At 59.6% G+C, this 57,023-nt stretch carries 51 protein-coding genes and 1 tRNA gene (1 of these 52 running past the window's edge); 36 read left to right on the plus strand and 16 right to left on the minus strand.

The window, feature by feature from the left end; translation table 11 throughout:
- Positions 1 to 152: 152 nt before the first annotated feature.
- Positions 153 to 1,184: an SDR family oxidoreductase gene (locus tag P2T68_RS01995; protein WP_277378950.1), complete on the minus strand. Its 1,032-nt coding sequence runs from the start codon at positions 1,182 to 1,184 to the stop codon at positions 153 to 155.
- 116 nt (positions 1,185 to 1,300) lie between these two features.
- Here P2T68_RS01995 and P2T68_RS02000 point away from each other — a divergent pair, with 116 nt between their 5' ends.
- The 9 genes from P2T68_RS02000 to P2T68_RS02040 all read left to right on the plus strand — a co-directional run bounded on the left by P2T68_RS02000 (position 1,301) and on the right by P2T68_RS02040 (position 9,972).
- Positions 1,301 to 2,179 carry a LysR family transcriptional regulator gene (locus P2T68_RS02000; protein ID WP_277378951.1) on the plus strand — a complete coding sequence of 293 codons (879 nt, stop codon included), beginning with the start codon at positions 1,301 to 1,303 and terminating at the stop codon, positions 2,177 to 2,179.
- Positions 2,180 to 2,543: 364 nt separating this feature from the next.
- Positions 2,544 to 3,608 (plus strand): 2,3-butanediol dehydrogenase, encoded by a 1,065-nt coding sequence (locus tag P2T68_RS02005; RefSeq protein ID WP_223817903.1) that lies wholly within the window; start codon positions 2,544 to 2,546, stop codon positions 3,606 to 3,608.
- Between the two features lie 222 nt (positions 3,609 to 3,830).
- A complete protein-coding gene (locus P2T68_RS02010) occupies positions 3,831 to 4,814 on the plus strand; it encodes an AraC family transcriptional regulator (RefSeq protein ID WP_277378952.1) in 984 nt (327 codons plus the stop codon).
- 161 nt (positions 4,815 to 4,975) lie between these two features.
- On the plus strand, positions 4,976 to 6,010 hold the full coding sequence (locus tag P2T68_RS02015) for a DUF1254 domain-containing protein (RefSeq protein ID WP_277378953.1): 1,035 nt from the start codon (positions 4,976 to 4,978) through the stop codon (positions 6,008 to 6,010).
- Positions 6,011 to 6,082: 72 nt separating this feature from the next.
- Positions 6,083 to 6,925, plus strand: a complete 843-nt coding sequence (locus P2T68_RS02020) for a MipA/OmpV family protein (RefSeq protein ID WP_277378954.1) — start codon at positions 6,083 to 6,085, stop codon at positions 6,923 to 6,925.
- 14 nt (positions 6,926 to 6,939) lie between these two features.
- Positions 6,940 to 7,755, plus strand: a complete 816-nt coding sequence (locus P2T68_RS02025) for a phosphatase PAP2 family protein (protein WP_277378955.1) — start codon at positions 6,940 to 6,942, stop codon at positions 7,753 to 7,755.
- 13 nt (positions 7,756 to 7,768) lie between these two features.
- On the plus strand, positions 7,769 to 8,539 hold the full coding sequence (locus P2T68_RS02030; RefSeq protein WP_277379727.1) for a hypothetical protein: 771 nt from the start codon (positions 7,769 to 7,771) through the stop codon (positions 8,537 to 8,539).
- Between the two features lie 279 nt (positions 8,540 to 8,818).
- Complete coding sequence (locus P2T68_RS02035) at positions 8,819 to 9,238, plus strand: hypothetical protein (protein WP_102625230.1); 420 nt, start codon at positions 8,819 to 8,821, stop codon at positions 9,236 to 9,238.
- 278 nt (positions 9,239 to 9,516) lie between these two features.
- Positions 9,517 to 9,972, plus strand: a complete 456-nt coding sequence (locus P2T68_RS02040; protein WP_277378956.1) for a hypothetical protein — start codon at positions 9,517 to 9,519, stop codon at positions 9,970 to 9,972.
- Between the two features lie 492 nt (positions 9,973 to 10,464).
- Here the strand turns inward: P2T68_RS02040 and P2T68_RS02045 are convergent, their stop codons facing one another.
- Complete coding sequence (locus P2T68_RS02045) at positions 10,465 to 13,113, minus strand: AAA family ATPase (RefSeq protein WP_172831334.1); 2,649 nt, start codon at positions 13,111 to 13,113, stop codon at positions 10,465 to 10,467.
- 693 nt (positions 13,114 to 13,806) lie between these two features.
- Between P2T68_RS02045 and P2T68_RS02050 the strand changes: the two genes are divergently transcribed.
- Positions 13,807 to 14,151 (plus strand): hypothetical protein, encoded by a 345-nt coding sequence (locus tag P2T68_RS02050; protein WP_277378957.1) that lies wholly within the window; start codon positions 13,807 to 13,809, stop codon positions 14,149 to 14,151.
- Between the two features lie 128 nt (positions 14,152 to 14,279).
- Here P2T68_RS02050 and P2T68_RS02055 read toward each other — a convergent pair whose 3' ends face one another.
- Complete coding sequence (locus tag P2T68_RS02055) at positions 14,280 to 15,248, minus strand: IS5 family transposase (protein WP_277378958.1); 969 nt, start codon at positions 15,246 to 15,248, stop codon at positions 14,280 to 14,282.
- Between P2T68_RS02055 and P2T68_RS02060 the strand changes: the two genes are divergently transcribed.
- Together P2T68_RS02060 and P2T68_RS02065 are read left to right on the plus strand one after the other, a co-directional pair.
- The gene (locus P2T68_RS02060; protein WP_277378959.1) at positions 15,129 to 15,914 is read left to right on the plus strand and encodes a hypothetical protein; all 786 of its coding nucleotides are present in this window, start codon (positions 15,129 to 15,131) and stop codon (positions 15,912 to 15,914) included. The genes P2T68_RS02055 and P2T68_RS02060 overlap by 120 nt on opposite strands.
- Complete coding sequence (locus P2T68_RS02065; protein WP_069074998.1) at positions 15,914 to 16,642, plus strand: hypothetical protein; 729 nt, start codon at positions 15,914 to 15,916, stop codon at positions 16,640 to 16,642. Before P2T68_RS02060 ends, P2T68_RS02065 begins: the two co-directional genes overlap by 1 nt.
- Before the next feature lie 288 nt (positions 16,643 to 16,930).
- Here P2T68_RS02065 and P2T68_RS02070 read toward each other — a convergent pair whose 3' ends face one another.
- The gene (locus P2T68_RS02070) at positions 16,931 to 17,329 is read right to left on the minus strand and encodes a hypothetical protein (RefSeq protein WP_069074999.1); all 399 of its coding nucleotides are present in this window, start codon (positions 17,327 to 17,329) and stop codon (positions 16,931 to 16,933) included.
- 216 nt (positions 17,330 to 17,545) lie between these two features.
- A tRNA-Arg gene (locus P2T68_RS02075) sits at positions 17,546 to 17,622 on the minus strand.
- A 371-nt stretch (positions 17,623 to 17,993) separates the two neighbouring features.
- On the opposite strand from P2T68_RS02075, the gene gabD reads away from it, so the two are divergent.
- The 3 genes from gabD to P2T68_RS02090 all read left to right on the plus strand — a co-directional run bounded on the left by gabD (position 17,994) and on the right by P2T68_RS02090 (position 22,258).
- On the plus strand, positions 17,994 to 19,436 hold the full coding sequence (gene gabD / locus P2T68_RS02080; RefSeq protein WP_069075000.1) for an NADP-dependent succinate-semialdehyde dehydrogenase: 1,443 nt from the start codon (positions 17,994 to 17,996) through the stop codon (positions 19,434 to 19,436).
- Positions 19,437 to 19,634: 198 nt separating this feature from the next.
- Positions 19,635 to 20,912, plus strand: coding sequence for a 4-aminobutyrate--2-oxoglutarate transaminase (gene gabT / locus P2T68_RS02085; protein ID WP_024072736.1), 1,278 nt, complete (start codon positions 19,635 to 19,637; stop codon positions 20,910 to 20,912).
- A 137-nt stretch (positions 20,913 to 21,049) separates the two neighbouring features.
- Positions 21,050 to 22,258, plus strand: coding sequence for an HDOD domain-containing protein (locus tag P2T68_RS02090; protein WP_277378960.1), 1,209 nt, complete (start codon positions 21,050 to 21,052; stop codon positions 22,256 to 22,258).
- Positions 22,259 to 22,536: 278 nt separating this feature from the next.
- Here P2T68_RS02090 and P2T68_RS02095 read toward each other — a convergent pair whose 3' ends face one another.
- Together P2T68_RS02095 and desA are read right to left on the minus strand one after the other, a co-directional pair.
- Entirely contained in the window at positions 22,537 to 23,538 is a 1,002-nt protein-coding gene (locus P2T68_RS02095; protein WP_102624808.1) for a sensor domain-containing diguanylate cyclase, read from the minus strand.
- A gap of 201 nt (positions 23,539 to 23,739) precedes the next feature.
- Positions 23,740 to 24,924, minus strand: coding sequence for a delta-9 fatty acid desaturase DesA (desA, locus tag P2T68_RS02100; protein ID WP_024072739.1), 1,185 nt, complete (start codon positions 24,922 to 24,924; stop codon positions 23,740 to 23,742).
- A 166-nt stretch (positions 24,925 to 25,090) separates the two neighbouring features.
- On the opposite strand from desA, the gene dibA reads away from it, so the two are divergent.
- The 6 genes from dibA (at position 25,091) to P2T68_RS02130 (ending at position 31,409) form a co-directional block, all read left to right on the plus strand.
- On the plus strand, positions 25,091 to 27,004 hold the full coding sequence (dibA, locus tag P2T68_RS02105) for a phosphodiesterase DibA (protein WP_069075003.1): 1,914 nt from the start codon (positions 25,091 to 25,093) through the stop codon (positions 27,002 to 27,004).
- A gap of 302 nt (positions 27,005 to 27,306) precedes the next feature.
- Complete coding sequence (gene oscA, locus P2T68_RS02110) at positions 27,307 to 27,489, plus strand: sulfur starvation response protein OscA (RefSeq protein WP_003170956.1); 183 nt, start codon at positions 27,307 to 27,309, stop codon at positions 27,487 to 27,489.
- Between the two features lie 66 nt (positions 27,490 to 27,555).
- Entirely contained in the window at positions 27,556 to 28,566 is a 1,011-nt protein-coding gene (locus tag P2T68_RS02115; protein WP_069075004.1) for a sulfate ABC transporter substrate-binding protein, read from the plus strand.
- A gap of 154 nt (positions 28,567 to 28,720) precedes the next feature.
- Complete coding sequence (gene cysT / locus P2T68_RS02120; protein WP_024072742.1) at positions 28,721 to 29,539, plus strand: sulfate ABC transporter permease subunit CysT; 819 nt, start codon at positions 28,721 to 28,723, stop codon at positions 29,537 to 29,539.
- 13 nt (positions 29,540 to 29,552) lie between these two features.
- Positions 29,553 to 30,425, plus strand: a complete 873-nt coding sequence (cysW, locus tag P2T68_RS02125) for a sulfate ABC transporter permease subunit CysW (RefSeq protein ID WP_024072743.1) — start codon at positions 29,553 to 29,555, stop codon at positions 30,423 to 30,425.
- A 3-nt stretch (positions 30,426 to 30,428) separates the two neighbouring features.
- Positions 30,429 to 31,409: a sulfate ABC transporter ATP-binding protein gene (locus P2T68_RS02130; RefSeq protein ID WP_024072744.1), complete on the plus strand. Its 981-nt coding sequence runs from the start codon at positions 30,429 to 30,431 to the stop codon at positions 31,407 to 31,409.
- A 127-nt stretch (positions 31,410 to 31,536) separates the two neighbouring features.
- On the opposite strand, the gene P2T68_RS02135 is transcribed toward P2T68_RS02130, so the two are convergent.
- Positions 31,537 to 32,064, minus strand: coding sequence for an Mpo1-like protein (locus tag P2T68_RS02135; protein ID WP_024072745.1), 528 nt, complete (start codon positions 32,062 to 32,064; stop codon positions 31,537 to 31,539).
- Positions 32,065 to 32,147: 83 nt separating this feature from the next.
- On the opposite strand from P2T68_RS02135, the gene P2T68_RS02140 reads away from it, so the two are divergent.
- Both P2T68_RS02140 and P2T68_RS02145 read left to right on the plus strand, forming a co-directional pair.
- Positions 32,148 to 32,834, plus strand: a complete 687-nt coding sequence (locus P2T68_RS02140; protein ID WP_024072746.1) for a Crp/Fnr family transcriptional regulator — start codon at positions 32,148 to 32,150, stop codon at positions 32,832 to 32,834.
- Positions 32,835 to 32,872: 38 nt separating this feature from the next.
- Positions 32,873 to 33,238, plus strand: a complete 366-nt coding sequence (locus P2T68_RS02145; protein WP_024072747.1) for a response regulator — start codon at positions 32,873 to 32,875, stop codon at positions 33,236 to 33,238.
- Positions 33,239 to 33,607: 369 nt separating this feature from the next.
- Here P2T68_RS02145 and P2T68_RS02150 read toward each other — a convergent pair whose 3' ends face one another.
- Complete coding sequence (locus P2T68_RS02150; protein WP_024072748.1) at positions 33,608 to 34,612, minus strand: AraC family transcriptional regulator; 1,005 nt, start codon at positions 34,610 to 34,612, stop codon at positions 33,608 to 33,610.
- Positions 34,613 to 34,713: 101 nt separating this feature from the next.
- Between P2T68_RS02150 and P2T68_RS02155 the strand changes: the two genes are divergently transcribed.
- Positions 34,714 to 35,793, plus strand: coding sequence for a fatty acid desaturase (locus tag P2T68_RS02155; protein ID WP_277378961.1), 1,080 nt, complete (start codon positions 34,714 to 34,716; stop codon positions 35,791 to 35,793).
- Here P2T68_RS02155 and P2T68_RS02160 read toward each other — a convergent pair.
- The 3 genes from P2T68_RS02160 to P2T68_RS02170 are packed head-to-tail and all read right to left on the minus strand — an operon-like array spanning position 35,765 to position 39,810.
- Positions 35,765 to 37,375 (minus strand): arylsulfatase, encoded by a 1,611-nt coding sequence (locus tag P2T68_RS02160; RefSeq protein WP_168232164.1) that lies wholly within the window; start codon positions 37,373 to 37,375, stop codon positions 35,765 to 35,767. The genes P2T68_RS02155 and P2T68_RS02160 overlap by 29 nt on opposite strands.
- A gap of 30 nt (positions 37,376 to 37,405) precedes the next feature.
- The gene (locus tag P2T68_RS02165; protein ID WP_024072751.1) at positions 37,406 to 38,221 is read right to left on the minus strand and encodes an ABC transporter ATP-binding protein; all 816 of its coding nucleotides are present in this window, start codon (positions 38,219 to 38,221) and stop codon (positions 37,406 to 37,408) included.
- Positions 38,218 to 39,810 (minus strand): ABC transporter permease, encoded by a 1,593-nt coding sequence (locus tag P2T68_RS02170; RefSeq protein ID WP_277378962.1) that lies wholly within the window; start codon positions 39,808 to 39,810, stop codon positions 38,218 to 38,220. Before P2T68_RS02170 ends, P2T68_RS02165 begins: the two co-directional genes overlap by 4 nt.
- Before the next feature lie 288 nt (positions 39,811 to 40,098).
- On the opposite strand from P2T68_RS02170, the gene P2T68_RS02175 reads away from it, so the two are divergent.
- On the plus strand, positions 40,099 to 41,100 hold the full coding sequence (locus P2T68_RS02175) for an ABC transporter substrate-binding protein (protein ID WP_277378963.1): 1,002 nt from the start codon (positions 40,099 to 40,101) through the stop codon (positions 41,098 to 41,100).
- A 29-nt stretch (positions 41,101 to 41,129) separates the two neighbouring features.
- On the opposite strand, the gene P2T68_RS02180 is transcribed toward P2T68_RS02175, so the two are convergent.
- Positions 41,130 to 42,050: a LysR family transcriptional regulator gene (locus P2T68_RS02180; protein ID WP_277378964.1), complete on the minus strand. Its 921-nt coding sequence runs from the start codon at positions 42,048 to 42,050 to the stop codon at positions 41,130 to 41,132.
- 181 nt (positions 42,051 to 42,231) lie between these two features.
- Here P2T68_RS02180 and P2T68_RS02185 point away from each other — a divergent pair, with 181 nt between their 5' ends.
- Positions 42,232 to 43,137: a TauD/TfdA family dioxygenase gene (locus P2T68_RS02185; RefSeq protein WP_069075011.1), complete on the plus strand. Its 906-nt coding sequence runs from the start codon at positions 42,232 to 42,234 to the stop codon at positions 43,135 to 43,137.
- 319 nt (positions 43,138 to 43,456) lie between these two features.
- Here the strand turns inward: P2T68_RS02185 and P2T68_RS02190 are convergent, their stop codons facing one another.
- Positions 43,457 to 45,064 (minus strand): alkaline phosphatase family protein, encoded by a 1,608-nt coding sequence (locus P2T68_RS02190; RefSeq protein ID WP_277378965.1) that lies wholly within the window; start codon positions 45,062 to 45,064, stop codon positions 43,457 to 43,459.
- Between the two features lie 100 nt (positions 45,065 to 45,164).
- Positions 45,165 to 46,109, minus strand: a complete 945-nt coding sequence (locus P2T68_RS02195; protein ID WP_277378966.1) for a LysR family transcriptional regulator — start codon at positions 46,107 to 46,109, stop codon at positions 45,165 to 45,167.
- A 155-nt stretch (positions 46,110 to 46,264) separates the two neighbouring features.
- Here P2T68_RS02195 and P2T68_RS02200 point away from each other — a divergent pair, with 155 nt between their 5' ends.
- Positions 46,265 to 48,613, plus strand: a complete 2,349-nt coding sequence (locus tag P2T68_RS02200) for a TonB-dependent receptor (RefSeq protein WP_102624816.1) — start codon at positions 46,265 to 46,267, stop codon at positions 48,611 to 48,613.
- On the opposite strand, the gene P2T68_RS02205 is transcribed toward P2T68_RS02200, so the two are convergent.
- The gene (locus P2T68_RS02205) at positions 48,610 to 49,794 is read right to left on the minus strand and encodes a CynX/NimT family MFS transporter (RefSeq protein WP_193690056.1); all 1,185 of its coding nucleotides are present in this window, start codon (positions 49,792 to 49,794) and stop codon (positions 48,610 to 48,612) included. The two genes, P2T68_RS02200 and P2T68_RS02205, sit on opposite strands and share 4 nt — an antisense overlap.
- Before the next feature lie 110 nt (positions 49,795 to 49,904).
- Here P2T68_RS02205 and P2T68_RS02210 point away from each other — a divergent pair, with 110 nt between their 5' ends.
- The 9 genes from P2T68_RS02210 to P2T68_RS02250 all read left to right on the plus strand — a co-directional run.
- Positions 49,905 to 50,756: a LysR substrate-binding domain-containing protein gene (locus P2T68_RS02210; protein ID WP_277378967.1), complete on the plus strand. Its 852-nt coding sequence runs from the start codon at positions 49,905 to 49,907 to the stop codon at positions 50,754 to 50,756.
- 240 nt (positions 50,757 to 50,996) lie between these two features.
- Positions 50,997 to 51,812, plus strand: coding sequence for an energy transducer TonB (locus P2T68_RS02215; protein ID WP_024072761.1), 816 nt, complete (start codon positions 50,997 to 50,999; stop codon positions 51,810 to 51,812).
- A 52-nt stretch (positions 51,813 to 51,864) separates the two neighbouring features.
- A complete protein-coding gene (locus P2T68_RS02220; protein WP_277379728.1) occupies positions 51,865 to 52,587 on the plus strand; it encodes a MotA/TolQ/ExbB proton channel family protein in 723 nt (240 codons plus the stop codon).
- 1 nt (position 52,588) lies between these two features.
- Positions 52,589 to 52,990: a biopolymer transporter ExbD gene (locus tag P2T68_RS02225; protein ID WP_010565408.1), complete on the plus strand. Its 402-nt coding sequence runs from the start codon at positions 52,589 to 52,591 to the stop codon at positions 52,988 to 52,990.
- Positions 52,991 to 53,306: 316 nt separating this feature from the next.
- Positions 53,307 to 53,888, plus strand: coding sequence for an alpha/beta hydrolase (locus P2T68_RS02230; RefSeq protein ID WP_277378968.1), 582 nt, complete (start codon positions 53,307 to 53,309; stop codon positions 53,886 to 53,888).
- A gap of 49 nt (positions 53,889 to 53,937) precedes the next feature.
- On the plus strand, positions 53,938 to 54,864 hold the full coding sequence (locus tag P2T68_RS02235; RefSeq protein WP_024072767.1) for a sigma 54-interacting transcriptional regulator: 927 nt from the start codon (positions 53,938 to 53,940) through the stop codon (positions 54,862 to 54,864).
- 126 nt (positions 54,865 to 54,990) lie between these two features.
- On the plus strand, positions 54,991 to 55,773 hold the full coding sequence (locus P2T68_RS02240; protein ID WP_024072768.1) for a MetQ/NlpA family ABC transporter substrate-binding protein: 783 nt from the start codon (positions 54,991 to 54,993) through the stop codon (positions 55,771 to 55,773).
- 491 nt (positions 55,774 to 56,264) lie between these two features.
- Entirely contained in the window at positions 56,265 to 56,930 is a 666-nt protein-coding gene (locus P2T68_RS02245) for an amino acid ABC transporter permease (protein WP_277378969.1), read from the plus strand.
- Positions 56,911 to 57,023, plus strand: the 5' portion of a protein-coding gene (locus P2T68_RS02250; RefSeq protein WP_024072770.1) for an amino acid ABC transporter permease. It continues 547 nt past the right edge of the window; only the first 113 of its 660 coding nucleotides appear in the window; its start codon is at positions 56,911 to 56,913; the stop codon falls past the right edge of the window. Before P2T68_RS02245 ends, P2T68_RS02250 begins: the two co-directional genes overlap by 20 nt.

The raw sequence follows: 57,023 nt of genomic DNA on the forward strand, positions 1-57,023 counted from the left end.
ATCGTCTTCTGTAGGAGCGAGCTTGCTCGCGAAAAACTCACAAGCGCCGCGTTGATTCAGGAAGCACGCGTTATCGTTGACGTTTTTCGCGAGCAAGCTCGCTCCTACAGAAAAGCTTTAACTGACTGGCGTTGGGCTTTTTGGCCTGGTTTTTACCCCCTGCCGTGTTGCTGGTACCAAGCCACCGTGTCGGTGAGGGTTTGTTCCAAGGTACGGAAACTCAGGCCGAGCTCATCTTCACTCTTGCGGTGGTTAAAGCAGGTGCGGTGCTCTTCTCGTATCAATAGTCGCAAGGTCGCCATGCTCAGCAAAATGGGCCTGCCGGTCAGGTAGGCATAGGTCTCTTGCACGGCGGCCAACAGGTAAAGCGCCGGCAGTGGCAGTTGCCGGGAGGGTGTCTTGACGCCCGCGATACGCCCCAGCAGCGGGATTAATTGGCGCATGGTCAAGTTGCGGCCGGCCGCGAGATAACGTTCGCCTCGTCGCCCGTTCTGGGCGGCGGCAATGAGTGCCCAGGCCACATCGCGGGCGTCGACCAGCGAAAAAGTGCCGGGGATCAGCCCCGGAAGCTTGCCGTTGATGACGTCCTTGACCAATTGTCCCGAGGACGTCGGCCCGCGGTCGCCAGGCCCCCACATCCAGCCGGGCAGCACCATGCACGCGTGCATCTGCGGATGGGTTTGAAGAAACGCCAGCACCTCACGGTCAGCGAGGATCTTGCTGCGGTAGTAGTCGTCCGCATTGGCTTCGGCCCGCAGGCACGTCTCATCGATAGGCGTATCCGGCGCACCGTCGAGCACGGCAATCGAAGAGGTATGCACAAACCTTCTGACACCCGCGTCATAGGCGTGCTGGAGCAGCGCTCGGGTGCCGACTACGTTGATCCTTTCGAGGGCTTGCCAATGGCTGCCGCCCTTGTAGTTATCGCGAAAGAACGCCGCGCAATGGAACACCGTGTCGCAGCCTTGCAGGGCCGCCGCAAACGTATCGACGTCAGCCATGTCACCCACCACCCGTTCCACGCTCGGCAGGTCGTTGAACTGCTGTTCGCCCTTGGCCTGCGAGCGCACCAGCGCCTTGACCGCATAGCCGCGTGCGACCAGCTCCCTGACCAGGTTGTTGCCCAGCAAGCCGGTGGCACCTGTCACAAAGGTGCTGCGCAAGCGGTTGGGGTTCGTGTTCATACAGGCCATATCCATGGTTTGAAAGGCCGCTAGATATACCGCTGAGACCGCGCTCGGAAAACGGCGACTGCTGCATAATGGCTTTGCACATTTGCAGACCAGGGAAGAACACGGATATGGCGCTGCAAGCAAATTGGGATGATCTGCGCCTGCTGTTGGCGGTCTCGCGGCGGGGCAGCTTTCTGCAGGCAGGCCAGTTGCTCGGTGTCGCTGCGTCGACCGTTTCCCGACGCCTGAGCCAACTGGAAGCGGCCTTGGGTGAGCCATTGGTCGAGCGCGGGGTCGAGGGCTGCTGGCTGACCTCGCGGGGGCAATCCCTGGTGGACGTGGCATTGGCGGCCGAAGCCGGCCTGCGCCGCCAGACGACGGTGGCAGGGGGCGGGGCGCAGGCAGCGCTAAGCGGCACGGTGCTGATCAGTGCGGGAGAAGGGTTTGCGACCTGCATACTGGAGGCCGCGAATCGTTTTACCGCGTTGCACCCTGGCTGCTCGGTGGAACTGCAGATCACCACCGACTTTCACAAGATCGTACGTGGCGTGGCCGACATCGCCGTGCGCACAGCGCACCTGGGGGAGCCCTCGCTGATTTATCGAGCGCTGGGCACGCTGGCCTATGGCGTCTTCGCCGATGCCGGTTACCTGCAACGTTTTCCGGCGATGACGCCGGCCACCGCGGCCTGTATCGCCTTGCTCCCGCCGCTGGACCTGCTGCCGCAAATGCGCGCGGCAAAGGCCGCCGGCCTGGACCATGCGCCGATCCGCGTGAACTCATTTGCCGTGCAGCTGGAATCGGTGAGGCGCGGCATGGGCGTGGCGGTGCTGCCGCGTATCCTGGCCGAGGGCCTGAGCGAAGTGTTCCAGGAGATTGAACTGCCGCCGATGGAGGTCTACCTGGTCACCCGGCCCCAGGCGTTGAAACAGGCGCATATCCACGCATTCTTTACCCAGCTTGAACAGGTGCTGCGCGCGACATTGCAGGACACGCCAACCGAGTGAACGCGTCGTTGCGCTGGTTGGCTGCGCCTGATGATCGGGCGGGGGCAGGGCGCGCCTTGGACCGAAACGTCATACCGTCGGCTTGGCCCGATCGAGCGCCGCTCGTGGACGCCGGGGCTGGCGATGAGACGCAACGTCTCACGGTCTCGTCGCTATCGCGTGCTGTCTGGCATGGCGCGTCTCATTTGAACGCGATGGCGGCCCTCCGTGGTTTCCATTGGGCCGCTCTAAAAAAGGGCTGTGCGGGCGTTCTTGCGGAGCTGGCACCGGCCTTGCTCTGGCTCTGGCAAACCGTCCGGCGCGTCAGTGCCAACCGTATCAAGGAGCCTTCGCTATGACCCTTTCGCTCAACTCGCAACGCAGCATGCGTGCCGCTGTCTGGCACGGTCGTAACGATATCCGCGTCGAAGACGTTCCACTGCCCGTTTCGCCGCCTGCCGGTTGGGTGCAGATCCGAGTGCAATGGTGCGGCATTTGCGGCTCGGATTTGCATGAGTACGTGGCCGGCCCGGTGTTCATACCGGTTGACGCCCCGCACCCGCTGACCGGGATAAAAGGCCAGTGCATTCTCGGTCACGAGTTTTGTGGCGAGATCGTCGAACTCGGTGCCGGCGTGCAGGGCTTCAGCGTCGGCGAGCCGGTGGCGGCCGATGCATGCCAACATTGCGGCACCTGCTACTACTGCACCCACGGGCTATACAACATTTGCGAGAACCTGGCCTTCACCGGCCTGATGAACAACGGCGCCTTCGCCGAACTGGTCAACGTACCAGCCAACCTGCTGTACAAGTTGCCGGCGAACTTTCCGGCTGAAGCCGGCGCACTGATCGAGCCTCTGGCGGTGGGCATGCATGCGGTGAAAAAGGCCGGAAGCCTGTTGGGGCAAAACGTGGTGGTGGTCGGCGCGGGCACCATTGGCCTGTGCACCATCATGTGTGCCAAGGCGGCGGGTGCGGCTCAGGTGATCGCCCTGGAGATGTCCGGAGCGCGCAAGGCCAAGGCCCGGGAAGTGGGGGCGACCCATGTGCTCGATCCCAATCAATGCGATGCCCTGGCCGAGGTACGACGCCTGACGGGCGGGCTCGGCGCGGATGTCAGTTTCGAATGCATCGGCAACAAACACACGGCCAAGCTCGCGATCGACCTGATCCGCAAGGCCGGCAAGTGCGTACTGGTGGGCATCTTCGAGGAGCCCAGTGAGTTCAACTTTTTCGAGTTGGTGGCGACGGAAAAACAGGTACTCGGCGCGTTGGCCTATAACGGTGAATTCGCTGACGTGATCGCTTTTATCGCCGATGGCCGGCTGGACATCACGCCACTGGTGACGGGGCGCATTCAGTTGGAGCAGATCGTGGGCCAGGGCTTCGAGGAACTGGTCAAAAACAAGGAACACAACGTGAAAATCATCGTGTCACCCGCTCGGGTCTGAAGCGAAGGATGAGCGTTGCGGTCTTTGCCCCGCCTCTACAAAAGCCCCAGGTTCTTTGACCTGGGGCTTTTTCGTGTGTAAGTGATGAGCTTGCCGCTGAATCGATGCTCAGGGTGACAGTGCTGTCGATCGCGCGATTTTGGCAAACAATTTGCCTATGCTATGCCAGCACGCCAAGACGGTTTTCAAATGCATTGCCTTTAGAACCAGGAACGGACACCCATGACGAATGCTGCGCCCGCCATCAGACTCAGCACACTCAGGCAAGTCGCCCCCTATCTGAGTATGCGAGGGGTGTCGCCACTGGAGTTCTTTCGACGGTTCGGTATTTCTCCGCATGTTTTTCAAAACCCAGAAGCTTGGGTACCGCGAGCGGCCTGCTTTCATATCGCCAATGAAATGGCCGCTATCGCACAGGACCCCTTCGGCGGGGCGATGATTGGGCACCTCACCGATATGCGCTCAACCGGCATGTGGGGCGAATTGATATTGGGCTCGACCAACCTCGCTCAGGCGTGTGCGGCGGCGGCGGTGCATACGGATTTGCTGCATCAGGGAAGCGAAGTAAAGATCGTCACCGAAGGGCGCACGACGAAACTGATCCAACACTTTACCGGGCACCACGGGGCTGACCCGAAGCAGGTCATTTTCGGCACCCTTGCGGTGCTTAGAAAAGTGCCGCTCATGTCCGGCGTGCCAGGCGCTATACGGGTACATTTAAAAAATCCGCGAGAACGAGGCGACGAGGCGCTTGAAGAGCACCTGGGGCCGAACCTCGTAATGAACGCTGCGCACAACATGATCGAATTTGATCGTGAGTTGCTCGAGATCCCCCTGCAGCCTTTCCGAGATGTGGCCTGGAAAACCACCCAAGCCTTGAAGTCGACCGCTGACGCAGCTGACGTGCTCGCCCAGCAGATAGCCGATCAGGAGCTTTCCAAACTTGCCTCTATTTCAAGAAAAATTGGGCTGTCTGCTCGAACGCTACAGCGGCGTCTCGAACATTGCGGCATAGACTTCGACGCTTTACGTGACGAGACACGACGCAGTGAAGCCCTTCAGTTGATTGCCAGCGGCAGATACAGCGCGACCGAAATTGCCTATATGGTCGGCTACAGCGACCCCGCGCACTTTACCCGCGCCTTCAAGCGTTGGACCGGGAGCCCGCCGTCGCACTATCGCGCGCTCTTGAAACAGGATCGTTAACACCCTCTTCTAACATCCATCCCCCAAACATTTGGCCCTTTTCAGGGACGGCCTTCGGCTACGTGCTCGCTTTGTTTTTTGGCGCCAAATGGCAAGTTTGCGCCAAGGCGTTCTTATACAGTCAAAAAATTAACGCCAACTAATAAAACCAAGAGGTTTAAATGTCCCATTCATCCACGGCCTGTGCCCTTGCGATGGCGCTGGTGGTTTTTGGAAGTGCGAATGCTCAGTCATCCCCGGAGGCGGCGATACCGGTAGGTGTAGATAACTTTGTCCGTGCCGAGTCCGACCTCTACTTGGGAAAAATGGTCGCAAGTGGCAGTTTGGGCCGCTTTGTTCATAGCCGCGAAGCGGTGGCCATTGACGCCCAGAATGTGGTCCGGATGAATCGCGACACGCTCTATTCGTCAGCCGTGTTCGATCTCGATTCAGGCCCCGTCACGATCACCTTGCCTGAGGCCGGTGGGCGGTTCATGTCCATGGCGGTGATCAATGAAGATCACTACGTGCCCCTCGTCACTTATGGCGCCGGCCGCCAGACACTGACGAAAGAGGCCATCGGCACACGCTATGTGTTTGTCGCTGTGCGCACGTTCTTCGATCCCTCGGATCGCAAAGACCTTGAAAAGGTCCATGCACTGCAGGACTCCATCGCGGTCAGCCAGGCCAAGGTTGGCGAGTTTGTAGTACCTAAGTGGGACCCGGCGAGCCAGGCCAAGGTGCGTGAGGCGCTGGAGGTCCTGGGTTCGACGATTCCTGACTACAACCAGTCCTTTGGCCCCAAGGGCGCGGTCAATCCCATCCATCACTTGATCGGTACCGCGACGGGCTGGGGTGGGAACCCCGCCAAGGACGCTATCTACCTCGGCGGCGTGATGCCTGAGAACGATGGGAAAACCATTTATCGGCTCAAAGTCGGAGAGGTCCCGGTCAATAGTTTCTGGTCTGTCAGTGTTTATAACGCCGACGGTTACTTCCAGAAGAACCCCTATGACGCCTATTCGTTGAACAACCTCACCGCCAGGAAAAGTGAGGATGGCTCGATTGTCATCCAGTTCGGCGGTTGCGACGGGAAGATTGCTAATTGCCTGCCTACCACACCTGGCTGGAACTACACGGTCAGGCTTTATCAGCCGAAAGAACAAATTCTGAATGGAAAGTGGAGTTTCCCGAAGCCGCAGGCCGTCGAGCTCTAATTAATAATTTTTGACTTTTATAACTGGGCACTCACGCCAATAAGTTTGGTTTTACACCCAAGGAAAGAAGCAATGACAACCATCGGTGGTTCAAACTTTTTCAAATATAAAGCGGCGCTCATGACCAGTGCGACCCTCGCCTTTGCGATGGCGTTGCCTGCACACGCAGACGACTCAAGTGAGCCCTCGGTGACCGTCGGTGGCGGACTCGCCGTCGGCCCCTTGTATGAAGGTTCTTCACACTACGCCGCGTTCCCGTCACTGAAACTCAAAGCGGTTTTGCCTACCGAAAACTGGGGCAAGTTTACTGCCGCGTTCCCCGATGGTCTGCGTTGGGACTTGCCGGGGTTGTCACCTTTTGGAGTGGCCCTGCTGATTGGCTACGACCAGGGCCGCAAGGAAAGAATCCACACCCTGGGCGGTCGTGATGACTACCTCAAAGGCATGGGTAACCTGGACAGCACTGCCCTGGTCGGGGCGGAAGCGTACTGGGTGCTGCCGGCCGGCCGCCTGTTTGTACGTGGGCTGCAAGCCAGCCAGAGCCGCGATTACGGTGGCGAGAGCCTGGGGCGTACCGCGTTCCTGGAAGCCGGTTTCGCCACAGCCTACGCGCTGTCTTCCACCTTGACCCTGGACTCGACCCTGTACGGCACCTGGAGCAATGAGAAAGACATGATGGCGCGCTTCGGCGTCACCGCCCAACAAGCCGCGCGTACCGGCTTCGAGGAATATCACCCCGGTGGCGGGATGCGCGACGTGACCCTGAAGCTGGGCCTCACCTGGCAATGGCAGCCACAGCTGGCGTTGGAAGGCGGCATCAAGACCTACGCCCTGGTCTCCGACGCCCGCAACAGCCCGCTGACGGGTGAGAACGTGGGCGCAGGCGCCTATCTGAATGCCCTTTACCGGTTTTGATAAGGGAACACCCGATGAAAACAGTACATAAGCAGTTGGGGCTGGCGGGCCTGCTCTGGTCGGGGCTGGTGCTTGCCGACGATGCTGCGCCCAAGGTCACGGACCCTCACTTCAAGCTGGCCCCCGGCTATCTGAACTCGGCAGACCTGCCATTGCGCCTGGCGTTGCTGGGCGCCCCACCAAAGCCGGACTCTGCGGCGTTGGCACGGGATGAGGAGGCACGGCGAGCAGCGCTGTCGCTACGCGGTACAGCTCGGGAGAAACTCGCCGCGGCGGATGCGGAGCTGGCATTCCCAGGCCCGGCCAACGCATTCGCCTGTGCGATGGGCACGCCGATCACCGAGAAAAATACACCGCATCTTTATACCTTGATGCAGCGCACCCTGTCGGATGCGGGCGGTTCCACCTATGCCGGGAAGAATGCCTACAACCGCACCCGACCCTTCGTGGCACATAACGAAGGGACCTGTCGCAAAGACATGGAACCGCTGCTGCGCACGGATGGTTCCTGGCCTTCCGGCCACTCCGCCGCCGGTTGGGCCTGGGGGCTGTTGCTGGCCGAGATTCAGCCTGCCCGTGCAACCGAGTTGATGACCCGCGGGTTGTCATTCGGCCAGAGCCGCGTCATCTGCGACGCCCACTGGCAGAGCGACGTCGATGCGGGCCGCATCATGGGCGCTGCGACGGTTGCGAGCTTGCATAGCAATCCGGCGTTCCTGGCGGATCTGGCGGCGGCGAAGGAAGAGGTCAAGGCCGCACAAAAAGCTGGCTTGAAGCCCACACAGGACTGTGCGGCCGAGGGCGTGGCGCTCTCGCTGACTCAGCACTGATCGGGGACACACCATCATGCACAGTGACAACCCCCGCTCGGCTTTGTGGCGCAAGCACGCCCATCTGGCGCTGCTGGCTGGCGCCTTTGTCGCCGCCGGGCCCGCCAGGGCGGCAGACAACGATGACTGGACATTCAACGGCGGCCCTTACGTATGGGGCGCCGGCATTCGTGGGCACGTGGGTCATAGCAGCACGGGCACCCAGTTCATAAAGTCCGACTTCTCCGACATCGCCAAGACGGTCGATATGTCGGTGATGCTGATGGGGGAGGCGCGTCGGGGCCCCTACAGCGTGCTCGCCGACCTGATGTACATCGACACCGACACCCGCAACCGCCTGCCGGGGGGCGCCAAGCTTGAGGTCGAAAGCAAGACAGCCTCCGGGTTCCTGGGGGGCGGCTACACAGTGCTGGGCGATGAAAACCGTCGACTGGATGTCGCCGGCGGCGTACGTGTCTGGTACAGCGGCACCACCCTCACCTTCCACGGCGGACCACTCGGTGGCTTATCCGGCTCTGACAACGCCACATGGGCAGACGCCATGGCAGGCCTGCGTGGGCACTATGCCGTGAACGATCGATTCTGGCTGTCATCCTGGGGGATGGCGGGTGCCGGGCAGTCTCGGGAAGATTGGGACCTGGCAGCGCTGGCCGGCTGGGAGTTTTGGCCCGGGTTTTCAGCAGTGGCCGGTTACCGGGCGATGGGGGTGAATTATCGCCATGATGGCTTCGTCTACGACATCGTCCAGAAGGGGCCTTTGCTGGGCATCAGTGGGCGATTCTGAAGCTTGCACCGTCAAGCTCCCCAACAGCCCAAGCGGCTGTCTTCCCACCTGAAAACAGGACGGATGCCCGCTGTTCGGGGAGGCCCCTCGGCCACCCCGAAAAGCGAATGCCCCGACGAGTCGGGCACTTACTTTGAGCTGCGCCCGAGCGCGTTCCACACAGCCTGGAATGCGGGCCTTTTTGCTGCCTGGAATTGACCCTGGCCGCCAATAGCCGTCGGGCCAAGCCGTAACATCGTTTTGATTTCACTCGAAAGGACTGTCGTGGAGACCCGGCCTATGGTTCAAGAATTCAATCACCATCGTGAATGGGTAGCGGCGCTTGATAAGTACGAGAAACGCCTGATTGAAAACCCCGACCTCCGCTGGGAAGGGCAGCCGCGCGATCAACACACCCGCATGGCACTCGGGCTATACAAACTCAAGTGTTTCGCCGAGCGCATGCGCAAGGACAGCACGGCAATCTGGACCAGACTGGAAGCCATGGACGACCTTCGGCTCCATTTGATCAGCGAGCATCACTGGACCCTACAGGACGTGCGGCGAATACAGGACGAAGAGGATTTTGTGTTCCTTCTTCATGATGAATTGCAGCAGATGAAACTCACCGAGCAAGAGGCCGAACCTGTCCGGCAGTGGACGGATCATCTTGGGTCAAGGGGGGAGTTCCAGCAGCACTACCGGGATTGCGTTTTATAGGGCGGGGGCAGGGGATTCGTGGAGAGAAGATGGGGCGGCGGCGGTAGCGGTAAGTTGTCATGGGCAGCGAGGAGATAATCGACCACTAGGCATCTCCGGCCCTTAGCCCATGCCGTCCCGAGCGCTTCTTTCAAACCTGGGTCAGCCCAGCACTGGTGATCAGCAACTGGAACAAACTAAATGTCGTGTTGGTCTCAAGTGTGCCTCCTGGCAACGAACTGTTCTTACGTGGGGGGCAGTCCGCAACGTTGGGGTATTTTTTCCATAGGAGGTTTCGCGTGCCCTGGAAGTCAAATCTGGTAGTGCTCGCCCTATCTGCCGTTGCCGTTTCGGCGCAGGCCCAATCCGATCTTGAAGTGGTCGAGGCGATGGTTACTCGCTCGGCCAATGTCTGCCCAGGCCACAGCACCGAACGCACCGCGCCCACGGTGAAGGCGGTACCTGTTGGCGCGTTGCGGGTTATGCTTGACCGCGGTTTGGTCATGTGCCCCGACCGGCGCCTCGATAACGACGCGCCGGCTGTGTTCTACGGCAGAGTTGGCGTATTCGAATGGAACCCGGAAGTGCCTGCAAGCTCAGAGGTGATCGCCAAGCAGATCGACGCCATGACCCGCAAGGACGAGTATCCATCGGACACCTTGGTTTGGGATGCCAAGGGCATGCCACTGCAGCAGCGCACTGTACCGGCTTTCGAACCCAAACCAGGGGCTGCTGTGCTGTACCAGATACGGTAAGCCCAGTGTTCGGGGATCGGGGGGGTCATTAACGTTGTGCTGGGCTTTGGCTTGAATCGCCAGGTCCACGCCGAGGGTGGGCGCCATCCGTTCTTTTTCGTGCCCATGCCTGAGGTACGAGAAGGTGGTTAGGCTCAACCTGAAGCTGATGGCAGGTAGATGTGGGCAACTTCGAAGTATCTGTGAGGTTGGCTTAGGTCGGGGCTGCTATTTGGAAGCTTCGGGGAGTTCAAATTGAATGCTCATGACGAGCTGTCCACGCCGTTAGTTTCACTGCTTTGATGTGATTTCCTCCATCGAAAAACGCATCAACCAATCGTCCACGAAAAAGCCCCAGATCTTTCGAACTGGGGCTTTTTCATTTCTATATGGTGCCCGGCGGGCTTCTTACCGGATCACTATCCATTTGAAAATAAAAAGTTTTTCTTTGTGTTTTTAGGTAAGGGATACACCGAGGCAGGGGCCGACCCTGCCTTGGCAACCTGCTGAACCTTATCCGAAGGTGCTAACGGGAGGCTGGGTCTGGGCCTTGAATGCTTTTTCGGCAGCCTTTCTACGGGTAGCAATGTCGCTAGCAAATGTTCTCAACTCGTTAATATGAATTTTTATCTCCGCTGGCGTTGGCCTATTTTCTGATAGAGATCTCGACTTATCGTGACCATACATCCAACTACTCGCAAGAGACATGTTAGTAGTTACTCGGTTAGCATCTGAAGGTTCAATTGTTATTTGGCCTAATCTGGTAGTTTGTACGCTATTTCTTCCGCGGCTAACTATGTCGAAGAAAAGGTCCTGTTCAATCGACGACTCCCAAGCCTCCCTTAGTAGGCAGTAAAGCATTGCGGATTTTTTGTTGTAATTTGAAATGTCCGAATCATAAAGATCTTTGAAGGAATTTAGCTCCTGCTCTAAGTTGTGCGCCCTGCTACTCGTACTCATTCCACGCCAAGGTGCTTCTATATGACAGAATCCAGAATCTTTACCATTTCTTCTAACTGTAAATGAAGAAACGGCAGGGCGTATATTCTTACTTAAAGCCATTTCCGTGCACTTGCCATCGATTTCCATAATAAGTGCCAAGTCGTGTGTGAAAATTATTATTTGTCTAGATAAAGCTTCCAAGCATAGGCGGGACGCAATTTTTTCACGGTACACGTGATCAAGAGAACTAACTGGGTCATCAAAAACAATGGGTGATGAATTTGAAAACGTTTTAATTTCTGCGAGATACGCTGCTAGTGAAACAACTTTTTGCTCACCCTCACTGAGAACTTTTCCTGGTTTTTGTGCACCTATTGAAAAGCTGTGGGAAGTGTCGCTGTCCTTAACGATTGGCGCTATATTAACTTCTAGTTCGATACCAAATGCATCCAGCTCTGCTTTGAAGTTGTTAATAAAATCCGGCGTTACCAGTTCAGAAATAATTAGTTTTGCCTTGCTGGAAAATCGTGTTTTTGTTTGTTTTAGTGAGTTGATACCATTTTCTACATCTTTGTTGTGTTTGAGATTGTCGATGTAGTTAATGATTTTCTCGGACGCGTCTGATAGTAACTTCTTGGTATTTTTCTTCTTTAAGTTTTCTTTGTCTAATTCGTATTTTTCGGGAGATATATTTTCCTTAAGTTCTTTAAGTCTGTTGCTGAGTTTCTCAGTGACGCTGTCTTTTATAGAGTCAGCAGAAATGTTATTTTTGTTATATGGTGCTTTAGGCTGATCCGCTTTGAAAAAATCCTGTCTGGTCTTAAGTGTTCGGAACGCTTCAGCCAACCCAAAGTCTGAACCTATTGCCTCCACCAAATCATTACAAAGAGGTTCATAAGCTTCTGGCTCGGGTAAAGCCAGATTGATGATTTCATTTTTTTTGTTTTTTAAATTGGTGCAAGCTTTGTCGTAAGTTACTTTGCTCTCGTCTTGCATGAATTGCCAGAAGCGATCAAGACGATCTTTTGCATGGTCGTCAAGTGGTTGCATACAAAGGACACACAACGCGTCTTCGCTAGTGTTCGGAAATTCGCTTTCGGTGTAGGCATGAGAGGTAGAAAATTCTTTGGCTGCGGTGAAAAGAATTTTCCAAGGGTCGGAGTGAACTCCCTCTAATGGATCTGCTTTGTCAAAAGTTGTGAGCGAAAAGTCGTAAGCTTTTTTGGCAGTTACTTCAGAAACTTGTAAGTTGTCAATTTCGTCAGGTTTTGTTTCGTTTAATATTTTTTCGGCAGCAGCTAGTTTTTGAATTGCTCGGGGAAGCCGCTCCGTTGAGATTTTTGTTAATTTCGCAATAGTTTTTACTGTGGTGCCATTTTCGTAGTCGGTAACGGTGCTTGTTAAGTTTGTTAGGTCTGTTGAATCTTGCTCACTCCAAGTGAGAGTGAGTTTTACGTCGGCACTGTTGGTTTTTTCCGACATGCGATTTAACCAGGCTTGAACTTCTATGTTTTCTTCCAAGCCGTTTATAATTGGTTTCTTCGCGTCTCGTAGCTTTAACTGCAATGTATTTTTGACGCTTTCTATTGCTTGGGATACATGGTCGAAGATATCAGCGCCTCGGGGCTTGTATGTGACACGGTTGGTGCTATCAAGCAAGGTTTTTCCGCAGTCGGTATCAAATACATTAATGGAGGCTAATTCCGCATGGTTTCTTCCTGGAGTCCAGGTCCATTCCTCTCGACTGCCGTTTTTCAAAAAACTTATGCGGGCGGATTGCTTGGATGTCTTTGGCTTATAAATGTTGCTAAGAAGAGTTGGTTCTACATGTTTTGCAAAGCACGCGCTTTTTAATATCCGGCTGTATCCTGATTTTCCTGAGCCGTTTTCTCCATATATTAGTGTGATTCCAGAGTGTCCAAACGGTAGCTTTGCTTCTGAATGAATGGCATTGATATTTTCTACAATGTCGATGCTACACAGCTTTATAGGTTCTACGGAGGTTTCGGCAATGGTCCCGTCAAGTTGATACACAGGCGGAGAGCATTCCTTATTTTCATTCTCATCATTAAGGCCGAAGGCGCACAGTGCGTTTTTTGATATTTGCTTAAGCTGGTCTGGACTCAACGCTGAGTCTTGTAAAAGGCGACGAACAAGGTCTGCTTCCCATTCTGGCAGGTCTTTTGCCGCCCATTCCACAATCGCTTGATACGAGTTCATACACGTTCCCTGTGGTGGCTTTTTGATATGTTTTACTCGTAAAGCGCCTTGCCGTCTAGACGTCATAAGAACGCTCAAGCTTAGCCAAGAACGCTGACAATAATTAGTCTGAAGTAAAGCGGAGTAGCCGCCATTACTGACTAGATTTGCTTGGTGTATTGAGGTAGAGAACGGCAGGGATTTGCGGGGCTGCAGATCCTCAAAAAAACGGCTCAAGAGCCAGTACGGCCTTGACGTAGCATAGGTGTAGGGGGGGCGGAAAAAGCCATATATTTAGACCGCAGGTGTGGTGGGGGGACAACGGCGCGCGCCTAGTCGCGACCTAGTCAATCAATGCTGACATTCTTCATCAGTGGGACCATTTGTATAATTACTCCTGATGGAGGCCACGTGATCGCATCGCCCTTGACCAACCATTCACTTCGCGTTGACAGCTGCCGCCTTTCAGGGGGGGCACTGAGCGGTCTTAGGTGTACACGTGGCTCTTACTTTCAAACAGTCCCACGACTACCTTCGGTCCAAAAGGAATTGCGAATCAATTGGCCGTTTCAATGTTTAACAGCTGGTGATGTATGAATTTCTTGAAAAGAGGTGAGTCGGGAAACAAAAAGCACCCTGAATGACTTAACAACTTCTAGCCCACGCGATTCTCAGGTAAGGTTCAGGAGATTGATTTCGGAGCCTGAAGATGTCATGGATCTAAAAATAGCCTGGTGGAACTGTCATCTCTCAGCACCTGCCACGAAAGCAAAGCCCGGGAAGGTAACCATTGAGTTTGTAGCAGTGATTTTGGCTATGCTCGATTCAGGAGTTGACTTGTTATGCCTTTGCGAGGTGAACGAAGAGAATTGCGTTGACCTAGAACGCCATATCATTGCTGCAGCACTACGTGACCCGACGTATCTGGACTTTACAGTTAAACCGCTATATAAAAAAGATGGTAATGCGATTGATGACTATGGCGTAGTTTACAGAACTAGTAAGCTCAATCTGGCTGGCGCGGTCGTGGAGTTAAATGCTAAGGAAGGTCTGAAGTAAGCAGCCGTTTTTAACGGCCTCGCTGTCTGAGGTTCAAAAAACACCGACTTAATCGAAAATCAGACCTTTCCTCCTGTCAGTTCACTGTTTTTTGCGGAATAGCACCTTTTCAGGGCTCATTGTCCACATCACAGGCGCACCTCGCCTGCATTCAACAGTCGTTTTCGCATCATCCACAGGTTCGATAAGGCAAACAGTGTGGTCTGCTGCGCGGTGTTTTTCACCAAGCCTCGGAAGCGGACTTTCGTATAACCAAACTGGCGCTTGATCACCCTGAATGGATGCTCAACCTTGGCCCGGACTTGAGCTTTCGCGTATTCGATTTTGCGGCGCATGCGACCGATCAGGCTCTTTTTTGCATGCTTCTTATAGCTGCTGGGGCGCGCTGCGATCGACCAGATCATCTGGCGATGTTGATGCTCCGCACGCTTCTCCACGCCGGTGTAACCGGCATCGCCAGAGACGTAAGTTTCCTCGCCATGCAGCAACTGATCGACCTGAGTCACGTCCGCCACATTCGCCGCCGTGCCCACCACGCTATGTACCAGACCGGATTCAACATCGACACCGATGTGCGATTTCATCCCGAAATAGTACTGATTTCCTTTCTTTGTCTGGTGCATTTCGGGGTCGCGTTTACCGTCCTTGTTCTTGGTCGAACTGGGCGCATGAATGATCGTCGCATCGACCACAGTTCCCTGACGCAGCAGCAAACCTCGGTCGCCCAAATAGCCGTTGATGACCTGCAAAATCCCACCGGCCAGCTCATGTTTTTCCAACAGCCGGCGGAAGTTGAGGATCGTGGTTTCATCCGGAATCCGATCCAAATGCAGCCCGGCAAACTGGCGCAGAATCGTGGTTTCGTAGAGGGACTCTTCCATCGCCGGATCGCTGTAGCCGAACCAGTTTTGCATCAGATGAACCCGCAGCATGGCCATCAACGGATACGCCGGACGACCGCCTTCACCCTTCGGATAATGCGGCTCGATCAACGCAATCAGGCCTTTCCAGGGCACGACCTGATCCATCTCAATCAGGAAACGCTCACGGCGGGTCTGCTTACGTTTGCCTGCGTACTCGGCATCAGCGAAAGACATTTGCTTCATCGGGGCTCAACCGTTCAGTTCGTGGGACAGCCGTATCTCACCAGATTTGGAAGTCTTTTTCAGAGTTTCCCTAAGGCAGTTACAACTGAAAAACGACTGAAAGTCGGACAGAAGCTGCTTTTCAAATTAGGTGGGACCACGGATGTTTGGGTAATACTCTGCCACTGGCAAAGTTTGCAGACCTATTCCGAGGGTGAGTATGTTAGGGTCGAGATAGCCTTGCAGCTTAGAGGCTATGTGGAGGATATTTATGAGCAAGATCCTAATGCTCTCATTATTATCTGCGGTGACTTCAACGACGAACCGTTCAGCATGCCGATCCAGATGACATTAAAAGCGAGTCGAGATATTAGTTACGTCAAGGCGCGTAGTACTGCACTATTTAATCCTACTTGGCGATTAATAGGTATGAATGACCTTGTCACTGGAAGGCATTTGCCTGCTGGTACTTGTTCAAGCTCCGATGCAAGACATATGACCAATTGGCGGACATTCGATCAGATTATTCTTTCTTCTGGGTTTCTTAGAGATGAATGGAGTTTTGTAGGGAGCGGCGTCGAAATCATGAGTAATATAATGGTCGGCGGAAATCCATTGTCATGGAAGGAGTTATCTGATCACTATCCCATTACCTGTAATTTAAAGAGGGCGGTTTAATGGACTTTTTAAAGCTGGTTCAAGAGGGTGTTGAAAAATCCAATCAGTCACTTGCTGCGATTAGAGAGGTGGATGGCGTTTTTGACAGAGTTAATACTGATCTACGTAAATTTCCAGCAGGCGAACTAAAGGTTTTTCGCTCAGTGTCGACTCTTTCCCAAGCGGCTTCGTTGGTGAATAATCTGGCAGGGATTGACTCTATCAATCTGAAGCAAGATTTGGTTGTGCTTTCTCTGACCACCGATATTGGTACATTTTCTCAGGAGGTTGCGGGCTGGAAGCAGCGCGCCACGGGCTACCCATGTATTCTAAAGTTTGAAGGGCAAGAGCTTAGCTTAAGCAATGAAACACAACTTATCAGTGGGTTCGGTGAGCTACTAGCGTCTGTAGGCTTCGGTAATGCCGTCAATAAACTGCTTAAGTTATCTGCTGAGGCTCATCAGAAACAAAATCAAGCGTCTGGCACCATTGTTTCGGCTGGTTCAGAAAAGAAAGTGATTGCGCCCATTAAACAGAGCCCTGTTAAGCTCGCCGCAGTTAAGTCTACTGCCAAACCAAATATGCAATCCAATGTTAAGTATGCAGCGAAACCCCTTGCTGCTACTGCGGCTGCCGCAAAACCTACTGCAAAGCCCACTTCTAAATTACCGGTACAATCCGGAGAAAAGAAGCGGACTCGCAAAGGTTCAGATAAACCTCGCGATGCGAAACCTGAGGCGCCAGCATAAAACATTTAGTTATTGTGCTGTCTGTTCTCTAGCATAGCTCGTTGCGCCGTTTGGCCAGTCGAGTCCATGTTATTAGCGATATGCCGTCGAGACGCGTCTTGGAACTTTCCCGGTCCCGTGTCCAGTGTCTATTTTGAGGAATTTATGCATTCTCGTAGCTATAAAAAGCCGCCCAGAGGCGGCTTGTAGACTACGAGAATGATAGTGCTCAGGGCGTTTGAGTTTGAGCATTTTGCCTAGTCATGGCATTCAATTCTGAAGGTCGACGTGTCCGGTAGATCTTGTTCTTCAACTCGCGCTCGCCAGCCGTGAAGTCATCTCGCGGAACAATAGCAAGCGAATGCCACACGGCATCGTCTTCGGTAGACAATGTAGCGCTTGCTTGGTCAATAAAGCCAAATAGGGCCTCGCCGAGTCGACGAGCCTGCTGTCTGCTGCCTTCGCATTATCATGAAACAACGCCTCTCGATAGAACGCATCCTTCTCAATGTCCCGCTGAATCACCACCTTCTTGCGCTGCAACGCCTTAAGAAAAATCTTAGCCTCGGGAATTTCGAAAAGAGATGTGGTGGCGTTTATGGCCGAAATCGGGTCAGATTTATTTACACCACCGAACTCCTTATTTTCACCATTTGGGCGAACGAGCAGATCACGTGGGGCGAGTAACGAGAATGTCGTTAGGCTCAACCTAGAGCTGATGGCAGGTAGATGATCTGTGAGGTTGGCTCAGCTAGGGCAGCTATCCGGAAACTTCGGACAGTTCAAACCCAATGCTCAAGACGAGCTGTCCACACCGTCAATCTCACCGCTTCAATGTGATTCCCCCCATCAAAAAAACCATCAACCAATCACCCACAAAAAAGCCCCAGATCTTTCGACCTAGGGCTTCTTCATCTCTATATATGGTGCACCCGGCGGGATTCGAACCCACGACCCCTGCCTTCGGAGGGCAGTACTCTATCCAGCTGAGCTACGGATGCTTGTGCGGGCGACATCATACCCATGTCGACCTTGGGCGTCCATGCTGGTCTTTGGCCGTTCAAACGTAGGATTTTGCCGCGCAGAGGCCCTGCGCCGTGCGGTAGGGATCAACCTGGTGGCGCACGGGCCGATCACGCTGATCAGAAAAATCCGGTAAATACGCGGTTTTCGTTCTTTTTTTCGAACAGACTATTGCCCTGCACCCCCATTGATCCTAGGATTCGTTTGAGATTTCAAACGCTCTGTCTCCCGTGCGCTCTTTCACTTCCCGCGCGTGCTGGGGCTGATTTCCCTGACGGCAGCCCACAAGGCGCCTTTCAACAACTCTAATTCGCTCCGCGTGCGCGCGGTGCTGTTAAGGAAAGCCGACATGCAGCTCAAAGATACCCAGTTGTTCCGCCAGCAAGCCTTTATCGATGGCGCTTGGGTGGATGCGGACAATGGTCAAACCATCAAGGTCAACAACCCGGCCACGGGTGAGATTATCGGCACCGTGCCGAAGATGGGCGCCGCTGAAACCCGCCGCGCCATCGAAGCCGCCGACAAGGCCTTGCCGGCCTGGCGTGCGCTGACCGCCAAGGAGCGCGCCAATAAGCTGCGCCGTTGGTTCGAACTGCTGATCGAAAACCAGGACGACCTCGGTCGCCTGATGACCCTCGAGCAAGGCAAGCCGTTGACCGAAGCCAAGGGCGAGATCGTCTACGCTGCTTCCTTTATCGAGTGGTTCGCCGAAGAAGCCAAGCGCATCTACGGTGACGTGATCCCTGGCCACCAGCCCGACAAGCGTCTGATCGTGATCAAGCAGCCGATCGGCGTGACTGCCGCGATCACGCCGTGGAACTTCCCGGCCGCGATGATCACCCGTAAAGCCGGCCCGGCCCTGGCCGCTGGTTGCACCATGGTGATCAAGCCTGCCTCGCAAACCCCGTTCTCGGCCCTGGCCCTGGTTGAGCTGGCGCACCGTGCCGGTATCCCTAAAGGCGTGCTGAGCGTGGTCACCGGCAGCGCCGGCGACATCGGCGGCGAGCTGACCAGTAACCCGATCGTGCGTAAATTGTCCTTCACCGGCTCGACCGAAATCGGTCGCCAGCTGATGGCCGAATGCGCCAAGGACATCAAGAAAGTTTCCCTGGAGCTGGGTGGCAACGCGCCGTTCATCGTGTTCGACGACGCCGACCTGGATAAGGCCGTCGAAGGCGCGATCATCTCCAAGTACCGCAATAACGGCCAGACCTGCGTCTGTGCCAACCGCCTGTACATCCAGGATTCGGTGTACGACGCGTTCGCTGAAAAGCTCAAGGTGGCCGTGGCCAAGCTCAAGATCGGTAACGGTCTGGAAGAAGGCACCACCACGGGCCCGCTGATCGACGGAAAAGCCGTGGCCAAGGTTCAGGAGCACATTGCCGATGCCCTGAGCAAAGGCGCCAAGCTGTTGGCCGGTGGCAAGGTGATGGAAGGCAACTTCTTCGAACCGACCATCCTGGTCGACGTGCCGAAGAACGCCGCCGTGGCCAAGGAAGAAACCTTTGGCCCGCTGGCGCCGCTGTTCCGTTTCAAGGACGAAGCCGAAGTGATCGCGATGTCCAACGACACCGAGTTCGGCCTGGCGTCCTACTTCTATGCGCGTGACCTGGGCCGTGTGTTCCGTGTGGCTGAAGCCCTGGAATACGGCATGGTTGGCGTCAACACCGGGTTGATCTCCAACGAAGTGGCGCCGTTCGGCGGCATCAAGGCTTCGGGCCTGGGCCGTGAAGGCTCCAAGTACGGGATCGAGGACTACCTGGAAATCAAATACCTCTGCCTGGGCATCTAAGTTCTGTAAGGGATAAGCCCGGCAAGGGATTGCAGTAAACGCAAAGGGCACGAGAGCGCTGACCCTTTGCGTGTTTCACATCGTTATTCGTAGTGGCCGGGAAAGCTGTGGCAGTCGATCATCGCATGCTGCCGTAGTTGCCTCCCCGCCACGTATTCCTTGGACCACGCCACCCGATGAGTGGCGAATGAGGACTTTATGAGCAAGACCAACGCTTCCCTGATGAAACGCCGCGAAGCCGCTGTACCGCGCGGTGTTGGCCAGATTCACCCGATCTTCGCCGAATCCGCGAAGAACGCCACCGTGACCGACGTTGAAGGTCGCGAGTTCATCGATTTCGCTGGTGGTATCGCCGTGCTGAACACCGGCCACGTGCACCCGAAAATCATCGCGGCCGTGACCGAGCAGCTGAACAAGCTGACCCACACTTGCTTCCAGGTATTGGCCTACGAGCCCTACGTAGAGCTGTGCGAAAAAATCAACGCCAAGGTCCCAGGTGATTTCGCCAAGAAAACCCTGCTGGTCACTACCGGTTCCGAAGCGGTAGAAAACGCGGTGAAAATCGCCCGCGCCGCCACTGGCCGTGCCGGTGTCATCGCGTTCACTGGCGCTTACCACGGTCGCACCATGATGACCCTGGGCCTTACCGGTAAAGTCGTGCCTTACTCGGCCGGCATGGGCCTGATGCCAGGTGGCATCTTCCGCGCGCTGTACCCGAACGAGCTGCACGGCGTGAGCGTCGACGACTCCATCGCCAGCATCGAGCGCATCTTCAAGAACGATGCCGAGCCGCGTGACATCGCTGCGATCATCATCGAGCCAGTGCAGGGCGAAGGCGGTTTCTACGTCGCGCCTAAAGCCTTCATGAAGCGCCTGCGTGAACTGTGCGACAAGCACGGCATCCTGCTGATCGCTGACGAAGTGCAAACCGGTGCCGGCCGTACCGGTACGTTCTTCGCCATGGAACAGATGGGCGTCACTGCCGACCTGACCACCTTCGCCAAATCCATCGCTGGCGGTTTCCCGCTGGCCGGTGTGTGCGGCAAGGCCGAGTACATGGACGCCATCGCCCCAGGTGGCCTGGGTGGCACCTACGCGGGTAGCCCGATCGCCTGCGCGGCGGCCCTGGCCGTGCTGGAAGTGTTCGAAGAAGAGCATCTGCTGGATCGCTGCAAAGCCCTTGGCGAACGTCTGGTCACCGGCCTCAAGGCCATCCAGGCCAAGTACCCGGTGATCGGCGACGTGCGTGCCCTGGGCGCCATGATCGCGATCGAGCTGTTCGAAGGTGGCGACACCCACAAGCCCAACGCCGCTGCCGTCTCCGCCGTGGTGGCCAAGGCGCGTGAGAAGGGCTTGATCCTGCTGTCCTGCGGCCCTTACGGCAACGTGTTGCGCATCCTGGTGCCGCTGACCGCGCCGGACGAGCAACTGGACAAAGGCTTGGCGATCATCGAAGAGTGCTTCTCCGAGCTGTAATCGGACGCTGGCCTGTTCGTAAAGAAACCCGCTTCGGCGGGTTTTTTGTTGCCCGAGGCAGCACATTCAGGCGTTGTTCATTGTACGCAGGCGGCGGCATTGACTAAGGTTGCAGACATTGCCGATGGAGCGTGCAGATGACTGCTGTTGTTTTACCCGCTGTACCCCGTGTGCTGATTGCCGAGGCGGACCCTTGGTCGCGGGATCTGCTCAAGCAAGTCTTGCTGAATGTGCGCTGTGACGCGCGGCTGGATGTGTGTGCCGATGGGCAGCACGCGGCCACGTTGCTGCGCGAAAAACACTACGACCTGATCCTGGCGGATTGGGAACTGCCGGGCATCGATGGCCTGAGCCTGCTGCGCGACGTACGCCAGCAGCGCCGCTCGCCCGTGCTGCCCTTCATTCTGCTGAGCAGTCGCAATGACAGCGCCAGCGTACGCGAAGCCTTGCCCCTGGCGCCCACGGCCTATCTCACCAAGCCCCTGAACTTGGAAGGCCTGACCCAGCGCCTGCAAGACCTGCTGCTCAACGAAGGCGAAAGCGTGTATTGCGAAGTGCCGGCGCTGACGCCGGGCATGACCTTGCCGGCGTTCCTCGAACGCCGCCGTGATGCCTGCGATGGTGCGCCGTTGCGGGTCGATGTGAGGGCGGCCGTGCAGCACAGCCTTGGGCCTGAGGGCCTGGACCTCAAGCAGCTGGAAGACCAGGTGCGCATGGACCCGCAGATTACCGCCGTACTGATCGCCGCCGCCAACAGTGCCGGCCATCACGGCACGCCCGTGCAAACCCTGGCGGCAGCCCTGCACAAACTGGCGGCCGGGCAAAGCATGAACCTGATCCTCGGCCTGGCGCTCAAGCACAATGTGGTATTGGGCGACCCAGCCCTGGTGGCCTACGCCGAGCGCTACTGGCAGGTGTCCCAGGACACCGCCGACTACGCCCGGCGCCTGGCGCGCATGTTGGAACTGGACCACGAACGCTGTTACAGCGCCGGCATCCTGCATCGGCTGGGCGACCTGGCCTTGCTGCGCTGCCTGGAAGACTGGCGCCAGGGCGGCGGAGCCCTGGATGACGAAGCCATCGGCGAGTCCCTGTACACGTTTGGTGCCGCTTATGGCTCGGCACTGCGCGCACGTTGGCGCTTGCCGTTGGAGCTGCGCCAACTGATCGCCGCGATCTATTCCCTGGAGGGTGGGGTGTATGCCCGGGATGCGCTGGTGGTGCACCTGGCCGCGCAAATGGCGCGGTTGACCGAGCGAGAAGGATTGGAAGAGTTGGCCAGGAGTAAAACGGCACGCTTGCTGAAAGTGGGGTTGTCGGAGCTGATGCGGTTGCGCAAGGCCTAGAGAACGATGACATTCAAGTGTGGGAGGTGCAGTGCTGTCGCGCAGCAAACTGAACCCCCTGTGGCGAGCGGGCTTGCCCCGCGTTGGGCTGCGCAGCAGCCCCAATAAGGCCACCGCATTTCTTCTGGTAGAACCGGGAGACTGGTTTTAGGGCCGCTACGCGCCCCAACGCGGGGCAAGCCCGCTCGCCACAACGGCCCGCTTGCCACAACAGCTCGCGCGCCACAAAAATACGCTCGTTTAAGGAAAGGTTTTAATCCTTCATTTGATCTGATCTTCTAACCCGCAACCACGCGATTCTTGCCCTGCCGCTTGGCTTCGTACATCGCCGCATCGGCGCGGGCGAACAGGCTGTCCAGGGTTGAATCTTCGTCGGTGAGGCTGGCCAGGCCCTGGCTGACGGTCACGGTGAACGCCTGGCCTTCGTAGCTGAAATTCAGGGCCTGGATCTCTTTGCCCAGGCGTTCGGCCACTTGCAACGCCATCTCCGGTGCGCATCCAGGCAGTACGGCGGCAAACTCTTCACCGCCAATGCGCCCGAACAGGTCGCCACGGCGCAATACGCCTCGACCGCTCTCGGCGATGCGGCGCAGCACCTGGTCGCCCTCCAGGTGACCGTAGGTGTCGTTGACGTCCTTGAAATCATCGATGTCCAGCAACAGGAACGCCAGCGGCGCGCCTTGGGCGCGGGCGCTGTCGAAGGCCTGCTTGGCACATTCGAAAAAGTGCCGGCGGTTGCTGCTCTGGGTCAGCACGTCGGTGGTGGCCAGCCGGTGCAGTTCCATCTCCAGTTGCTTCTTTTCGGTAATGTCTTCGGCTATGCCCACCACGATCACCGGTTCGCCCGGTCCGACCTGCTGGTTGATGTAGCATTTGTCGCTCAACCAGCGAATTTGCCCGTCGGCGGTGATGATGCGGTACTCGCGGTCTTCCACGGCGCCGTGGTCCAGCACGCGGGCCAGGCTGTATTCGGCGTAGTCGAGGTCTTCGGGGTGAATGCTGTTGCGCCATTCCCGATAGTCGGCGAGCAGCAGGCCGGCCGGGCGTCCAAATATCCGCTCATAGGCCGGGCTGACGTACAGCACGCGGCGCGTCTGCCAATCGACGGCCCACAGCACGGCGTTTACGCTGACCAGCAGTGAACTCAGTAATTGCTCGCGCTCACTGAGCCGTTCGACTTCGCCCTGGGCATGCATGAGCGCCAGCAAGGTCGCCGCCGCTGCGGGTCGGGGCGGCTCTGTGGTGGGCGGATCGGACAGGTAGGGTTTTTCGTGGACCATCGGCACAACTCTCTCTGGGCGCGCCGCAGGATTCAGCAGCGGTCACAACAAGGGGCCACCATGATGGCGAAGTGTTGTTTGAGAGGGACGAATTGCAGCGAAGTTCCGTCATCAGGGGCGATTAGGACGGATTAGCGCGTGTCTGGAGAATGACGTCAAAAAAGTGATTGCGGGGGAGGGCAGGCCCCTCCCCCTGCATCATCAGACCGCCGCAGGGCGCAGCGAATAGGTTTTCAGCTGGTGGGCAAAATCGCGCAGGGACTGAATACCACTGGCCTCTGCCTCATGCACCCATTCCTTGATTGCCGCCAGCATGTCGTGGCCATTGGAGCTGGTCTTGAGCCAGATCTGCTGCAGTGCCAGGCGTTTTTCGTAGATCACGGTCAGCGCGTGGCTGTGTTCCAGCATGCTCTGGATACGCAGGTGATGGCGGTCATCCAGCAAGCTGGTTTCCCGCGACAGCAGGCGCTTGGCGCGGTGGAACTGGTGGCGCACCGAGTGATCGACCTTTTCCAGCTCCTGCTTGACCAGTGGGCCGATCACCAGCTTGCGGTACTGGGCCATGATCTGGAAGCGGTTGTTGAGGATCGCCATGGCGGTGTCCATGTCCAGGTGGCCCTTGCCTTCCACGCGGTGGGCAATCGGTGCCACGCGCTGTACCTTGGCCAGGCGCAGGAAGCTGAATACCTTGATCCACGCCCAACCCAGGTCGAACTCCCACTTTTTCACCGACAATTTGGCGGAGTTGGGGTAGGTGTGGTGGTTGTTGTGCAGCTCTTCGCCACCGACGATGATGCCCCATGGCACCAGGTTGGTCGCCGCATCGCGGCATTCGAAGTTACGGTAGCCGATGGCATGGCCGAGGCCGTTGATCACGCCGGCGGCCCAGAACGGAATCCACATCATCTGGATCGCCCAGATGGTGATGCCGATGGTGCCGAACAGCAGCAGGTCGATCACGCCCATGATCGCCACGCCCAGCAACGGGTACGGCGTGTAGAGCTTGCGTTCAAGCCAGTCGTCCGGGCAGTTCTTGCCGTAGATGCGCAGGGTCTCGGGGTTTTCCGCCTCGGCCCGGTACAGCTCGGCACCTTTGCGCAGTACGGTGGACAGGCCTTTGATCACCGGGCTGTGGGGGTCGTCGACGGTTTCGCATTTGGCGTGGTGCTTGCGGTGGATAGCGGTCCACTCGCGGGTGTTCTGCGCCGTGGTCAGCCACAGCCAGAAGCGGAAGAAGTGTTTCAGGCCGGCATTGAGCTCCAGGGAGCGATGGGCTGAATAGCGGTGCAGATAGACGGTGACCGCAACGATGGTCACGTGGGTCATCAACAGAGTGACTGCCACCAGTTGCCAGGCCGACAAGTCAAGAAAACCGTTGTACCACATAGGCTGTATGGCCCTCAGATAAAGAAAAAAACAGCTCACGCATTATCACTAAGCCTACAGAGAAAACCAGCCACCCTTTCAGATAGGAGTGACTGGATGTTTCTTATTCTATAATCCGCAGCCTTTGTAGGGCGAATCTGGCTTTTTAGTAAGGACTACTAACCATATGCTGTTTTCATACCGAGGCGCCCGCCGTGCCGGGTTGGTATATCTGCTGGTTTCGATGCTGTGGGTTGGGCTCACTCAACGGGTATTGATCGAGTTTCTCGATAATCCCAGTGAGTTGAACCAATGGCTGCAGGTGCGCGGCTATGTGTGGGTGGCGCTCAGTGCCCTGGCGATCTACCTGATTTGCGCGCGCTTTGCCCGGGCCAATCTGCTTGCCCAGCCCCTGAAAGAAAACCGCGAGCGCCTGCGCCAGGCGGCGGCTGTATTCGATTGCACCCGTGAAGGCGTACTCGTCACCGACGCCCGTGGGCTGATCGTGCATGTGAACCGCGCCTTTATGGCGATCACCGGCTATCGGCGCGAAGACGTCATGGGCCAGCAACCGAGCCTGTTCAAGTCCGGGCGCCATTCGTCGAGTTTTTATCAACAGATGTTCCAGACCCTGGAGCGAACCGGCGAATGGAGTGGCGAAATCTGGAACCGGCGCAAAAGCGGCGAAATTTATCCACAGTGGCAAACCATCCGTGTGATCCATGATGATCACGGCCAGCTCAGCCATTACGTCGCGGTGTTTTCCGATATCACCGCGATCAAGGATTCCGAGCACGAACTGGCCCACCTCGCCCACCACGACCCCCTGACCGGCCTGCCCAACCGCCTGTTGTTCACCGACCGCGCCGAGCAGGCACTGGCCTCGGCGCAGGTCCACAAGCGCGGCTGCGCCTTGCTGTTGCTTGACCTGGACCACTTCAAGATCATCAACGACAGCCTTGGCCATAACGTCGGCGACCAACTGCTCAAGCAGGTCAGTGAACGCCTTGCGGGTCTGTTTGGCCCGGGTGTCACCCTGGCACGCCTGGGCGGGGATGAGTTCGCCGTATTGGTGGAAAGTTGTCCACAGGTGGTGCAGGCCGCCGCGCTGGCGCAACGCATACTCGATGCTTTGCGGGAGCCGTTCATCTTCGACGGCCATCAGTTGTTTATCAGTGCAAGCATCGGTATCAGCCTGTTCCCCAGTGATGCCCTGAGCGCCGAACAGTTACTGCGCAACGCCGATTCCGCGCTGTTCAAGGCCAAGAGCGTGGGCCGCGAAGGTTACGCCCTGTACACCGAAGAGCTGACCGCCCACGCGCAGAACCGGGTGGAAATCGCCAGCGAACTGCGCCGCGCGCTCGAACAGCAAGAGCTGCGCGTCTACTACCAGCCGGTGCATGATCTGCACAACAGCCGCCTGATCGGTGTCGAAGCGCTGGTGCGCTGGCAACACCCGGAGCGCGGCCTGGTGCCGCCGGTCGAGTTCATCCCCATCGCCGAACGGACCGGGCTGATCGCCGATATCGACGCCTGGGTCATGGACCAGGCCTGTCGCCAAATGTGCCAGTGGCTGGCCGATGGCGTGCAACTGAGCTTTATCGCCATCAATGTCTCCAGCCGCCTGTTCGCCCGACGCGAGCTGTATGAGCAAGTGGCGCAGGTGCTGCACACCACTGGCCTGGACCCCGCCTTTCTGGAGCTGGAAGTCACCGAGAGCGCAGTGATGGAAGACCCTGAAGTGGCCCTGGAACAACTGCACCGCCTGCGCGAACTGGGCTTGCGCCTGGCCATCGACGACTTTGGCACTGGCTATTCCTCGTTGTTGCGCCTCAAGCGCCTGCCGGTGCAGAAGCTCAAGATCGACCAGGGGTTTGTTGCCGGGTTGCCGTGGGACGAAGATGACGCCGCGATTGTGCGGGTGGTCATCGCCCTGGCCAAAAGCATGGGCATGCAGGTGCATGCCGAGGGCATTGAACAGGTGGAGCAGGCCCGGTTCTTGTTGGAGCAAGGCTGCGATATGGGGCAGGGGTATTGGTTTGGGCGGCCAATGCCGGCGCAGGACATTGATTGGCAGCGCGCCCCGCCAATCCAGACCTGAAATGCAGTCAAAAATGTGGGAGGGGGCTTGCCCCCGATGGCGGTGTGACAGTCAGCTTATCTGTACCTGACCCACCTATATCGGGGGCAAGCCCCCTCCCACATTCGGAACTTCACAAGGCGTTATTTCGGCGCTCGGGCGCAAAACCCTCGCGCAACCCCGCGTCCTGTCAGAAAATTCTTTCTGGTTATATAAACATTCTTAAATAGTATTTTTAAGAATATCCGCGCTTATCTACTATCGCCCTCACGCCGCAAGCAGTGCCGCCACTGCGAGGCACTATTCATTTCAGGAGCGAGACCATGAGCGCATCTCTACGTAGCGTCGACGGCCAGGACGAAGCAGCCATTTTGCGTGAGATCCAGAGCGCCCTGCGCGATCTGCGGTTTGGCGCGGTGGAAATCACGGTGCACAACGCCCAAGTGGTACAGATCGAACGCAAGGAAAAATTCCGTCTGCAGAACCCGGGGAACAAACCGAGCTAGGCAAGAACGGCGATAGACCCGCAACTATAAGAAAAAGCCAACACCCCCAGAATTTCAGGAGCTTCTATGTCGTCGATTCGCCGTTATGCCCTGGCCGCATTGGCCAGTGCCGTGTTTGCCGGTTCCGCCGTTGCCAAGGACTACGAGTTGCTCAACGTCTCGTATGACCCTACCCGTGAGCTGTACCAGGACTACAACGCTGAGTTCACCGCCTTCTGGAAACAGTCCCACCCCGGCGACAACGTCAAGATCCAGCAATCCCACGGTGGTTCGGGCAAGCAAGGCCGGGCCGTGATCGACGGCCTGCGCGCCGACGTGGTGACCCTGGCCCTGGCCGGTGACATCGACGAAATCGCCAAGCTGGGCAAGACCCTGCCGGAGAACTGGCAGACCCGCCTGCCGGACGCCAGCACCCCATACACCTCGACCATCGTGTTCCTGGTGCGCAAGGGCAACCCCAAAGGCATCAAGGACTGGGGCGACCTGATCAAGAAAGATGTGTCGGTGATCACTCCGAACCCGAAAACCTCCGGCGGTGCGCGCTGGAACTTCCTCGCCGCCTGGGCCTATGGCCTCAAGGCCGGTGGCAGCGAAGCCAAGGCCCAGGAGTACGTGAAAGAGCTGTTCAAGCACGTACCGGTTCTGGACACGGGTGCCCGTGGTTCGACCATCACCTTCGTCAACAACGGTCAGGGTGACGTGTTGCTGGCCTGGGAAAACGAGGCGTTCCTGGCGCTGAAAGAAGACGGCGGCGCCGACAAGTTCGATATCGTCGTGCCTTCCCTGTCGATCCTCGCCGAGCCGCCAGTGGCCGTGGTCGACAAGAACGCCGAGAAAAAGGGCAACACCGAAATCGCCACTGAATATCTGAAGCACCTGTACAGCCCAGCTGGCCAGGAGATTGCAGCCAAGAATTTCTACCGCCCACGCGATGCAAAAGTGGCTGCCAAATACGCCCAGCAGTTCCCGAAACTGGACCTGGTGACTATCGACAAAGACTTCGGCGGCTGGAAAACTGCCCAACCGAAATTCTTTAACGACGGTGGCGTGTTCGACCAGATCTACACGGCGCAGTAAGCCAAAGTACCTGTAGGAGCGAGGGGGACGCCTAGTTCTTGCTCGCGAAGATCGTCAATGATGACGCGGGCATTCTGAATGAACGCGGTGCCCTTGAGTTCTTCGCGAGCAAGCTCGCTCCTACAGTGGTTTCTACCTTTAACCAAGGACTCTTATGTCGCGTCGTATTTCCCCCGTCATACCCGGCTTCGGGCTGACGCTGGGCTACACCGTGGTGTACCTCAGCCTGATCGTACTCATCCCCCTCGCGGCGATGTTTGTACATGCCGCTCAACTCACCTGGGATCAGTTCTGGAACATCATCTCCGCACCCCGTGTGCTGGCGGCGTTGAAACTGAGCTTCAGCACCGCGTTGTACGCCGCGCTGATCAACGGTGTGATCGGCACGCTGCTGGCCTGGGTGCTGGTGCGCTACACCTTCCCCGGCCGCAAGATCATCGACGCGATGATCGACCTGCCGTTCGCCCTGCCCACCGCCGTGGCCGGTATCGCGCTGACCGCGCTGTACACGCCGACCGGCCTGGTCGGTCAGTTCGCCGCCGACCTGGGTTTCAAGATCGCCTACAGCCCGTTGGGCATCACCCTGGCGCTGACCTTCGTCACGCTGCCTTTCGTGGTGCGCACGGTGCAGCCGGTGCTCGCCGATATCCCCCGTGAAGTCGAAGAGGCCGCCGCCTGCCTGGGCGCCAAGCCGTTGCAGGTGTTCCGCTACATCCTCGTGCCCGCGTTGCTGCCCGCCTGGCTGACCGGCTTCGCCCTGGCGTTTGCCCGGGGTGTCGGTGAGTATGGTTCGGTGATTTTCATCGCCGGCAACATGCCGATGAAGACCGAGATCCTGCCGCTGCTGATCATGGTCAAGCTCGACCAATACGACTACCGCGGCGCCACGTCCATCGGCGTGCTGATGCTGGTGGTTTCCTTTGTCCTGTTGCTGCTGATCAACTTGTTGCAGCGGCGCATCGAACGTCCATAAGGAGGCGCGGAACATGTCCCAATCGTCTATTTCCGCTGCAGCCTCGGCCAACGCAGCCCGCCGTGGCAGCGCTGTTTCCCGGCGCATCCTGATCGGCCTGGGCTGGCTGGTGTTCTTCCTGTTCCTGTTGCTGCCGCTGTTTATCGTGGTGTCCCAGGGCCTGAAGAACGGCCTCGGTGCGTTTTTCACCGCGATCCTTGAGCCGGACGCGTTGTCCGCGTTGAAACTCACGGTGATCGCCGTGTTGATTTCGGTGCCGCTCAACCTGGTATTCGGCGTCAGCGCCGCCTGGTGCGTGAGCAAGTACTCGTTCCGTGGCAAAAGCATCCTGGTGACGCTGATCGACCTGCCGTTCTCGGTCTCGCCGGTGATCGCGGGCCTGGTCTACGTATTGATGTTCGGCGCCCAGGGCCTCTTCGGGCCCTGGTTGCAGGCGCATGACATCCAGATCGTGTTCGCCTTGCCCGGCATCGTGTTGGCGACCATCTTCGTGACCGTGCCCTTTGTCGCCCGTGAACTGATCCCGCTGATGCAGGAACAGGGCACCCAGGAAGAAGAGGCCGCGCGCCTGCTGGGCGCCAATGGCTGGCAGATGTTCTGGCATGTGACCGTGCCGAATATCAAATGGGGCCTGATCTACGGCGTGGTGCTGTGTACCGCGCGGGCCATGGGTGAGTTCGGCGCGGTGTCGGTGGTGTCCGGCCACATTCGCGGGGTCACCAACACCTTGCCGCTGCACGTCGAGATTCTCTACAACGAATACAACCACGTCGCCGCCTTTGCGGTGGCGAGCCTGCTGCTGATCCTGGCGCTCTTCATCCTGCTGCTCAAGCAGTGGAGCGAGAACCGTATTAACCGCCTGCGCGCCGCAGCGGCTGAGGAATAAGTCATGTCGATCGAAGTCCGTAATGTCAGCAAGAACTTCAATGCTTTCAAGGCCCTGGACAGCATCAATCTGGATATCCAGAGTGGCGAGCTGGTGGCGTTGCTGGGCCCCTCCGGCTGTGGCAAGACAACGTTGCTGCGCATCATCGCCGGCCTGGAAACCCCGGATGCCGGCAGCATCGTGTTCCACGGTGAAGATGTCTCCGGCCACGACGTACGTGATCGCAATGTCGGGTTTGTGTTCCAGCACTACGCGCTGTTCCGCCACATGACCGTGTTCGACAACGTTGCCTTCGGCCTGCGCATGAAGCCGAAGAACCAGCGCCCCAACGAAAGCCAGATCGCGGCCAAAGTCCACGAACTGCTGAACATGGTGCAGTTGGACTGGTTGGCCGACCGTTACCCGGAACAACTCTCCGGTGGCCAACGCCAGCGTATCGCCCTGGCCCGCGCCCTGGCGGTAGAGCCCAAAGTGCTGTTGCTGGATGAACCGTTCGGCGCCCTCGACGCCAAGGTGCGTAAAGAGCTGCGCCGCTGGCTGGCGCGCCTGCACGAAGACATCAACCTGACGTCGGTGTTCGTGACCCACGACCAGGAAGAGGCCATGGAAGTCGCCGACCGCATCGTGGTGATGAACAAGGGGGTGATCGAACAGATCGGCTCACCGGGCGACGTCTACGAAAACCCGGCCAGCGATTTTGTGTACCACTTCCTCGGCGACTCCAACCGCCTGCACCTGGGTGAAGACCAGCATGTGCTGTTCCGCCCCCATGAAGTGTCGCTGTCACGTCATGAGCTGGAAGACCACCACGCCGCCGAAGTGCGCGATATTCGCCCCTTGGGCGCGACCACGCGGGTGACGTTGAAGGTTGAAGGCCAAAGCGAGCTGATCGAAGCCGAAGTGGTGAAAGACCACGACAGCCTGACCGGCCTGGCCCGTGGCGAGACCCTGTTCTTCAAGCCCAAGGTCTGGCAAAAAGCGTGATAACTCCGCACTACCCAATGTGAAAATGGAACCAAATGTGGGAGGGGGCTTGCCCCCGATAGCGGTGTGTCAGCCAGCCTGTAAATCAACTGACCCACCGCCATCGGGGGCAAGCCCCCTCCCACATTTAGATTTCTCTCGGCTTTAGATCGCGGCGCGCCACCGGGCCTGAGCGTTGCTCAATGTCCGCCTTCAGGTCATGCCGCAACCCCAGCAGAAACGCCAACTCCGCCACCACAAACAGCGGCCCGACAATCAGCCCCGACACATCATCCACAAACGCCGGTTTCTTGCCCTCGTAGTAGTGCCCGACGAACTGAATCACCCAGCCCACCACGAACATGCCGATGCCGCTGCCGAGCCACACCTGCGTGCTGTGCGCGGCCAGCTCATGCCCGGCCCACACTGACAGCCCCATCAGCACCGTCATCAACACACCCAGGGCCAGTTCCAGGCGTAGGTAAAACCACGCCGCCAGCAGCGCGACCAAGACGGCCGGCGATAGCCAGAACCCGGCCAGCGGCCATTCCGGGCGTGAAAGCAGCACCGCGACGGCCACCACGATCAGCGGGATGCCGATAAAGTGGCTGGCGATATTGCGCGGGTCGCGGTGGTAGGCGGCGTATTGACTGAGGTGGTCGACGAGGCTTTTCATTGTTGTTCCTCCTGTAGGATGTTTGATCATGCCCTGTCAGCCTGCGACTAACTGTCAGTTGGGCGACAATCTTCGGAGTTCCCATGGATGCGACGCAATGGCACGCCCGGCTGGCCGTCGGTCACTGGTTCAGTCACTTGCCTGTACCTTTCCAGCATAGTCTGCTGGCCCGTGCCCGGCTGCGGCAGCTGACGGCGGGACAATACCTGTTCAAGCGCGGTGATCCGCCCTGTGGCTTGTATGCGGTGCTTGAAGGCACCTTGCGTGTCAGTGCGGTGAACGAGCACGGCAAGGAAGCGCTGTTGAGCCTGGTGGGCGCGCCCTATTGGTTCGGCGAAATCTGCCTGTTCGACGGCTTGCCGCGCACCCACGACGCCTGTGCCACGGGGCCGTGCACGCTGGTGCAGGTGCCGCAGCAGGCGTTGCTGAAGATCCTCGAGGAGTCCCCCCAGTACTGGCGTGACCTGGCCTTGTTGATGAGCCAGAAGCTGCGCCTGAGTTTTATCGGCCTTGAACAGCTCAGCCTGATGCCCGCCTCGGTCCGCCTGGCCCATCGGCTGTTGATGATCGTTGAGGGTTACGGCGACATGGAACCGTCAAAACGCGTGCTGCAACTGCCCCAGGAAGACCTGGCGGCGATGTTGAGCCTGTCGCGCCAGACCACCAATGCCTTGCTCAAGGACCTGCAAGCCCAGGGCATCGTGCGCCTGGGCTACGGCGAGATCGAAATCCTCGACGCACAGCGGCTACGAGAGGCGGCGCACACCTGAGGGTGTTAGCCTGCAACCCTGATCAATCGAGGTGTGTTATGCGCGTGCTGTTAGTGGAACATGAATCCGAAGAGGCACAGCGGATGGCCCAGGGCTTGAACGAGGCGGGCTACACCGTGGAAGTCGCGGCCAACGGCATGGCGGCGCAGCGGTTTGTCGAAAGCGCGGAGTACGACCTGGTGATCCTGGATGTCATGCTGCCGGGCTTGAATGCCTGGAAGTTGCAGCAGGCGATTCGGCAGAAGGGCGAAACGCCGGTGTTGTTCCTGACCACGCCGGGTGGGATTGAAGATCGCCTGCGCGGGCTGGAATTGCACGAGGATGATTACCTGCTCAAGCCGTTTGCGGCCAAGGCATTGGTGATGCGGGTCAAGAAACTGTTGCGGCGGGACCGGAGCCGCTGAATGATCCCGTGACGGTAGTGCCTGAACGATCGCCATCGGGGGCAAGCCCCCTCCCACAGGGGAACGCATTTCAACTGTGGGAGGGGGCTTGCTCCCGATGAGCATAGGTATCTACACAACTTGGGCTCAACACTGAACGCCCGGCAGATAGGGCTGTTGTGGTGAGCGGGCTTGTCCCGCGTTGGGCTGCGTAGCAGCCCCAGTAAAGAAGAACGCGGTGCATCAGACACTCTGTAGAGGCTGGTTTTGGGGCTGCTACGCAGCCCAGCGCGGGACAAGCCCGCTCGCCACAGTGAGATTTGTCAGGGGCTGAAAAGTTGTGTAGATACCCATGCCCCGATGAGGCCTTCAGCCTCCCCACATATCCCCTTACCGCAACCCATCCCGAAACTGCCCCGGCGTCATCCCCGTCCAGCGCTTGAACGCGCGGTTAAAGCTGCTGGTATCAGCAAACCCGAGCAGATGACTGATCTCCGCCAATGAGCACTGCGGATCACGCAAGTGCAGCAGCGCCAGGTTTTCCCGGCATTCATTGAGCAACGCATCAAAGCGACACCCCTCGTCCGCCAGATGCCGTTGCAAACTGCGCAAACTCAAATGCAACGCCTGGGCAATGCGCTCGGCATTCGGCTCGCCGTCGGGCAGTTGCGCCTCGATGGCCGCGCGCACCTTGCGTTCCCAGGTCAGCGGTTGCAGTTGGGCGAGGGTGCGTTTGAGCACGGTTTCGTTGTGTTCGGCCAGTTCCGGGTTGGCATCGTCCAGGTGGCTGTCGAAATCCCTGGCGGCGAATTCGAGGCGGTCTTCCTCGGCGCCGAAAAACACCGGGGCGCGGAACACCGTGTGCCAGGGCTTGGGGTCGGCGGGTTCCGGGCGCCGTAGGTAAACCGCCAACGGCGCATAGTCGCGGCCCAGGCGATTGCGGCAGGTGCGCACATAGATCGCGGCAAATGCATCGATGGCTTCCAGCGCCGGCGCCGGGCTGCCCGGCGGTTGCAGCAGGCGAAAGCGGTAGCGCTCGCCTTCCCGGCTCAGCTCCAGCGTCAGGGCATCGCTGACCACCTGGTGATAACGCACGATGCGTTCGAACACCTCGCGCAGGCTGCCGCTGGCCACCAACGCATAGCCCAACGCATGAAAGGTGGTCGGGCTGACAAACCGCGACACCCGCAAGCCGATCGCCGGGTCGTTGCTGGCCTGCACCGCCAGTTCCCATAGCCGGGTGGTGGCCGACAACGGGTAGCGCGCATTGGGGTCGTCCATCTGCTGAGGGTCGAGACCGGCCTGGGCGCACAGGGCGGCGCTGTCGAGGCCCAGGGCGTCGAGCTGCTTGCGCAGTGCGCGGGTCCAGCTGGCGAGGGAAGTCGGTTCGGTCATGGCGATTGGCGCTTGCGGTCAACAGGTTGGCGTCCGGGGCTAGCGTCCTGCCGGATCGCTTGGGGCAGGATGGACACATCAGTAAACAAGAGGATGGAAGCATGGACGGTACTTCTGCAAGTCCCCAGCAGATGAACGCACAACAGCGTTCGGCGCATATCCGTGAGGTGGTGCTGGCCGAAGGCGTGCGCTTGCGCCAGCAGCACCCCTGGCTGTTGCATCAAGACGCATTGGGCGCGGGCATACTGGCGTTTGCCTTGGCCGGCATGATCGGCTCGGCGGCGCTCTATATCACGGGGGCCATGGCCTGGTGGGTGTGCCTGCTGCTGAACGCGTTCCTGGCGTCACTGACCCACGAGCTGGAACACGACCTGATCCACAGCATGTATTTTCGCAAGCAGCGCCTGCCGCACAACTTGATGATGGGCCTGGTCTGGCTGGCGCGGCCGAGCACCATCAACCCGTGGATTCGCCGGCACCTGCACCTCAATCATCACAAGGTCTCCGGCACCGAGACCGATATGGAAGAACGCGCCATCACCAACGGCGAGCCCTGGGGCTTGGCGCGGTTGCTGATGGTGGGCGATAACGTGATGTCGGCGTTTATCCGCATGCTGCGCGCCAAGACCTGGGACCACAAACTCAAGATACTCAAGCGTTCGCTGCTGGTGTATGCGCCGCTGGCGTTGCTGCATTGGGGCGCGTGGTACGTGTTCCTCGGTTTTCATGCCGCCAACGGCATCGCCAGCCTGCTGGGCACGCCGATCGCCTGGTCCGCCGGTACCTTGCAGGTGATGCACGTGATCGATATCACGGCCGTGGTGATCATCGGCCCCAACGTGCTTCGTACCTTTTGCCTGCACTTCGTCAGTTCCAACATGCACTACTACGGCGATGTTGAGCTGGGCAATGTGATCCAGCAGACCCAAGTACTCAACCCCTGGTGGATGTGGCCATTGCAGGCGTTCTGCTTCAACTTCGGCAGCACCCACGGGATTCACCATTTTGTGGTCAAGGAACCGTTCTACATCCGCCAGATGACGGCCAAGGTGGCGCATAAGGTCATGGCGGAGATGGGCGTGCGGTTCAATGATTTCGGTACGTTTGCGCGGGCCAATCGGCTTGAACCCGCCACGCGGCCGCAGGCCCGCCTCAATCCGGCTGAAACGGCGATGCGCTGAGCACCACGCCGGTTTCGTCCACATACTGTTGCCAATGGCCGATTAAGGTGGCGAGTTTGTCCGGATGACTCAAGGCCAGGTCGTGGATTTCTCCAGGGTCCTGGCCCAGGTCATACAGCTGCCAGGTCGCCGGGCCCACGGGGCCGGGGATGTATACGGCCTTCCACTGGCCCTGGCGAATCGCGCGGCGGCCAAACAGTTCCCAGCCGGTCACCGTGTTGTCGTCGTGCACCTGGGTGGTTTCGCCAGAGAGGAAGCCCAGCCACGACTTGCCCCGCAGCGGCGCCACCGGCTTGCCGCGCCATTGTTTGCCCGGATGACGCACGCCGGCCAGGTCCAGGATGGTCGGCGTGATGTCCATCACCGTGCCGAACCCATGGCTGATACGACCTTTGAGCGACAACTGCGGATAGTGCACCAGCGCCGGTACGCGAATCCCGCCTTCGGTGGTGAACGCCTTGAACAACCGCGACGGCGCCGTCGCCACCTGCGCCCATGACGGGCCATACCAGACATAGGAGTTGGCGCGGCCAATGTTGTCCAGGCTGTTGTCGTAATGTTGGTTGAGGTAGGTGAGCAACTGCGGTCCGAACTTGGGGAACGCCTCCAACAGCGCACCTTCGGCGCCGTTGTCGGACATGAACACAATGAACGTATTGTCCAACTGCCCCTGCTGGCGCAGGTAATCCACGACCCGGCCGATGTTCCAGTCCATGCGCTCGACCATCGCCGCATACACCTCCATGGCCCGCGCCGATACCTGGCGCTGCTCGTCGGTCAAGGCGGCCCACTGGGTGGTCAGCTCGATCAACGGGTGGGGTTCGACTTCAGCGTCGATCAGCCCCAGTGCCTTGAGTTTTTCCAGGCGTTCCAGGCGCAGCACTTCGGGGCCGGCGTCGTAGCGGCCACGGTACTTCTCGACGATGTCCGCAGGCGCTTGCAACGGCCAGTGCGGCGCCGAAAACGGCAGGTAAGCGAAGAACGGCCGGGTCTGGTCGCGCTCCTTGAGGTAGTGCAGCAGCTTGTCGCCGAAGGCATCCGAGGAATAGAAATCCTTGGGCAACTGCTCGACGAACCGGTCGTCTTCGATGTACAGCGCCGGGGTGGATTTGAGCAGGCCTGGGGTGTCGTCGTTATAGGTCGGTTCGAAGCCGTAGTGGTTGGCCGCCCCCGGCAGCAGTGAGAACGAACGCTCGAAACCGCGGGCGTGAGGCGCCAGCTCGGCGGTCAAGCCCAGGTGCCACTTGCCGCTCATCAGCGTCTGGTAACCGGCCTCGCGCAGCAGCTCTGGCAGCGCCACCACCTTGTCATTCAAGTAACCCTCGTAGCCGGGCTTACCGATCAGCTCCGGGGTCAGCGCCTCGGCCATGGTGCCGATACCCGCGATATGGTGGTCGGTGCCGGTCAGCAGCATCGAACGGGTGGGCGAGCAGGTGGGGGCGGTGTGGAAGTCGGTCAGGCGCAGGCCGTTCAGCGCCAGGGCGTCCAGGTGCGGGGTGGAAATTTCCCCGCCAAAGGCGCCGAGGTCGGAGAAGCCCATGTCATCGGCCAGAATCACGAGAAAATTGGGACGTTGCGGCATCAAGGCACTCCTCATTAGCAGGCGGTTTTTTCAGCAGGCAATAAAGGCCAGTGGCAGGTCGCGGATCTGTTCGCGCGCGGGCGGCTGGTAATGGCCGTCGCTGGTCAGTTCGTGCAGCAGCTCTTCACGCAGTTGGTGGAATTCGAAACTGCTGCGCTGGCGCGGGTGGGGCAGGGCGATATCCACCACCTGCTTGATTCGCCCAGGCCGGGGCTCCATCACCACCACGCGGTCGGCGAGGAAAATCGCTTCCTCCACATCGTGGGTCACCAATACCGTGGTGATTTTGGCGCGGGCGCGGATCGCCAGGAGTTCGTCCTGCATTTGCTGGCGGGTCAGGGCGTCGAGGGCGCCGAACGGTTCGTCCAGCAGCAGGATGCGCGGGCTGGCCACCAGGCCGCGGGCAATCGCCACCCGTTGCGCCATGCCACCGGACAGTTGGTGCGGATAGGCGCGGGTGAAGTCGGTGAGGCCGACCAGTTCGATAAAGTCAGCAATGCGCCGGTTTCGCTCGGCCTCGCTCAACGGCTCGTTGACCAGGCCCAGGCCGATGTTTTCCGCCACGGTCAGCCAGGGGAACAAACGGTGCTCCTGGAACACGATGCCGCGTTCGCCGCCGATGCCGTTGACCGCTTTGCCGTCGACGCGGATCTCGCCGCGAAACTGCGTATCCAGCCCCACCAGCAGGCGCAACAGGGTGGATTTGCCGCAGCCGCTGGAGCCGACAATCGCGACGAATTCGCCTTCGGCAATCTCCAGATTGAATTCGCGGATGGCTTCCAGCTCGAAGCCGTCGACGTCAAAGGTCTTGCCCACATGGTTGAAGCTGACGATAGGTGCGTTCATGCGTGTCTCCAGCGGGTGGCGCGGGTTTCGATGCGCTGGCCGATCAGGTTGAGGGCCGCGCCGGTGAGGCCGACCAGGAGCATGCCGCTCATGATCAGGTCCATGCGCAGCAGTTGTTGGGCGCCAATCATCAGGCTGCCGATACCGCCGTTGGACGGCATGAAATATTCCGCACCGATGGTGCCCAGCCAGGCGTAGATCAGGCTCAGGCGCAGGCCGGCGAAAATACCGGCTGCGGCGCCTGGCAGCACCAGGCGTCGTAACCGTTGGAACAGGTTCAGGCGCAACACCTGTGCCGCTTCGTTGAGCTGCGGCGACAGATTCAGCACGCTGCGTTGGGTGGCGATAAACAGCGGGAAGAAGGCGGCGAGGGCGATGAACACCCACTTGGCCAACTCACCCAGGCCAAACCAGGCAGTGAGCAACGGCACCCAGGCGAAAATCGCGATCTGGCGCAAGGCGGCCAGGGTCGGCCCGAGGACCCGCTCGCTGCGCCGGGACAGCCCCAGCCACAAGCCCATGGCAAAGCCAAGGCCGCCCCCGAGTACCAACCCGCCCAGGCTTCGCCCCAGGCTGGTGCCCAGTGCAGCGCTCAGGTTGCCATCCACGACCCCGGCGACGGTGGTGTGCAATACCACCCATGGGCTGACCAGAATGTTCGGGTCTACCCAGCCTTGTTGCGTCGCGACCTGCCACAGCGCCAGCAACAGCAAGGGCAGCAACCACGGTTGCAAACGCTGCCAGCCTTGATAGCGCGGCCCGCGACGAATCTGCGCCGTGGCCGGATGGGGCCAGTGCACCCATTTGCGATCCAGCCAGCCAATGCCACGGTCCATCGCCACGCCGAATACGCCGATGACCACGATGCACACGAAGACAATATCGAGCATGAACAGCTGGCGCGCCCACACCATCAGGTAGCCGATGCCTTCGCTGGAGGCCAGCAACTCCACCGCCAGCAGCGAGGTCCAGCCGGCCGCAAGGGCCAGGCGTACACCGGCCATGAATGCCGGCAGCGCGGCGGGCAGGATCAGGCGACGGATCAACAGATACGTGGGCAGGCGCAATACACGGGCGGCTTCACGCAACTGGGGTTGGGCGTCGCGCACGCCGACCAGGGTATGCAGGGTCACGGGCACCACGATCGCCTTCACCAGCACCACCAGTTTGAGGGTTTCGCCAATGCCGAAGAACACCATGAACAGTGGAATCCAGGCCAGCGTCGGTACTTGCGACAATGCGCTGAACGTCGGAAACACCAGGCGCTCGGCGCGCGCACTGAAACCCAGCAACGCCCCCAGCAGCGCCCCGGCGCCAATGCCCGCCAGCAGCCCCCAGAACAGGCGTTGCAGGCTGATTGCCAGGTGGCTCCACAACTCGCCGCCGGCCAGTTCCACGGCGCTGCTCCACACCAGGGACGGTGGCGGCAGGATCTGCTCGCTCATCCAGTGATTGCGGCTGGCCAGCCACCACAGCGCCAACAGCGTCACCGGCAGCAACCATGGCAATACCCGTTCACTGCGCAGCGGCCAGCGTGGCGTGGCGCCGGGGGCCGCGAGCGGGAGGCTCAAAAGTGAAATTCGGGCCATGGAGGACCTCCGTTGTCGCCGATGGCGTTATGTGTTTTTGATCTTATAAAAACGCAATCAAGATGATTGGGGGATAAGAAAAATCATTTAAAGCTTCTGCCCGGCACGCATCCAATGCATTCGAAGAATATTTTCGATGCTGTTTATGCATAGTCCTCTGGGGCCGGCGTTTTCACTTGTATAGATCCAAAAGCTATTAAATTGTGAATTTATAGTATTTAAAGTTTTTATCCGCCTGTGCCTACTTTCTGCTCCCCAGGCGACCCTCGCCCACAAGGAGCTGCGCTTATGAAACTGCCTTTCAAACGTCTGATCACCCTGGTCGCAGGCACCGCACTGGCGGGCCTGGTACAGGCTGCCGACCTCAAGGAAATCCGCATCGCCGTGCCCGACCTCAGCGCCGGCAGCCAGCACAGTGGTGGGGGCATAACGGACGTGCTGCGCGACCAGCAGATCTTCGAAAAAGCCTTTGCCGACCAAGGCATCAAGATCCAGTGGAACTACTTCAAGGGCGCCGGCCCCGTGATCAATGAAGCCTTCGCCAACGGGCAGGTGGACCTGGCTTACCTGGGCGACCTGGCGGCGATCATCGGCCGCTCCAATGGCCTGGAGACGCGCTTGCTCAGTGCCAGCGCGCGCGACGTCAAGCAGTACCTCGGCGTGGTGCCGGGCTCAGGCATCAAGACCTTGCGGGACCTCAAGGGCAAGCGCGTCGCGGTGTTCCGTGGTACGGCCAGCCAGTTGTCGTTCGATGCCGCATTGGCCAGCCAGGGCTTGAGTGAAAAAGACCTGAAGGTCATCAACCTGGACTTCAACGCCGCCGGTGCGGCGCTGGCCGCCAAGCAGATCGACGCCACCTGGGGCGGTTCGAACCTGACGGCGTTGCAAGCCAAGGGGCTGGCTGAAATACCCCTGACCACCAAGGATCTCGGCGGCGCCGGCAGCGTCCAGGCGGTGCTGGTGGGCAGCAAACAGTTTGTCGACGAGCATCCCGACGCCGTGGCCAAGCTGCTCAAGGCCCAGCAGCAGGCGGTGCAATGGTTGACCGATGACAACAACAAGCAAGCCTACATTGCGCTGGTGTCCGGGTTGGCCAGCTACCCGCCGCTGATCCTCACCAATGACTTGAAAGACCAAACCCTCAGCGAGGTCTTCCCGTCGACCCTGGACCCTGTGTTCCTGGCTAAATTGCAGGGCGCGGTGGACCTGGCCTCCCAGGAGAAGCTGATTCGCAAGTCGTTCCAGGTGAGTGACTGGGTGGCGCCGAATCTGGCGGCGGCGGGGCTCTGAGTTGGGTGGTGTCCAGGCGATGAGGCCCTTCAAACCGCCACACTCATCTCCTGGCTGTCCACCTCCACCAAGGTCTCGATCATCGCCTTCGCTGCCGGCGACAACCGCGAACCGGTGCGGCTGACGATGCCGCAGCGGGCGCTCATGGTCTCCATGTTCTGTGGCAGGTTGCGCCAGTGCAGCAGCTTCAACGTGCCCTGGGCGATGTCGTCGGCGAACGCCTCCTCGGTGCCCACGCCGATGGCATTGGACTGCAGCACAATCTTCACCAGCGCCGGGAAATGTTCGGTCTGGATGCTCGGGGAAAAATCCATGCGCCCACTCAGGTTCGCCAACAGTTTGCGAATGCCCTGGGAGATCAGCGGCGACGCCAGCGGGTAGTCGAACATGTCGTTGGTCGACAGGCTGTCCTTGTCCAGCAGCGGGTGCCCCGGGCGGCAGAAAAATACCCCGCGCTTGGGCGTCAGTGCACGGGTCTGGAAATTCGGATCAGCTTCGAACTGACGGATGTCGGCGATAAAGAATTCGATCTCTTCGCGGCTCAGGGCGCGGCTGAGTTTTTCCCAGTTATCCATCTGGAAACTGGTACGGATTTTCGGGTGGGCGCTGATAAAACGCGCCACCGCATCCGGCACCAGTTTCACCGCTGGCGCGGGGCCGCAGCCAAAGCGCAGGTCGCCGGCGTCGAGCTTGGTCATGCGCGTCACTTCACTGCTCAGCAGGTTGGCGCCATGCACCAGGGTCAGCGCGTGTTGCAGTACCACCTGGCCTTCCGGCGTGGGGCGCAGATCCTTGTGGCCGCGGTCGACCAGCACACAGCCGAATTCCTGTTCCAGCCCCTGGATGCTGCGGCTGAACGCCGGTTGGGTGATGCCCATGGCGTCCGCCGCACGCACGAAACTGCGGTGTTCGTTGAGGGCGATGAAGTACCGCAGTTGGCGAAGATCCATATGCTTTCCCTGCATCTTAAAAATAGGTCGAAGGCATTTGCGACCACGGGAGCAGAGGTTTTAAATGCAAGCTCTTATTCCGTCAATGAAGCATTGGTTCATTTGCTAGATCTAAATTGCATATGAATAGAGCGTTGTCGGAAAGCTCCCCACCATCAGTAGGCACAAGAGGGTCATCACAATGAGCAACGCCGCATTAGCTGTTCAACCCGTCGCCCAGGCACTGGATATTCACCCGGTCGCCGGCCGCATCGGCGCCGAGATCCGTGGCATCAGGCTGTCCGGCGATCTGGATGCCGCCACGGTCGACGCCATCCAGCAGGCGCTGGTGCAATACAAGGTGATCTTCTTCCGTGAGCAGACCCACCTCGATGACCAGAGCCAGGAAGCTTTCGCCCACTTGCTCGGCGAGCCGATTGCCCACCCGACGGTGCCGGTGCGCGACGGTACGCGCTTCCTGATGGAACTGGACGGTACCCGTGGCCAGCGCGCCAATTCCTGGCACACCGACGTGACCTTCGTCGACGCCTACCCGAAAGCCTCGATCCTGCGTTCGGTACTCGCCCCCAAGTCCGGTGGCGACACGGTGTGGGCCAACACCTCAAGCGCCTACAACGACCTCAGCGTCGAACTGCGCGCACTGGCGGATAACTTGTGGGCGGTGCACAGCAACGAATACGACTACGCCGCGCTCAAGCCGGATGTGTCGGCAGAGCGGCTCGAGGCATACCGCAAGGTGTTCACCTCGACGGTGTACGAAACCGAGCACCCGGTGGTGCGCGTACACCCGGTCAGTGGTGAGAAGACCCTGTTGCTGGGGCACTTCGTCAAGCGCCTGAAAGGCTATTCCCAGGCAGATTCGACCCAGTTGTTCAACCTGTTGCAAAGCCACGTCACCCGCCTGGAAAACACCGTGCGCTGGCGTTGGAATACCGGCGACGTGGCGATCTGGGACAACCGCGCCACCCAGCATTACGCGGTGGACGACTACGGCACCCAGGAACGCATCGTGCGCCGGGTGACGCTCAAGGGCGATGTGCCGGTGGGTGTGCAGGGGCAGCGCAGCCAGACCACCAAAGGTCTCTGAGCTGACAACGCTTCACCTGTGGGAGGGGGCAAGCCCTGATGCCATTCAGTTAAGGCTTTTTTGTAGGAGCGAGCTTGCTCGCGAAAAACGTCAACGATAACGCGTGTCTCCTGAATGAACGCGGCGCCTGTGAGTTTTTCGCGAGCAAGCTCGCTCCTACAAAAGGCGATGTACGCTTAACTGAACGGCATTAGGGCAAGCCCGCTCGCCACGGGTTACTGTTTGCCCGTTCTATCTCTTAACTGATCGGCATCAGGGCTCGCCACGGAGGTACCCATTTGCTGCGCGACAGCGGCACCTCCCACATTCGATTTGTGGTTTACCAGACGCCGATTTTCACCACTTTCTCCGCCTCCGGCTCACCGTAACGAAACCGTTGGCCACGCAGATCGATCTCTGTGTGGCTGATGGTGGTGCGCCGCTTCAACCCGCGCAGCCATTCGAACAGATACCCCAAATGAATGTCGCGCACTTGGGCGTAGGCCGGGTCGCTGCCCAGGTCGTGCAGCTCCTGCGGGTCGTTTTCCAGGTCGAACAGTTGTGCGCGAAAGCCGTCGTATGCCAGGTATTTCCAGCGCTCGCTGCGTACCATCGTCATCCGGCAACGGTCGATGGGTTGCGCCAGGCGTTCGCGGGCCGGGGCCTGGAAGGCGTAGTCGTACTCGGCGATGGCGTAGCGGCGCCAGCTCGTTTCTTGGCAATGCAGCAGCGGGATCAGCGAGCGGCCTTCCAGGCGATGGTCGGCCGCGGGCAGGCCCAAGGCCTCAAGGAAGGTCGGCAGCGCATCGATGGTTTCCACCAGCCGTGCGTCCACTGTGCCACGGCTGATATCGGCCGCGGCGCGTGGGTCGCGCACGATCAGCGGAATGCCCACGGCCGGCTCCAGCAAAAATTCTTTTTCGCCGAGGAAGTGATCGCCGAGAAAGTCGCCGTGGTCGCTGGTGAACACAATCAGGGTGTCGTCCCAACGGCCGTTGCTTTGCAGGAAATCGAACAGTCGCCCCAGTTGGTCGTCGACTTGTTTGATCAAGCCCATGTAGGTGGGAATCACCGTGAGCCGTACCTCGTCACGGGAAAAGTTCAGGCTCTCCTGGTGTTGGCGGAACGCCTGGTACACCGGGTGATCGCTGGTTTCCCCAGGCTGGATCGGTGCCTGGATATGCTCGGCGCCATACAGCGCGTGATAGGGCGCCGGTGCGATGTAGGGCCAGTGTGGCTTGATATAGGACAAGTGCAGGCACCACGGTTGTTCGGCCTGCTCGCGGATAAAGTCGATAGCGCGGTCGGTGGTGTAGACGGTTTCCGAATGCTCCTCGGCCACGCGCGCGGGCAGGCCGGCATTGCGCATGTGCCAACCGCTGAGCACTTCGCCGTTTTCACCTGCTGCGGCATTGGCCCATTCGTGCCACGGGTTGGTGCCGTTGTAGCCCTGTTCGCGCAGGTAATGGGTATAGGGCGCGGACTCGCGTTTGTCATCGAACAGCGGGCTGTCGGGGTAGATGCCGTCGTGACGCAAGTACGCCTCGAAGCCGACCTCGTTCAATGGCTCGGCCTGCTCGCTCCCAGGGTCGATATTCAGGCGCTGCAAGGCTTCGACATTGGGCGTGGCGTGGGTCTTGCCGACCAGCGCCGTGCGGATACCGTGGGGGCGCAGATAGTCGCCGATGGTCAGTTCTTCCAGGGGCAACGGCACTGCGTTCCACGCCACCTGGTGGCTGCTGACGTAGCGCCCGGTATAGGCCGACATGCGCGAGGGCCCGCAGATGGTGCCTTGGGTATAGGCGCGGCTGAAGCGCACACCGGCGGCTGCCAGGCGATCGATGTTCGGCGTGTGCAGGTGAGCGTGGCCGTAGCACGACAGGTAATCGCGGCGCAGTTGGTCGCACATGATGTACAGCACGTTGCGCACGGGTTGGGAGTGGGGCATGGGGTTTCACCAGACGGAGGACAGGTGAGGTTTTTCGCCGTTCGGGTGGGGGGCTGGCAAGTGCATTTGGGGACTGGATTTCATGCAGGGGATGCATGGCCTAAACCGCGACATTCTCCAGTGCACACACATCCTCATCCACCTCATCGATCTGTTTGATCTGCTCGATCATCGCTTGCGCCAGCGGCGACAAGCGATACCCGGCCCGGCTGACGATGCCGTAGCGGGTGTAACGCTCCTCCAGATCCTCGGCCAGGCCCTTGATCTTCAAGCACACCAACTCGCCCCGGGCCATGTGCAGCACATCGCTGTTGGCGCTGACGATGCCGATGGCGTCGGAGCGCAGCACCACACCCATCAGGCTATAGCCGTTCTCGCATTCGACATTGGGCTGGTAATCGGGGCGGCCGCTGAGGTCGACGATGACCTTGCGCAGGTTGGGCGGGCGGATGGTCACGGCCAGCGGGTAACTCATCAGCTCGGCGGCGCTCACGCTGTCGCGCAGGGCCAGCGGGTGGCCGGCGCGGCAGCAGAAATACCAGCGGCGCGGGCGCAGGCGGTGGGTGTGATAGTCCGGGTTGGCTTCGAAGTGGCGGGTGTCGGCGACGAAAAACTCGAACTCTTCACTGAGCAGGCGTTTGCTCAGGCTTTGCCAGTCGTCGACCTGGTACTGCACCCGTGCCTTAGGGTAGCGCCCGATAAAACTGCCGATGGCGCGGGGCACCAAGCCACCCGCTGGCGCCGGGCCGCAACCGAAGCGCAACTCCCCTGCCTCCAGGCCATTGAACTGGTCGATCTCGTTGGCCAGTTGCTGCGCACCGCTGACCAGGCGCCGGGCGTGCTCCAGCAATACCTGGCCTTGTTTGGTCGGTGCCAGGTCTTTACGGCCACGGTCAATCAGCTGGCAGCCGGCGCTGTGTTCCAGGGCCTGGATACTGCGACTGAACGCTGACTGCGACAGGTTCACCGTCAACGCGGCTGCGACAAAACTGCGTTGTTCGGCAAGGGCGATGAAGTGACGAAGCTGGCGCAAATCGATATGCATTTTTCACATCAAAAATATCCGGGAAATGCATTGGCTATGCATTAGGTCGACTCTTTATAAAGGCTATCTCTTATGCAGTAAATGTTAGTTAAAACATAAATAAATAACCTAAAGGAATATCTCTCGATGGATATTTCCGGGTTCCGGAGCCGCTTATGAGTCTGTTGAAGTCCGCTGTCCCTTCCTCTCCCTGGCGGCTCAAGCGTTTGCCGCTGGCGCTGTTGCTGGCCGGCAGTGCCAGCTGGACGCCCAGCCACGCGGCCGACGCAAACAAGCCTGCGCCCGAAGGCGAGAACGCCACTGGCCAACTGGAAACCGTCACGGTCACCGCTCGGCGCCGCACCGAAAGTGCCCAGGATGTGCCGACGCCCATGAGCGTGATCGGTGGCCAGGCCCTGGAGAGCCAGCGGGTGTATCGGATTCAGGATTTGCAGCAACTGGTGCCCAGCGTCAACGTCGCCTACATGCATGCGCGCCAGTCCAGCGTGTCGATTCGCGGCCTTGGCAACAACCCGGCGAGTGACGGCCTTGAGGGCAGCGTGGGGCTGTATATCGACAACGTTTACCTCGGGCGGCCGGGCATGGCGGTGTTCGACCTGATGGACATCGAGCAGCTTGAAGTCTTGCGCGGCCCGCAAGGGACGTTGTTCGGCAAAAACACCACGGCCGGGGTGATCAACATCAGCACGCGCGCGCCGAGTTTCACCCCGGAGCGCAGCATTGAAACCTCGTTGGGCGAGGACGGCTACTTCCAGACCAAGGGCACGATTTCCGGCCCGCTCACCGATGAGCTGGCGGGGCGTTTCTCGGCGTATCGTACCCGCAGCGACGGCGACATCAAGAACGAATACAACGGCCATGACCTCAACGGTGGCTCGCGCCAAGGCTTTCGCGGGCAACTGCTGTACAAGCCCAGCGAGGCGTTCAACCTGCGCTGGATCGGCGATTACAACGAAGAGGATTCCAGCGCCGGCACCCGTGTGCTGTACAGCACCGGGCCGACCATCAACGGCACCAACCTCTACCAGTCGCGGGCCAACGCGGCAGGCGCGACCCTGGTCGATGGCACCCATCGCAAGGTCAACCTGGACAGCGACCAGCAGGTCACGGTGTTCCAGGGCGGCACGTCGCTGGAAGCCAACTGGACGTTGCCAAGTGACTTCACCCTGACCTCGGTGAGTTCCTATCGCTTCTGGAACTTCACCCCACGCAACGACGACGGCCTTAACGTGCCGGCGTCGTATAACGCCGGGGTGTCGGTGGAAGATAAGCAGTGGTCCCAGGAATTCCGGCTGGCTTCGCCCACCGGCGGTTTCTTCGATTACGTGCTCGGTGCCTACTACTTCGGCAACTCGCTGGACAACAAATCCTTCGCCTATTACGGGCCCCAGGCCGACATTTGGAACGGCACGCCAGCCGGCGCACTGGCCAACGTCAGCAGCGTCGGCAACGGGCACATTCGCACCGACAGTTTTGCACTGTTTGCCCAAGGCACCTGGCACCTCACCGAACGCCTGGATTTCACCGCCGGCCTGCGCGGCACCTATGAAGAAAAAAGTGCCTGGGTCACGCGTAACAATCCCCTCGGCGGTGCGGCGGTCACCGGTGCTGCCGCTACGGCTCGACGTGGCCGCGCGGGGGCGTACGATTCCGGTGACCTCACGCAATACAGCACCAGCCCCTCGGGTTTGCTCAACCTGAGCTACCGCTTCAACGAAAACCTGTTGGGCTACGCGACGCTGTCCCATGGCGAAAAGTCCGGCGGGGTCAACCTGGCGGTAGGCTCGGCACCGACGGCCGGTGCCGACTCACTGCTGATCGGCACCGAGCGCGCCAACAACGCCGAACTGGGTTTCAAAAGCACGCTGTGGGATCGGCGGCTGCAGCTCAATGCCAACCTGTTCTGGACCCAGGTCAACGGTTACCAGACCAATGCCTATGACCAGGACAACCGTGTGCAGTACCTGACCAACGCCGGTTCGGTGCGCTCGCGGGGCGTCGAAGTGGAAAGCACCCTGGTGCCGATCAAGGGCCTGACGCTGAACGTGAACGGCTCGTTCAACGATGTGAGCTACCTGTCTTACAAGGATGCGCCGTGCCCGCCGGAAGTCAGTCTGCGCCCCGGTGCGCCGGCCTCCTGCGACCTGAGCGGGCATCAAGTGGTGGGGGCGTCGAAATGGATCGCCAACGCCAACGGCGAATACAAGTGGAACCTGGATAACGGCTTCGAACCCTACGTCACCGCCAGCTATGCCTTCCGCTCCAAGGCCGTGGGCACGGTGGAGGACTCTGACTATGGACAGATTCCCGCCTACGCCGTGGTCAACCTGTCCACCGGCCTGCGCGGCAACTATGAGCAGGGGCAGTGGGACGTGTCGTTATGGCTGAAGAACGCCTTCGACAAGACCTACTACACCACCCTGTGGACCGGCGGTAACGGCGGTTATGAAGGGCTGCTGGGCACGCCGCGTACGCTGGGCCTGACCGGGCGCTACGACTTCTAGCCGGGTACGGCGGCGGTGCGGTAGGTGGCTGGGCTGAACACTCGCGTCACCATGAGCATCGCCACTGCCGTGAGCGTCAACACCCACCAGGCGCTGGTGAAATGGCCGGTAAGTTCGCGCAGCCAGCCGGTCATCCATGGCGAGACCGCGTTGATCAAAAAGCCTATGCCTTGCACAAAGGCCGCCAGTTGCCCGGCTTGCCGAGGGTCGCGATGGTGGTCGAGGGTCAGCAGCAGGCTCAGGGCGAAACACGCGCCCAGGCCGAAGCCGCACAAGGCGACCCACAGGTGGGTCAATTCCAGCGGCGCCAGCAACAGGCCGAGATAACCCACGGTCTGGGCGAGCAAGGCAATGCCCAGCAGCGGCCGCCGATCGATACCGCGTTGCGCAAGCACGGGCATCAGCAGCGCGGCGATCACCTGGAAGATGGTCATGAACGCCAGCAACGAACCGCTGGGCAGCACGCCCCAGCCCAATTGCTGATAGTAGGCCGGCAACCACGCCACCAGGCTCATGTAGCCGCAATTGACCAGGCCGAAGTACAGCGCCAGCAACCAGGCGCGACGATTGCGCAGGCCCTTGAACGTGGGCATCACCTTGGAACTTCTGGCCGCCCCCAGCGGTAAGAACGCCCACAGCAGCCACGCGGCCAGCGCCGGTAGCAACCAGATTCCCAGCCCCGCTTGCCATTGCTGGAAATGGCTGGCCACCAGCGGGCTGAGCAGCGCTGCCAGCCCACCGCCGGCCATCAGCGAAGCCGAATACACCCCCATCGCCACCGGCACGCGCTGCTGGAATTCGCGCTTGATCATCGCCGGCACCAACGCCTGGATCAGCGCGACACCGGCACCACCGAGCAGGGCAGTGGCCAGCAATGCCGAGCCCTGGCCCATCAGCCAGCGCGCCAGGCATGCCAGCAGGATCATCATCAAGCCCAGGGCAATGCCGCGCCGTTCACCCAAGCGCGCTTCCACCCGCACACCCACCAGCGCCACCAGGCCCATGCACACCACCGGCAGGCTGGTCAGCAGGGCGCTGCTCTGGAAACTCAGGCCGGTGGCCTGGCGAATCTCGCCGAGCAACGGGCTGATCGAGCTGAGGATCGGCCGCAGGTTGAGGCCCAGTACCACCAGCAGGCCCCAGCCCGCGAGTTTGCTCACGAATGAAGAGTTAAACGTCATGCGGGGCCTGTTCGAGGTGCAAAAAGAGGCAGGTAGTATCGCCAGCTGGCGAGGTATTCTGAAATTAAATATAACCATGCCAATCAGTGGCAAATGGAATGGTGACGAGCATGTTCGATCCTGTGTTGTTGCGCAGTTTTGTCGCGGTGGTGGATTGCGGCAATTTCACCCGCGCCGCCGAGCGCCTGCACTTGACCCAGTCCACCGTGAGCCAGCAGATCCGGCGGCTGGAAGAAGCGGTGACGTGCCAACTGCTGGACCGCGACCAGCGCCGTGTGGTCGCCACTGCCGAAGGCGAGCGGCTGCTGGCCTATGCACGGCGCATCCTGGCGCTGCATGAAGAAGCCGCCGATGTGTTGATCAACCAGCAAAGTGATGGCGTGCTGCGCCTTGGCGTACCGGAAGACTTTGCTGCCGAGCGCCTGATGCCGTTGCTGTCGGCGTTCGTGCTGGCGTATCCACGGGTGCGCCTGGAGGTCACCAGCGGTCTCGGCCCCGAGCTGCAGCGACAGTACCGCGGCGGCGAGTTCGATGTGTTGCTGGTCAAGCAGATGGGCGACAGCGCCGACTGCCTGGCCTCATGGCCCGAGCCGTTGTGCTGGGTCGACAGCCGCAGCACACCCTCCCTGGGGCGCGATCCATTGCCGTTGGTGGCGTTTCCGGTGGGCGGCCTGTACCGCAATGAAATGCTCCAGCACCTGGAGGTGGCGGGTTGGCGCTGGCGCATCGGCTATTCCAGCGCGAGTTTGGCCAGTGTGTGCTCGGCGGTGGCGGCGGGGCTGGGGATCAGCCTGTTGCCGCGCCGGGTGGTGCAGGCCGGGCATGCGGTGCTGGGGGCCGAGAGTGGCTTGCCGGCCGTGCAGGGCGTGCGACTGGCGTTGTATGGCCGCAGTGGCCTGGGAGCGGCAGGGCAGAGTTTGCAGCGCCAATTGCTCGATTTGTGCGCAAACAGCCCTGCCTGATCCATGCCTTTGCTGAATATTTTGTATGCCTGAGAAGCATCAAAAAACCGCGCTGGGGCGCCAGGCCACGGATTACGGGGCTTTGGCGCCTGCGGGTATTTTTCTTATTCAAATTAGATCTATCTATAACTTTAAAGGTTACTTTAAGAGATAAGCGTCTGGCCCCGATGATTCAGCCCTCGACGGCCGCTTTGGCAGGCCTGTCGGTTTTTTTGTTGCGAAACCGTAGGGAGTGAATCAATGGGCAATGTCCAGACCGCCGCCAGTGCACCCGAGGCGCTATGGCGCCAGGCACCGAGTGGTGAGTTGGTCGACCTTGGCCGGCCGCATCGCGCGCCGTTAGGGCAGTTGCGTTTGCAGAAAACCCCCAAGCGCTTTTCGAGCCGTCGCGAGGGGATTCTGCTCGGGTTGCTGGTGTTGGCCCTGCACGGTGCGGTGATCTATTGGGTGAGCCAGAAGCCCACCCCGGTGCTGCCGATTGTGCCGCCGGAAATCCCGCCAATGACCATCGAATTTTCCCAGCCGGCACCGCCCGTGGTGGAACCGCCACCGCCTGTGCCGCCACCACCGCCGCCGCCGGTGGTCGAGCCACCGCCGCCGGTGGTGGATGAGTTGGCCGCCAAGCCGGCACCGCCCAAGCCGATTCCAAAACCTAAGCCCAAGCCGGTGCCAAAGCCTGAGCCCAAGCCCGCCCCGAAACCGGTCGAGCAGGCGCCCACGCCACCGCAACCGGCGCCACCGGCCCCCGCGCCCGCTCCGCCCGCGCCAGCCCCGGTGACCCCTGCTTCGGCCAACGCCGCGTACCTCAAGAACCCGGCGCCGGAGTACCCGTCACTGGCGCAGCGTCGCGGTTGGGAAGGCACGGTGTTGTTGCGAGTGCATGTACTGGCCAGCGGCAAGCCGGGTGAGATCCAGGTCCAGAAAAGTAGCGGTCGCCAGCAACTCGACGACGCCGCACTGACCGCCGTGAAGCGTTGGAGCTTCGTGCCGGCCAAGCAAGGCGATGTGGCCCAGGACGGCTGGGTCAGCGTACCGATCGATTTCAAGATTCACTAACTATTCGGCTGCGGTGTGTTGCACACGCCGCGACCCGCACAAGAGGGAAAACATCATGGCATTAGCATCTCCACTTGAATCCATCGAAAGCGCGGTGATCTGGCTGCTGGTGGTCTTTTCGGTCGCCACCTGGGGCCTGGCCCTGCTCAAGGGCGTGCAGTTCGGTCGCCTTAAAGCGCAGGATCGCAAGTTCCACAAACAGTTCTGGGCGGCGTCGAGTCTCGACTCGGCCGCCGAGTTGGCCGAGACCCAGCCTGGCGCCGCTGCCCGTGTGGCCCAGGCCGGTTACGCCGCGATCCAGATCGGGGAAGCGCCGCACGCGGCCGACCTGAGCCAGGCGATCAACCACCAGGACCGCCTCGAGCGTGCCCTGCGCCAGCAGATCGTACGTGAGCGCCGCTCCCTGGAAACCGGCCTGGCCGTGGTCGCCAGTATCGGCAGTACCTCGCCGTTTATCGGCCTGTTCGGCACCGTGTGGGGGATCATGGAAGCGTTGAAGGGGATCAGCGCAGCCGGCTCCGCCAGCCTGGAAACCGTGGCTGGCCCGATCGGTGCGGCGCTGGTCGCTACCGGCGTAGGTATTGCCGTCGCCGTCCCGGCGGTGCTGGTCTACAACTACTTCCTGCGCCGCCTGAAGCTCACGGCGGCCGACCTGGATGACTTTGCCCACGACTTCTACAGCCTGGCGCAGAAGAATTCGTTCCGCGTGCTGCTGCACCCTGCGCTGACCAAAGGCGCGGCCGGCAACCCGCAAAAAGTGAAGGAGGCGTCCTGAGATGGCCTTCTCCACCCAAGACAGCGATGAGGTGCTGAGCGAGATCAACGTCACGCCGTTGGTCGACGTGATGCTGGTACTGCTGGTGGTGTTTATCGTCACCGCGCCGCTTTTGACCAACGCGATCCCGATCAACCTGCCCAAGACCGAGGCGGTCGCCCCGGTGGAGCAGAAGGACCCGCTGGTGGTGAGCATCGACGGTGCCGGCAAACTGTTTATCAACAAGGACGAAATCCAGCCGGACCTGCTGGAATTCAACCTGCAGGCGGCCAAGGCCAAGGACCCCGATGTGCGGGTGCAACTGCAGGCCGATGATGGTGTGAACTACGGCGAAGTGGCGCGAGCCATGGCGTCTATCGAGCGCGCGGGGATTACCAAGCTGTCGGTGATCACGGCACGTTAGTTTCAAAGCCTCGACAATTTTTTGGCCGTTTCCTTGGCAGGGTGCGGCCTTTTTTTTGCCTGGAATTTAAGTCGCGCCGCCAAATCCCGATCGGGAATGGGGCCAATGTGGGAGGGGGCTTGCCCCCGATGGCGGAGTGTCAGTTGGCCAATTTGTCTGCTGACCCACTGCCATCGGGGGCAAGCCCCCTCCCACATTTTGATCTCATGCAGGCTTGGTTTTTTGGTTATTAATAAATAGCTTCTTATTCCTTAACGAATATAACCCTCGTCCCTATACTGTCCTACAACGTTAAACGCTGCAGGAGGGCACACCCATGCACAGCGAGTTGATTCGTTATCTGATCGTGCCGGGCTGGCAAGGATCGCCAGAAGATCATTGGCAAAGTCACTGGCAGAACACCCTGCCCAACAGCGCACGCGTGGAGCAGGCCGATTGGCTCACGCCGCGCCGTGAAGACTGGGTCGCCGCGCTGGCCGAGGCGATCGCCGCCGACAGCACGCCGGTGATCCTGATCGCCCATAGCCTGGGTTGCATCACCGTGGCCCATTGGGCGGCCACTGCCCCGGTGCAGTTCCTGCGGCAGGTGCGCGGTGCCTTGCTGGTAGCTCCGGCGGACGTCGAACGTCCGGCGTGCTCGCCTGCCCTGCGCAACTTTGCGCCGATCCCGACCGACCTGTTGCCGTTTCCCAGCCAGGTGGTCAGTTCCGATAACGACAGCGCCGTCAGCGCCCCCCGGGCCCTGGAATTGGCCCGCAACTGGGGGGCCGAAGCCGGCATTCTCTCGGGGGCCGGGCATATCAATGTGAAGTCCGGTCACCAACGCTGGGAGCAGGGCTTCGCCTACCTGTATCGCTTGCAAAGCCGCCTCGAACATCACGCCCGGCGCACTGCCTGATATTTTTTAAACGCCCCGTCCCTGAGCGGATTTGGGGCGGGAGCCTGCCATGAGCCTGCATGAAACCTTCGGTCAGCCCCTGCTGACCTTCCCCGACGCCGAAAAAAGCCCGCTGAGCATCCGCGCCAAGGCGCTGGTGTTTGTCGACCCGCGTTCGCGGCAACTGCGCGAAGAGCTGGAAAACCTCGCCCCCCGCGCCTTGCCCGTATTGATTCGCGGCGAGACCGGTAGCGGTAAAGAGCTGCTGGCGCGGCATATCCACCGTGGCAGCGATCGCGCCGGGCTGTTTGTCTCGGTCAATTGCGGCGCCATCAGCCCGACCTACGCCGATGCTGAGCTGTTCGGGTACGCTGCCGGCGCCCACAGCGGCGCGGCGAGCAGCCGTGCCGGCTGGTTCGGGTCGGCCAATGGCGGCACCTTGTACCTGGATGAAATCGGCGATTTGCCGCTGCCGATCCAGGTCAAGTTGCTCGCCGCCCTGGAAAACCACGAAGTCACTCGCGTCGGTGCGCATCAGCCAAGCCCGGTGGATGTGCGCCTGGTAGCAGCCACCAGCATCGACCTGGCCCAAGCCGTGGCTGCCGGCAAGTTTCATGAGCGGCTGTTCCATTACCTGAGCGAAGGCCAGCTGGAATTGCCGGCATTGCGCGAGCGGGTCGGCGATATCCTGTCCCTGGCCGAGTACTTCCTCGGTATCTACAGCCAGCGCCTGGACCTGCCGGTGCCGTTGATCAGCGACGCCGCCCAGCGCGTACTGGAACACCACAGCTGGCCGGGCAATACCCGCGAGTTGGAGAACGTCATTCACTTTGCGCTGCTGGTCAGCAGCGGCGATGAGATTCTGCCGGAGCATCTGAATCTGCCCGTGGCCGGTTCGCCCCTTGAACAGGTGCAGCGAATATTCGATAACGCCAGCCCCGCCGAGCAGGAAACCTTGCGCCGCTTTCTACATGAACAAAATGGAATATCAACGTGAATAAAAGATATTGTTCGGGAATAAAAAATCTAGGTATTGTCGCTTGCATGCCGCGATAGCACTTCGCTGGCACTTCTCATCAAAACGGTCGTCAGAGACGCCCCGCAATTCCAATAAGGACACTGCATGAAAAAGGTTCTGTTGTTTACCGCACTGGCGGCTGCCCTGACTGCAAGCTTCGCCCAGGCCAACGAAAAACTGGTGGTGGCTGCCACTCCGATCCCGCACGCGGAGATCCTTGAGCTGGTCAAGCCGACCCTGGCCAAAGAAGGCGTGGACCTGGAAATCAAAGTCTTCACCGACTACGTTCAACCCAACACTCAAGTGGCCGAGAAGCGTCTGGACGCCAACTACTTCCAGACCCTGCCGTACCTGGAAAACTTCAACAAGGGCAAGGGCACCAACCTGGTCACCGTGATCGGTGTGCATGTTGAACCCATCGGTGGCTACTCGAAAAAGATCAAGAATATTTCCGAGCTCAAGGACGGCGCCACCGTTGCCATCCCGAACGAAGGCTCCAACAGCGGTCGTGCCCTGTTGCTGTTGCAAAAGAATGGTCTGATTACGCTCAAAGACCCGACCAACGCGCTGTCCACGCCGAAAGACATCAAGGACAACCCCAAGCACCTGAAATTCAAGGAGCTGGAATCGGCCCTGCTGCCACGTGTGCTGGACCAGGTCGACCTCGATGTGATCAACACCAACTACGCCCTGGAAGCTGGCCTCAACCCAGCGAAAGACGCGCTGATCATCGAAGACGCCAAGTCGCCTTACGTGAACTTCCTGGTGGCTCGCCCGGACAACAAGGACAGCGCCGCTATCCAGAAATTGGCCAAGGCGCTGACCAGCCCGGAAGTCAAAGCTTTCATCGAGAAGAAGTACAACGGCGCAGTCGTGCCAGCGTTCTGATGTAAGCCCAAACCCCTTCAAGGTTTCAACGCCGACGGCTACTACAGCGTCGGCGTTTTTTATGCCTGGAATTTGGAATGCAATAAAAACTGTGGGAGGGGGCTTGCCCCCGATGGCGGTATGTCAGTCACAGATGCATTGACTGAGCCACTGCTATCGGGGCAAGCCCCCTCCCACATGGGATCTACGGTGTTTTAGAGATCCCGGCTATTGATCGCCCTGCGCAACGCCACCAACCATTTCACCAGCTCCTGCGGATCAATCGGCTTCGCTTTGTTCATTGTTCATTCCTTCGAAACACAGACCCCCCAACCATAGCCGTCACTTGGAAAACCCGCGAATCCGGCGGTTATCTTTTTGGGTGATATCAATATGCTATTTTGGTATTTAAATTTTATTTTTTATACCTTTAGAGTTCGCGCTACCCGGCGTTACCCACGCCGGCCTGGACGGCACTCGCTGCATTACCCCTGCGGCGTCATGGACTCAAGATGACCTTCGATTTCGCTTTTATCCTCAGCACCCTGCCGGCGTTTTTCAAAGCCGTGGGGGTGACGCTGCAAGTGGGCCTGATCGCCATTGCCACCTCGCTGTTGGTGGCGCTGATCAACGCCGCCTTGCTGGTGTTTCGCACGCCTTACCTGTCGCGCCTGGTTGGGCTCTATGTGGAGTTGGCGCGTAACACCCCGCTGCTGATCCAGCTGTTTTTCGTGTACTTCGCCCTGCCGGCCCTGGGCTTCAATATTTCCGGGTTTTGGGCGGCGATCATCACCATGACCTTCCTCGGCGGCGCCTACCTCACCGAAGTGCTGCGCGCGGGCGTGGAAGCGGTGCCGCTGGCGCAGATCGAATCGGGCAAATCCATCGGTCTGTCCGACTGGCAGTTGCTGCGCCATGTGATCCTGCCCCAGGCCGGCATCCTCAGCCTGCCGGCGCTGTTCGCCAATTTCATCTTCCTGCTCAAGGAGACCACCGTGGTCTCTGCCGTGGCGGTGCCGGAGATTCTCTACACCACCAAGAGCTACATCGCTCTCTACTACAAGACTTACGAAATGCTCGCCGTGCTGACGCTGATTTGCGTGCTGCTGTTCCTGCCGTTGTCGCTGCTGCTCAGCCGCCTGGAAAGGAGGCTCCAGCATGGCCAGTTCGGGTCTTGAATTGTTGTGGGTGTCGCTGCCGCAACTGGGTAAGGGCGCTGCGCAAACCCTGTCGATTTCCTTTCTGAGCATCGCTTTCAGTACGGTCGGCGG

Origin of the sequence: Pseudomonas sp. G11 (assembly GCF_029457515.1) — a bacterium.
Classification (GTDB): Bacteria; Pseudomonadota; Gammaproteobacteria; order Pseudomonadales; family Pseudomonadaceae; genus Aquipseudomonas; species Aquipseudomonas gorinensis.

Coding starts and splice junctions, on each gene's coding strand:
- P2T68_RS02180 (WP_277378964.1), bottom strand. CDS start 42,050: ATGGATCTTCGCCAACTGCGGTACTTCATCGCCCTCAACGAACACCGC.
- P2T68_RS02240 (WP_024072768.1), top strand. CDS start 54,991: ATGAAAAAGGTTCTGTTGTTTACCGCACTGGCGGCTGCCCTGACTGCA.
- P2T68_RS02165 (WP_024072751.1), bottom strand. CDS start 38,221: ATGAACGCACCTATCGTCAGCTTCAACCATGTGGGCAAGACCTTTGAC.
- P2T68_RS02095 (WP_102624808.1), bottom strand. CDS start 23,538: ATGGTCCACGAAAAACCCTACCTGTCCGATCCGCCCACCACAGAGCCG.
- P2T68_RS02160 (WP_168232164.1), bottom strand. CDS start 37,375: ATGCCGCAACGTCCCAATTTTCTCGTGATTCTGGCCGATGACATGGGC.
- P2T68_RS02015 (WP_277378953.1), top strand. CDS start 4,976: ATGTCCCATTCATCCACGGCCTGTGCCCTTGCGATGGCGCTGGTGGTT.
- P2T68_RS02170 (WP_277378962.1), bottom strand. CDS start 39,810: ATGGCCCGAATTTCACTTTTGAGCCTCCCGCTCGCGGCCCCCGGCGCC.
- P2T68_RS02155 (WP_277378961.1), top strand. CDS start 34,714: ATGGACGGTACTTCTGCAAGTCCCCAGCAGATGAACGCACAACAGCGT.
- P2T68_RS02055 (WP_277378958.1), bottom strand. CDS start 15,248: ATGTCTTTCGCTGATGCCGAGTACGCAGGCAAACGTAAGCAGACCCGC.
- P2T68_RS02115 (WP_069075004.1), top strand. CDS start 27,556: ATGTCGTCGATTCGCCGTTATGCCCTGGCCGCATTGGCCAGTGCCGTG.
- cysW (WP_024072743.1), top strand. CDS start 29,553: ATGTCCCAATCGTCTATTTCCGCTGCAGCCTCGGCCAACGCAGCCCGC.
- P2T68_RS02010 (WP_277378952.1), top strand. CDS start 3,831: ATGACGAATGCTGCGCCCGCCATCAGACTCAGCACACTCAGGCAAGTC.
- P2T68_RS02175 (WP_277378963.1), top strand. CDS start 40,099: ATGAAACTGCCTTTCAAACGTCTGATCACCCTGGTCGCAGGCACCGCA.
- P2T68_RS02200 (WP_102624816.1), top strand. CDS start 46,265: ATGAGTCTGTTGAAGTCCGCTGTCCCTTCCTCTCCCTGGCGGCTCAAG.
- P2T68_RS02225 (WP_010565408.1), top strand. CDS start 52,589: ATGGCCTTCTCCACCCAAGACAGCGATGAGGTGCTGAGCGAGATCAAC.
- desA (WP_024072739.1), bottom strand. CDS start 24,924: ATGTGGTACAACGGTTTTCTTGACTTGTCGGCCTGGCAACTGGTGGCA.
- oscA (WP_003170956.1), top strand. CDS start 27,307: ATGAGCGCATCTCTACGTAGCGTCGACGGCCAGGACGAAGCAGCCATT.
- dibA (WP_069075003.1), top strand. CDS start 25,091: ATGCTGTTTTCATACCGAGGCGCCCGCCGTGCCGGGTTGGTATATCTG.
- P2T68_RS02090 (WP_277378960.1), top strand. CDS start 21,050: ATGACTGCTGTTGTTTTACCCGCTGTACCCCGTGTGCTGATTGCCGAG.
- P2T68_RS02020 (WP_277378954.1), top strand. CDS start 6,083: ATGACAACCATCGGTGGTTCAAACTTTTTCAAATATAAAGCGGCGCTC.
- P2T68_RS02185 (WP_069075011.1), top strand. CDS start 42,232: ATGAGCAACGCCGCATTAGCTGTTCAACCCGTCGCCCAGGCACTGGAT.
- P2T68_RS02230 (WP_277378968.1), top strand. CDS start 53,307: ATGCACAGCGAGTTGATTCGTTATCTGATCGTGCCGGGCTGGCAAGGA.
- P2T68_RS02035 (WP_102625230.1), top strand. CDS start 8,819: ATGGTTCAAGAATTCAATCACCATCGTGAATGGGTAGCGGCGCTTGAT.
- P2T68_RS02235 (WP_024072767.1), top strand. CDS start 53,938: ATGAGCCTGCATGAAACCTTCGGTCAGCCCCTGCTGACCTTCCCCGAC.
- P2T68_RS02210 (WP_277378967.1), top strand. CDS start 49,905: ATGTTCGATCCTGTGTTGTTGCGCAGTTTTGTCGCGGTGGTGGATTGC.
- P2T68_RS02205 (WP_193690056.1), bottom strand. CDS start 49,794: ATGACGTTTAACTCTTCATTCGTGAGCAAACTCGCGGGCTGGGGCCTG.
- P2T68_RS02215 (WP_024072761.1), top strand. CDS start 50,997: ATGGGCAATGTCCAGACCGCCGCCAGTGCACCCGAGGCGCTATGGCGC.
- gabD (WP_069075000.1), top strand. CDS start 17,994: ATGCAGCTCAAAGATACCCAGTTGTTCCGCCAGCAAGCCTTTATCGAT.
- P2T68_RS02130 (WP_024072744.1), top strand. CDS start 30,429: ATGTCGATCGAAGTCCGTAATGTCAGCAAGAACTTCAATGCTTTCAAG.
- P2T68_RS02195 (WP_277378966.1), bottom strand. CDS start 46,109: ATGCATATCGATTTGCGCCAGCTTCGTCACTTCATCGCCCTTGCCGAA.
- P2T68_RS02135 (WP_024072745.1), bottom strand. CDS start 32,064: ATGAAAAGCCTCGTCGACCACCTCAGTCAATACGCCGCCTACCACCGC.
- P2T68_RS02065 (WP_069074998.1), top strand. CDS start 15,914: ATGGACTTTTTAAAGCTGGTTCAAGAGGGTGTTGAAAAATCCAATCAG.
- P2T68_RS02145 (WP_024072747.1), top strand. CDS start 32,873: ATGCGCGTGCTGTTAGTGGAACATGAATCCGAAGAGGCACAGCGGATG.
- P2T68_RS02025 (WP_277378955.1), top strand. CDS start 6,940: ATGAAAACAGTACATAAGCAGTTGGGGCTGGCGGGCCTGCTCTGGTCG.
- P2T68_RS02000 (WP_277378951.1), top strand. CDS start 1,301: ATGGCGCTGCAAGCAAATTGGGATGATCTGCGCCTGCTGTTGGCGGTC.
- P2T68_RS01995 (WP_277378950.1), bottom strand. CDS start 1,184: ATGAACACGAACCCCAACCGCTTGCGCAGCACCTTTGTGACAGGTGCC.
- P2T68_RS02050 (WP_277378957.1), top strand. CDS start 13,807: ATGGATCTAAAAATAGCCTGGTGGAACTGTCATCTCTCAGCACCTGCC.
- P2T68_RS02245 (WP_277378969.1), top strand. CDS start 56,265: ATGACCTTCGATTTCGCTTTTATCCTCAGCACCCTGCCGGCGTTTTTC.
- P2T68_RS02045 (WP_172831334.1), bottom strand. CDS start 13,113: ATGAACTCGTATCAAGCGATTGTGGAATGGGCGGCAAAAGACCTGCCA.
- P2T68_RS02190 (WP_277378965.1), bottom strand. CDS start 45,064: ATGCCCCACTCCCAACCCGTGCGCAACGTGCTGTACATCATGTGCGAC.
- P2T68_RS02005 (WP_223817903.1), top strand. CDS start 2,544: ATGCGTGCCGCTGTCTGGCACGGTCGTAACGATATCCGCGTCGAAGAC.
- cysT (WP_024072742.1), top strand. CDS start 28,721: ATGTCGCGTCGTATTTCCCCCGTCATACCCGGCTTCGGGCTGACGCTG.
- P2T68_RS02150 (WP_024072748.1), bottom strand. CDS start 34,612: ATGACCGAACCGACTTCCCTCGCCAGCTGGACCCGCGCACTGCGCAAG.
- gabT (WP_024072736.1), top strand. CDS start 19,635: ATGAGCAAGACCAACGCTTCCCTGATGAAACGCCGCGAAGCCGCTGTA.
- P2T68_RS02140 (WP_024072746.1), top strand. CDS start 32,148: ATGGATGCGACGCAATGGCACGCCCGGCTGGCCGTCGGTCACTGGTTC.
- P2T68_RS02060 (WP_277378959.1), top strand. CDS start 15,129: ATGCGGCTCGATCAACGCAATCAGGCCTTTCCAGGGCACGACCTGATC.